The organism is Streptomyces sp. NBC_01717, from assembly GCF_036248255.1.
GTDB lineage: Bacteria > Actinomycetota > Actinomycetes > Streptomycetales > Streptomycetaceae > Streptomyces.
Map to the genome: position 1 here is coordinate 5,724,929 of NZ_CP109178.1, position 57,671 is coordinate 5,782,599.

The window sequence follows — 57,671 nt, forward strand, 5'->3', positions numbered from 1 at the left end:
CCGCTCCCAGATCAGTGAGTCGAACGGCGACAGCAGCGTCGTACGGTGTCGTCCCCGGGGCTCCGAGGCCAGCGCCGCCGGGTCGGCCCAGGCGGGCTTCGCCCAGCCTTCCACCGTCACCGGTACCAGACCGGAGTCCGCCACCACCGCGTCGAACTGCTCGCCCTTGAGCCGGTGGTAGTCCGCGATGTCGGCGCGGGTGCCGACCCCCAGGGACCGGCCCGCGAGCGCGACCAGCCGCCGCAGGCACTCCCTGTCGTCCAGATCGTCGTGGAGCACGGCGTCGGGCAGGGCGCGCTCCGCGAGGTCGTACACCCGCTTCCAGCTGCGCCGCTCGGTGCACACCACCTCGCCGTACATCAGGGCTCGCTCGACGGCGACCTTCGACGCGGACCAGTCCCACCACTCCCCGCCGTTCTTCGCGCCGCCCAGCTCCGTCGCCGTCAGCGGGCCCTCGGCGCGCAGCTGCTTGATCACCGCGTCGTAGGCCCCGTCCGGCAGGTCGTGGTGCCAGTGCGGGCGCGAGCGATAGGCGCGGCGGCGGAACGCGAAGTGCGGCCACTCCTCGACCGGCAGGATGCACGCCGCATGCGACCAGTACTCGAAGCTGCGGCCGGCCGACCAGTACGCGTCCTCGACCGTGCGCCGGCCGACGGCGCCGAGGCGTGCGTACGGGATCAGTTCGTGCGAGCGGGCCAGCACCGAGATCGTGTCGAGCTGTACGGCACCGAGGTGCCGCAGCACGCCCGGCACCCCGGCCCGGCGGTCCGGCGCGCCGAGGAAACCCTGGGCGCGCAGGGCGATTCTGCGGGCCTGGTCGGCGGAGAGTTCGGCGGCGGGAGGCGGCACTGGCGTCATGTCTCGCACCCTAGAGGGCGGCACTGACATCCGTTCACGGTGCGGTGGACGGACCCGCGGGGAGACCGGGGGCCGGACCGGAGGAGAGGTCCGCCGAGGGGGCGGCGGTGGGGGCCGTGGCCGGGAGATACGGGTGGGCGCCCGGCAGGCCGAGGTCGGAAGGGAGCAGCGCGCCGACCCAGATGTCCCGCCGCACCCCCTTGTTCAGCAGCCCCGACCGCTGCTCGCCCTCCATGCGGAAGCCCGCTCGCCGCGCCACGGCCCGCGAGGGTTCGTTGCCCACCTCGGCCCGCCACTCCAGCCGGTCCCCGCCGAGCGAGGTGAAGGTCCAGTGGGCCGCGGCCCGTACCGCCTCCGTCGTGTAACCGAGACCACGGTGCTCCTTCGCGGTCCAGAACCCCACCTCGTACATGCCGTGGAGGTTGTGGCGGTTGATGCCGAGCGCACCTGTCACGGCCCCGCCGTCGCGCAGAACCACCGCGAAGTTGTACATCGAGTCGTCCTGCCAGCCGCCGGGGGACAGCTTTCGGGTGAAGAGTTCCGCGTCGGCGTGGGTGTACGGGGAAGGGACGACCGTCCAGCGCTGGATGTCCGGGTCCTGACAGGCGGCGTGGACCTCGTCCGCGTCACCCCCACGGAAGGGGCGCAACAGTAGACGCTCGGTGGTGAGAGTGATCGGCTCCATGTACGGATTCTGGTGAGTCGCCGACCGTGATGCGAACACTTTTCGGGGTTCCCGGCACCTTCGGGGCCCTCTGTCCGTTGACTCGAAGGGGCCCAGTGGGGGCAACGCGGCGGCAGCCCTCCCGGCGCGGCGGGGTCCTCGCTTACGATGGCCGTTGCGGTGGGGCCCACCTGCCGTGCCCGCGCCAGCGTCCATAACACGACCCAGTGCCAGGCCCGACCGGCAAGGAGACCAGCCTCAGTGTCCGTCTTCAACAAGCTCATGCGTGCAGGCGAAGGCAAGATCCTGCGCAAACTGCACCGCATCGCGGACCAGGTCAGCTCCATCGAAGAGGACTTCGTCAACCTCTCCGACGCCGAGCTGCGGGCGCTCACCGACGAGTACAAGGAACGGTACGCGGACGGCGAGAGCCTGGACGACCTGCTTCCCGAGGCATTCGCAACGGTCCGAGAGGCCGCTAAGCGTGTCCTCGGACAGCGCCATTACGACGTCCAGATGATGGGCGGCGCGGCCCTGCACCTCGGCTATGTGGCCGAGATGAAGACCGGTGAGGGCAAGACCCTCGTCGGCACCCTGCCCACGTATCTCAACGCGCTCTCCGGCAAGGGCGTGCACCTGATCACGGTCAATGACTATCTGGCCGAGCGAGACTCCGAAATGATGGGCCGGGTCCACAAGTTCCTGGGCCTGACCGTCGGCTGCATCCTGGCCAACATGACTCCGGCCCAGCGCCGTGAGCAGTACGCCTGCGACATCACGTACGGCACGAACAACGAGTTCGGCTTCGACTACCTCCGCGACAACATGGCGTGGTCCGCGGACGAGCTCGTCCAGCGTGGCCACAACTTCGCCGTGGTCGACGAGGTCGACTCGATCCTCGTCGACGAGGCCCGTACGCCGCTGATCATCTCCGGCCCGGCCGACCAGGCCACCAAGTGGTACGGCGACTTCGCCAAGCTGGTCACGCGTCTGACCAAGGGCGAGGCCGGTAACCCGCTCAAGGGCATCGAGGAGACCGGCGACTACGAGGTCGACGAGAAGAAGCGGACCGTCGCCATCCATGAGCCCGGTGTTGCGAAGGTCGAGGACTGGCTCGGCATCGAGAACCTCTACGAGTCGGTGAACACCCCGCTCGTCGGGTACCTCAACAACGCCATCAAGGCCAAGGAGCTCTTCAAGAAGGACAAGGACTACGTCGTCATCGACGGCGAAGTCATGATCGTCGACGAGCACACCGGCCGTATCCTCGCCGGCCGTCGCTACAACGAGGGCATGCACCAGGCGATCGAGGCGAAGGAAGGGGTGGACATCAAGGACGAGAACCAGACTCTCGCCACGATCACCCTGCAGAACTTCTTCCGCCTCTACGGCAAGCTCTCCGGCATGACCGGTACGGCGATGACCGAGGCCGCCGAGTTCCACCAGATCTACAAGCTGGGCGTCGTGCCGATCCCGACGAACCGGCCGATGGTCCGCCAGGACCAGTCCGACCTGATCTACCGCACCGAGGTCGCGAAGTTCGCCGCGGTCGTCGACGACATCGCCGAGAAGCACGAGAAGGGTCAGCCGATCCTGGTCGGCACCACCTCGGTCGAGAAGTCCGAGTACCTCTCGCAGCAGCTCTCGAAGCGGGGTGTGCAGCACGAGGTCCTCAACGCCAAGCAGCACGACCGTGAGGCGACGATCGTCGCCCAGGCCGGCCGCAAGGGCGCGGTCACGGTCGCGACGAACATGGCCGGCCGCGGTACGGACATCAAGCTCGGCGGCAACCCCGACGACCTCGCCGAGGCGGAGCTGCGCCAGCGCGGTCTCGACCCCGTCGAGCACGTCGAGGAGTGGGCGGCCGCGCTGCCCGCCGCGCTGGCGAGGGCCGAGCAGGCCGTGAAGGCGGAGTTCGAAGAGGTCAAGGACCTCGGCGGGCTGTACGTGCTCGGTACCGAGCGGCACGAGTCGCGGCGCATCGACAACCAGCTGCGCGGTCGTTCCGGCCGTCAGGGAGACCCGGGCGAGTCCCGCTTCTACCTTTCACTGGGTGACGACCTGATGCGGCTGTTCAAGGCGCAGATGGTCGAGCGCGTCATGTCGATGGCGAATGTGCCGGACGACGTGCCGATCGAGAACAAGATGGTGACGCGGGCCATCGCGTCCGCGCAGTCGCAGGTCGAGCAGCAGAACTTCGAGACGCGTAAGAACGTCCTGAAGTACGACGAGGTGCTCAACCGGCAGCGTGAGGTCATCTACGGCGAGCGCCGTCGCGTCCTCGAGGGTGAGGACCTGCAGGAGCAGATCCGCCACTTCATGGACGACACCATCGACGACTACATCCGGCAGGAGACCGCCGAGGGCTTCGCCGAGGAGTGGGACCTCGACCGGCTGTGGGGTGCGTTCAAGCAGCTCTACCCGGTGAAGGTCACCGTCGACGAGCTGGAGGACGCGGCCGGGGACCGGGCCGGGATCACCGCCGAGTTCATCGGCGAGTCCATCAAGGACGACATCCACGAGCAGTACGACGAGCGCGAGAAGCAGCTCGGCTCGGACATCATGCGTGAGCTCGAGCGGCGCGTGGTGCTGTCCGTCCTGGACCGCAAGTGGCGCGAGCACCTCTACGAGATGGATTACCTCCAGGAGGGCATCGGCCTCCGTGCCATGGCGCAGAAGGACCCGCTGGTCGAGTACCAGCGCGAGGGCTTCGACATGTTCAACGCCATGATGGAGGGCATCAAGGAGGAGTCCGTCGGCTACCTGTTCAACCTGGAGGTTCAGGTCGAGCAGCAGGTCGAGGAGGTTCCGGTGCAGGACGCGGCCGAGCGGCCGTCGCTGTCCAAGGAGGACGCCGCGGTTCCGGCCGGGGCGCGTCCGGAGATCCGCGCCAAGGGACTGGACGCTCCGCAGCGTCCCGACCGGCTGCACTTCTCCGCTCCCACGGTGGACGGGGAGGGCGGCATCGTCGAGGGCGACTTCGCCAACGGTGACGGTGGAGCGGTGTCGGAGTCGGACGGGCTGACCCGGGCGGAGCGGCGCAGGGCGCAGAAGAACGGCGGTGGCGGGCGGCGCCGCAAGAAGTAGTTCGCGGTTGCTGCGGCGCCTGCGGCGCTTCGGCGTGGGTTCGTGTTGCAGGGCGGCTGGGGCCGGGCACCGAGGGGTGTCCGGCCCCAGCCGTGTGTGTGGGGCCGGGTAGGAGCGCCGGGCGCGCCCGGTGGGCGTCCTGTCTCAATCGCCGGGCGGGCCCGGTGTGGCGGACGGGTTTGATTTGGTGGGCGGGGTCGGGGTGCCGAGTTCCACTGCGGCGCAGCGCCAGCGGAGGTCGGGGCCCTGTTCCAGGCGGAAGGCCATTGCCCGTACCTGTTCGCCCGCCGCGATGCTCGCGCAGGCCTCCACCACGCCCGGGGCGGGTTGCGCGCCGTGGCACTGGCGCACCACCGGGCGGGCGCCGCGGGCCCTCAGCGGGGTGGCCGGGGCCAGTTCGGCGAGCTGGTCGTATGCCTCGCCGATCGTGTGGCCGAGCATCCAGTGCACCGGGCGCTGGCCGCTGAGGACCGCCAGGAGGCGCTCCGCGAACCAGTGGTGCGGGCGCAGCATCCGCTGTGGTGTCCGGCGCTGCGGCGGTACGGTCTCGGGCCTGCGCCGGTCGTGGCGTCCGGCGGGTCGGGTCCTGTTCACGCTCATCGTTGATCGCCCCCGTGATCCGAGCCCGGCTCATACCGGGCGGTAACTTCTGCTGTGGATCTTCTACGGGGGCGGTGGACGCGACCGCAAGCGCCGAGGGGTCGCGGGGCGCGGTGGGTGAAGTTCACCTATCAGGGTGGCGGACCCGGTGCCGCAAGGCTCTGCGAAGGCGCGGGGAGGGTGACAGGCGGTTGCCGGGTGGACGGGTCGGGGGCCGTACTCGTAACCCCGAAGGGGGACGCGCACGTATCCTGAGGGCGTCTCCGACTACGAAAGCGGCCAGCCATGCGCGTGTACGTCCCCCTGACCCTCTCCGGTCTCGCAGCGGCGCACCGGGCGGGCGAAATCGGCCCCGGTCCGCTGACCGCGTACGCGGTGACTCCCGCGCTGCGTGAGTGGTACGTCTCCGACGACATCGAGGAGCTGGAGTACGCGGCGCTCAACCGGGCCGCGGCCGCCTCGCTGCGCCTGATCGCCGGGGACCCCGGCGCGGTGCGAAGGCGAGTGGTCGTCGCCGTCGACGTGCCGGACGGGCAAGCCGTCGCCGACCCCGACCACAGCCTGGACCCCTCGTCGCTCGGCGAGGTGCGCATCGCTTCCGCGGTGGCGCTGGCGAAGGCGGCCGCGGTGCATGTCGACGCGGACGACGCGGAGAAGGACGTGGCGGCGGCCGCGTCGGTGCTCGGCGCCGCGGACCTCGGCGACGACGACGCGCAGTTCGTCGTGGACGGCGCGGAGGACCATGAGCTGCTCTGGTTCGGGGTGCAGGAGATTCCCAACCTGATCGGCTGACGGGCGCAGGCCGGGCGCGCGGACCCGTTGTCGTACCCGACGGGTATTTTCATTCCATGGGGACGAACGGGAAGCACCGCACTCATCTGGTCTGGGACTGGAACGGCACACTGCTCGACGACAACACAGCGGTCATCGGTGCGACGAACGCGGCGTTCGCCGAGGTCGGCATGGAGCCGATCACGCTCGAGCAGTACCGCGAGATGTACTGCATCCCGATCCCGCGCTTCTACGAGCGGCTGATGGGCCGGCTGCCCACCGAGGCCGAGTGGGAGCGGATGGACGGGATCTTCCACCGGTACTACATGGAGCAGCGGGTCGCCTGCGGTCTCACCGCGGGTGCCGAGGAGCTGCTCGCCCAGTGGCAGCTGGCCGGCCGTAGTCAGTCGCTGCTCAGCATGTACGTCCATGAGCAGCTGGTTCCGGTGGTGCGGGGGTACGGAATCGAGCGGCACTTCACACGGGTCGACGGCCGCACCGGGCCGTCCGGCGGCAGTAAGGCGCAGCACATGGAGCGGCACCTCGCCGCGATGGGCGGGGTGTCTCCCGATCACACGGTGGTGATCGGTGACGCGGTGGACGACGCGGTGGCCGCGGCGCATGTCGGTGCGCGCGCGGTGCTCTACACCGGGGGGTCGCACAGCCGGAGCAGCCTGGAGGCGGCCGGGGTGCCGGTGGTGGACAGCCTGGACGAGGCTGTGGCGCTGGCCGAGCAGCTGGTCGCTTGAGGGGCGGGACCCGGGCCAGGAATGATCCGAATGGGCCCGGAACGATCCCTGAGGGAGGGGCCTAGACCGCCGGGGCCGTGGTGCGCAGGACCTTCAGGAATTCGCGCATCCAGGCCGAGTGGTCCGGCCAGGCGCGGGACGAGATCAGGGTGCCGTCGACCACCGCTTCGTGGTCCTCGAAGCTGGCGCCCGCCGCCTGCATGTCGAGTTCCAGTGCGGGGTACGCCGTGACGCGGCGGCCGCCCAGCTCGCCGATCGCCGCCGTCAGCAGGGGGCCGTGGCAGATCTGGGCCACCGGCTTGTCCGTGTCGAAGAAGGCCTTGAGGATCTTGCGGAGCTCGGCGTCGTTGCGCAGGTACTCGGGGGCGCGTCCGCCGGGGATGACCAGGGCGACGTAGTCACCGGCGTCCACCTCGGAGAACGCCAGGTCGGCCGGCCAGGTGTAGCCGGGCTTCTCGGTGTACGTGTCGAAGCCGGGCTCGAAGTCATGGATCACGAAGCGGAGCGTCTTGCGGGCGGGGGCCGCAATATGGACGTCGTACCCCTCCTCGCGCAGCCGCTGGTACGGGTAGAGGACCTCCAGGGACTCGGCAGCGTCGCCGGTGACGATCAGGATCTTCGGTGCCATGGTGCGGCTCCCCTCGCGCGGACGTCTCCCATAAGCGTGCATCTGTCCGTTGCGCGCTGTCCAGAGTGTCAAAGTTCGGGACCATCTTTTGTACACATACGGCTCATGACGGTTCCGGGTACGGGCGAGATAGCCTGGACCCCGTGATCAGCGCGATACGCCTCGGGGGCAGCGAAGCCCCCGGCCTGCGCCCGGAGTGCCGACGTGCCCGGGCGATGACTGATCCCCTCAGCCCGGACCCTCTGCCAAAAATGGCCAATAAGGTCCCGGGCATCTCTCATAGCGGCATAGCGTCGTCTCCGACCGGAAACCCCGTGTCGTGGCGGTACGTCGCCTTTTTCACCTACGTCACGCAACGGCGCGCGACAGGAGCCAGAGGACATGCAGACCAAGCTGGACGAAGCCAAGGCCGAGCTGCTCGCACGGGCCGCCAAGGTAGCTGACAACGGCCCGGGCGGTGGTGTCGGCGGCCCGGGCGGTACCCCCCGGGTGCAGGTTGCAGGCACCGGTGCCGAGGGCTCCGGTGCCGGGCAGGACGAGCGTCCCGGCCAGGATGTGCTGCTCTCCTACCTCCAGCGCTACTACCTGCACACCGCTCCGGAGGACATCGCGGGCCGCGACCCGGTCGATGTCTTCGGCGCCGCTTCCTCCCACTACCGGCTCGCGGAGAACCGCCCGCAGGGCACCGCGAACGTCCGGGTGCACACCCCGACCGTCGAGGAGAACGGCTGGACGTCCAGCCACTCCGTGGTCGAGGTCGTCACGGACGACATGCCGTTCCTGGTCGACTCCGTCACCAACGAGCTGTCCCGGCAGGGTCGTGGCATCCATGTCGTGATCCACCCGCAGATCGTCGTCCGCCGCGATGTCACCGGCAAGCTCATCGAGGTCCTCGCCGAGGGCAACGGCCTCTCGGCGGCCCCGCAGGCCCGCAAGGGAACCGACGGGACCAAGGAGACCAGGACCGCGCTGCCGCACGACGCGGTCGTCGAGTCCTGGATCCACGTCGAGATCGACCGCGAGACCGACCGCTCCGACCTCAAGCAGATCGCCGAGAACCTGCTCCGGGTGCTGTCCGACGTACGGGAGACCGTCGAGGACTGGGAGAAGATGCGTGACGCCGCGCTGCGCATCGCCGACGACCTGCCCGGCGAGCCGCTCGACGCCCTCGCCGACGAAGAGGTGAACGAGGCCCGGGAGCTGCTGCGCTGGCTTGCCGCAGACCACTTCACCTTCCTCGGCTACCGCGAGTACGAGCTGAGGGAGACCGACGCACTGGCTGCCGTCCCCGGCACCGGCCTCGGCATCCTGCGCTCCGACCCGCACCACAGCGAGGACGAGGCGCACCCGGTCAGCCCGTCCTTCGACCGGCTGCCCGCCGACGCCCGTGCCAAGGCCCGTGAGCGCAAGCTGCTCATCCTGACCAAGGCGAACAGCCGGTCGACCGTGCACCGCCCCAGCTACCTCGACTACGTCGGGGTGAAGAAGTTCGACGCCGACGGCAATGTCATCGGTGAGCGCCGCTTCCTCGGACTGTTCTCGTCCGCCGCCTACACCGAGTCCGTGCGCCGGGTGCCCGTCATCCGCCGCAAGGTCGCCGAGGTGCTGGAGGGCGCGGGCTTCTCGCCCCACAGCCACGACGGCCGTGACCTGCTGCAGATCCTGGAGACGTACCCGCGCGACGAGCTCTTCCAGACGCCCGTCGACCAGCTGCGCTCCGTCGTCACCTCCGTGCTCTACCTCCAGGAGCGGCGCCGGCTGCGGCTGTACCTGCGCCAGGACGAGTACGGGCGCTACTACTCCGCGATCGTCTACCTGCCGCGCGACCGCTACACCACCGGCGTGCGGCTCCGGCTGGTCGACATCCTGAAGGAGGAGCTCGGCGGCACCAGCGTCGACTTCACCGCCTGGAACACCGAGTCGATCCTGTCCCGGCTGCACTTCGTCGTCCGTGTCGCACCCGGCACCGAGCTGCCCGACCTCACCGACGCCGAGAAGGACCGCATCGAGGCCCGACTCGTCGAGGCCGCCCGCTCCTGGTCCGACGGCTTCCAGGAGGCGCTGAACGCCGAGTGCGGAGAGGAGCGGGCCGCCGAGCTGCTGCGGCGGTACGGTCACTCGTTCCCCGAGGGCTACAAGGCCGACCACTCGCCGCGCTCCGCCGTCGCCGACCTGGTCCACCTCGAAGCGCTCAAGCACGACGAGAAGGATTTCGCGCTCAGCCTGTACGAGCCGGTCGGTGCCGCCCCGGGCGAGCGTCGCTTCAAGATCTACCGGACCGGCGAGCAGGTCTCCCTCTCCGCCGTCCTGCCGGCGCTCCAGCGGCTCGGTGTCGAGGTCGTCGACGAGCGTCCGTACGAGCTGCGCTGCGCCGACCGTACGCACGCCTGGATCTACGACTTCGGTCTGCGGATGCCGGAGGTCAACGGCAGTGGCAACTACCTCGCCGACGACGCCCGCGACCGCTTCCAGGACGCGTTCGCCGCGGTGTGGACCGGTGAGGCCGAGAACGACGGCTTCAACTCCCTGGTGCTCGGCGCCGGTCTGAACTGGCGGCAGGCGATGGTGCTGCGCGCCTACGCGAAGTACCTGCGGCAGGCCGGTTCGACCTTCAGCCAGGACTACATGGAGGACACCCTCCGTAACAACGTCCACACCACCCGTCTGCTGGTCTCCCTCTTCGAGGCCCGGATGTCACCCGGCCGACAGAGCGCCGGCACCGAGCTGATCGACGGTCTCCTCGAAGAGCTCGACGGGGCGCTCGACCAGGTCGCCTCGCTCGACGAGGACCGGATCCTGCGGTCCTTCCTCACCGTCATCAAGGCCACCCTGCGCACCAACTTCTTCCAGAAGGCGGAGAGCGGCAAGCCGCACTCCTACGTCTCGATGAAGTTCGACCCGCAGGCCATCCCGGACCTGCCGGCGCCCCGCCCGGCGTTCGAGATCTGGGTGTACTCGCCGCGTGTCGAGGGCGTCCACCTCCGCTTCGGCAAGGTCGCCCGCGGTGGCCTGCGCTGGTCGGACCGGCGGGAGGACTTCCGTACGGAGATCCTCGGCCTGGTCAAGGCACAGATGGTGAAGAACACCGTCATCGTGCCGGTCGGCGCCAAGGGCGGCTTCGTGGCCAAGCAGCTGCCGGATCCGGCCGCCGACCGCGACGCCTGGATGGCCGAGGGCATCGCCGCGTACCGGACGTTCGTCTCGGCGCTGCTCGACATCACCGACAACCTGGTGGCCGGCGAGGTCGTGCCGCCCGTCGGTGTCGTCCGACACGACGAGGACGACACCTATCTCGTCGTCGCCGCGGACAAGGGCACCGCGAGTTTCTCCGACATCGCCAACGAGGTGGCCGTCTCGTACGGCTTCTGGCTCGGCGACGCGTTCGCCTCCGGTGGCTCCGCCGGATACGACCACAAGGGCATGGGCATCACCGCCCGCGGCGCGTGGGAGTCCGTCAAGCGGCACTTCCGCGAGCTCGGCCACGACACCCAGACCGAGGACTTCACGGTCGTCGGCGTCGGCGACATGTCCGGTGACGTGTTCGGCAACGGCATGCTGCTCTCCGAGCACATCCGGCTCGTCGCCGCCTTCGATCACCGGCACATCTTCCTCGACCCGACCCCGGACGCCGCCACCTCGTACGCCGAGCGGCGCCGCCTCTTCGACCTGCCGCGCAGTTCCTGGGCCGACTACAACAAGGGACTGCTCTCCGCGGGCGGTGGCATTTACCCCCGTACCGCGAAGTCGATCCCGGTCAACGCGCACGTCCGCGAGGCTCTCGGCATCGAGTCGGGTGTCACCAAGATGACGCCTGCCGACCTGATGAAGACCATCCTCAAGGCCCGCGTCGACCTGGTGTGGAACGGCGGCATCGGCACGTACATCAAGTCCTCCACCGAGTCGAACGCGGACGTCGGCGACAAGGCCAACGACGCGATCCGCGTCAACGGCGAGGACCTGCGGGCCAAGGTCGTCGGCGAGGGCGGCAACCTCGGCGCCACCCAGCTCGGCCGGATCGAATTCGCCCGGGGCGGCGGCCGGATCAACACCGACGCGATCGACAACAGCGCCGGTGTGGACACCTCCGACCACGAGGTGAACATCAAGATCCTGCTCAACGGCCTGGTCCGGGACGGCGACATGACCGTCAAGCAGCGCAACAAGCTGCTTGCCGAGATGACCGACGAGATCGGGCGTCTGGTGCTGCGCAACAACTACGCCCAGAACACCGCGCTCGCCAATTCCGTCGCCCAGTCCGCCTCCCTGCTCCACGCCCAGCAGCGCTTCATGCGCCGTCTCGGCCGCGACGGACACCTCGACCGGGCGCTGGAGTTCCTGCCCAGCGACCGGCAGATCCGCGAGCTGCTGAACGGCAGCAAGGGGCTCACCCAGCCCGAGCTCGCCGTGCTGATCGCCTACACGAAGATCACCGCTTCCGACGAGCTGATCAAGACCAGCCTGCCGGACGACCCGTACCTGCAGAAGCTGCTGTACGCCTACTTCCCCGCACAGCTGCGCGCGCAGTTCCCCGAGGCGGTCGACGGGCACGCGCTGCGCCGCGAGATCATCACCACGGTGCTGGTCAACGACACGGTGAACACCGGTGGTTCGACCTTCCTGCACCGGCTGCGGGAAGAGACCGGCGCGTCGATCGCGGAGATCGTGCGGGCCCAGACCGCGGCCCGCGAGATCTTCGGCCTCGGCCAGGTGTGGGACGCCGTCGAGGCGCTCGACAACAAGGTCGCCGCCGATGTGCAGACCCGGATCCGGCTGCACTCGCGCCGGCTCGTCGAGCGCGGCTCGCGCTGGCTGCTCGGCAACCGGCCGCAGCCGCTGGAGATCGCCGAGACGATCGGCTTCTTCAAGGACGGCGTCGACCAGGTCTGGGCCGAACTGCCCAAGATGCTGAAGGGCCCCGACCAGGAGTGGTACCAGTCGATCCTGGACGAGCTGACCGAGGCGGGCGTCCCGGACGAGCTGGCGCAGCGCGTCGCGGGATTCTCGTCCGCCTTCCCGGCGCTCGACATCGTGGCGATCGCCGAGCGCATGGGCAAGGACCCCCTTGCCGTCGCCGAGGTCTACTACGACCTCGCCGACCGGCTGGGCGTCACCCAGCTGATGGACCGGATCATCGAACTGCCGCGGAACGACCGCTGGCAGTCGATGGCCCGCGCCTCCATCCGCGAGGACCTGTACGCCGCGCATGCCGCGCTCACCGGGGATGTGCTGAGTGTGGGCAACGGGACGTCGACGCCGGAGGAACGGTTCGCGGCCTGGGAGGACAAGAACGCGGCGATCCTGACGCGTTCGCGCTCCACGCTGGAGGAGATCCGGGGGTCGGACTCGTTCGATCTGGCCAACCTGTCGGTGGCCATGCGGACCATGCGGACGTTGCTGCGTACGCACGCGTAGTGGTCTGAGGGGGGAGCGGCCGCCGGGCGTCCGGCGGCCGCTCCCCCCTCGAACGCCGGACGGGGCAGGATGCGATGCCCGACCGTCCGGCGATGGCGGTTTCCTCGATCGCCGGACGGCCTTGATTCCTGCACCGGTCACCGGCTGCCGCCCGCCCACTGGGCACGGATGGGGTGTGCTGCCGGCGCGCGGCGAACCGGATGACCGGGCTGCTGCGGCTGTGGGCGAGTACGCCCGCGAGGTGCCCGCGCCGCCCGCGGCCCCTACTTCTCGGCGGCGGACATCACTTCTTGGTGGTGAACTTCTCGTACGCGGCGACGACTTCCTTCGCCGGACCGTCCATCCGCAGCGTTCCCGCCTCCAGCCACAGCGCCCGGTCACAGGTCTCGGTGATCGACTTGTTGCTGTGGCTGACCAGGAACACCGTGCCCGCCTCCTTGCGCAGCTCGATGATCCGCTCCTTGCTGCGCCGCTGGAACTTGGCGTCGCCCGTGGACAGTGCCTCGTCGATCAGCAGAACGTCATGGCTCTTCGCGGCGGCGATGGAGAACCGGAGCCTGGCCCCCATGCCCGACGAGTACGTACGCATCGGCAGCGTGATGAAGTCGCCCTTCTCGTTGATGCCGGAGAAGTCGACGATCCTCTGGTAGCGCTCGCGGATCTCGTCACGCGTCATGCCCATCGCCAGCCCACCGAGGATGACGTTCCGCTCGCCGGACAGATCGCTCATCAGCGCCGCGTTCACGCCGAGCAGCGACGGCTGCCCCTGGGTGTGCACCTGGCCCTTCGACGGCGGGAGCAGACCGGCGATCGCCTTCAGCAGCGTCGACTTCCCCGAGCCGTTGGAACCGATCAGGCCGATCGCCTCGCCCTTGTACGCGGCGAAGCTGACGCCCTTCACGGCATGCACCTCGCGCACGCCGGGGGTCTGCCGCCGGGAAGCGATCCGGCTGAGGGCCGAGGTGGCGCTGCCCTTTCCGGTGCGCGCGCCGTTGACCTTGTAGGTGATGTGGACGTCGTCCACGACGACGGTCGGCATCCGCTCGTTGTCGCCAGTCATGTTCTCAGCCACGTCCGTACAGCTCCTCGGCCTTCCAGAAGTACACGAAGCCGCCCACTCCGCACACGAGCGCCCAGCCCGTGGCAACGGCCCACACATGCGGGGGCAGCTGCGCCCCGCTGAAGCTGTCGATGAATGCGAACCGCATCAGGTCGATGAAGACGGCGGCCGGATTGCACTCCAGCGCCACCTTCACGAAGTGCGGAACCGCGTCGCCCTTCAGCTTTTCGTCGAGGCTGAACATGACGCCCGACGCGTACATCCAGGTGCGCAGGACGAACGGCGTCAGCTGCGCGATGTCCGGGGTCCGGGCGGCCAGCCGCGCCACGACCATCGAGAGCCCGGTGTTGAAGACGGCCTGCAGGAGCAGCGCCGGGATCGCCAGCAGCCACGACGGCCGGGGGAACTGCCCGAACCCGATCAGGATCAGGACCAGTGCACCCAGAGAGAACAGCAGTTGCTGGAGCTGCTGCAGCGCCAGTGCGACGGGCAGTGAGGCGCGCGGGAAGTGCAGTGCCCGGACGAGGCCGAGGTTTCCGCTGATCGCGCGGGTGCCCGCGGTGATCGAGCTGGCGGTGAAGGTCCAGATGAACACGCCCGTGATGAGGAACGGAACGAAGTCCTCGACGTTCTTCTTCGTGTTCAACAGGATGCCGAAGATGAAGTAGTAGACCGTCGCGTTGAGCAGCGGGGTCATGATCTGCCAGACCTGGCCGAGCTTCGCCTGGCTGTACTGGGCGGTGAGCTTGGCGGTGGCGAACGCCGTGATGAAGTGCCGGCGGCCCCACAGCTGCCGGACGTACGCGCCGAGCGTCGGCCGGGCCCCGCTCACGGTCAGCCCGTGCCGGGCCGCGAGTGCGGCGAGCTCACCCGGCCCGTAGACCGGGAGGAGGGGGGCGGGGGCTGCGTCGGTCACCGCCGGGGTGGTCGGCGGGGCTGTTGTCTGGCTCACCACGATCGCTTTCGACGGGAGGACAGGAAACCATCGCGAACGCCGGAACGGAACCGTATCGTCGCAACGCCGAGAGTAGGACGTGACCACGTCGCAACGCAACCGTTTCGTCGTTACGGACTATCATTCGGTTCATGACCACCGACCCGGGAACCCGCCGCCGCGTCCCCGCCGGAGCCGCAGTGCTGCGCGAGGACGTGACCGATGCCATCCGCAGCGCCGTCTTCGAGGAGCTGGCGGCGGTCGGCTTCGCCCGGATGTCGATCGAGGGCATCGCCCGGCGCGCGGGCGTCGGGAAGACCGCCGTCTACCGCCGCTGGAAGTCCAAGCTGGCCCTCGTCCTCGACCTGGTCTCCGCCGTCGCGGTCCAGGGCATGCCGGCGCCGGCCACCGGTTCGCTGTACGGGGATGTCCGCGCCGTGCTCCAGCTGGCCGCCTATGCGCTGCGCCACCCCGTCGCCTCGCAGGTCATCCCGGATCTGCTGGTCGAGGCGGCGCGCAACCCGGAGATCTCCGACACGATCAAGTCGGCCCTGCTGGACCCGCAGCAGGGCATCGCCGCCGTGGTCGTCCGGGACGCCGTCGCCCGCGGTGAGCTGCCCGGGGACAGCGACCCGGACCGCGCCCTGGACCTGATCGTCGGCCCGCTCTACTGGCGGCTCGCCGTGGTCCGCGGCGATCTGCCCAAGGGCTATCTGGACGATCTGGCCGAATCGGCCGTCGCCGCCCTCAAGAAGAACTGACCGCCCGGCCGTCGGCTGCGCCCCGGACCGGTCCGCCTACCGGGCCTCGCACGGCGCGTACGCCGGCCCGGACGACACCCCCGGAGTGTCGCCGCCACCGAGGGCGAGCCGCTGAGGGTCTTCGGATCGAGGAGCGGAGGTCACAGCGGGCGGCCGGGCTCCCGGGCATGTTCCGGGAGCGGTTCCGTCCGTACCATGGCGGCCACGTCGCCCACCGCGTGGTGCGATGGTGTTCCTGAACGGCTTGTGATGTCACTCGTTCGAGGCCGTAACCGGTGACCCCCTGCCGTTCACGCGGTTGAGCCATACGGACAACCAGGCCCCCGATGAACGGACGTGCTCAACATGCCGCCACGGCTCAGTGTCGTCGTCCCCGTCTACAACGTGGAGCTCTATCTGACGGACTGCCTGAAGTCCCTCGCGGAGCAGACCATGGACGACCTGGAGGTGGTGATGGTCGACGACGGGTCCACCGACGACAGCGCCGCCCTGGCCGCTGCCTTCGCCGAACAGGACAGCCGGTTCCGTCTGGTGAGCCAGAAGAACGGCGGCCTCGGGCACGCCCGCAACACCGGGGTCCGCAACTGCGACCCGGACAGCGGCTACGTCGCCTTCGTCGACAGCGACGACATCGTGCCGCCCCGGGCGTACGAACTCCTCGTCGGCGCACTCGACGAGACGGGATCGGACATCGCGTCCGGCAATGTGCTCCGGCTGCGGGCCTCCGGCAAGCTCCAGCAGTCGCCCAACTTCCGCAAGCCCATGGCGACCACCCGGCTGCGCACCCACATCTCCCGCGACTGGGACCTCGCCGCCGACCGGATCGCCTGCAACAAGGTCTTCCGCCGGTCCTTCTGGGACGAACACGCCTTCGCCTTCCCGGTCGGCACCCTCTACGAGGACATCCCCGTCGTCCTCCCCGCCCACTTCCTGGCCCGCTCCGTCGACGTCGTCAAGGACGCCGTCTACCACTGGCGCGACCGGGCCGGCTCGATCACCACCCGCCGCGCCGTCGTCCGCGGCATCCGGGACCGGGCCTCGCACGTACTGGGCGTCTCCACCTTCCTCGAACAGCACCGCAGCGCCGCCGACAAACGCCACTACGAGGCGCATGTCCTCGCCAACGACCTCTGGTACTTCATGGAGGCGCTGCCCGACGGGGACGACGAGTACCGCCGCGCCTTCCTCACGTACGCCAACGAGTTCACCGACCAGGTCGACCCGGCCGTCCTCGACGGGCTGCCGCTGCGGCTGCGTCTGATGTGGCATCTCGTACGCGAACGGCGCACCGGCGAACTGCTGGAGCTGCTCGCCCACGACAAGGCCGAACCGGGCGCCTTCGCCGTACAGGGCGTGCGGCGCCACATCGCCTCGTACCCGGCCCTCACCGGGCCGGTACCGCGCTCGGTGCTACGGGTCGGCGACCGGGACCTGCCGCTCACCGCCCGGCTGTGCGAGGCGCACTGGCAGGGCGGCAAGCTGCACCTCAAGGGGTACGCGTACATCCGCAACCTGCCCGCCGGCTCGTGGCACAGCGAGTTCCGGGCCGGCTGGCTGCGGGCCGGGCGCCGGCATGTGGTGCCGCTGCGGCTGCGTACGGTCGACGAGCCGGAGGCCACCGTCCGTTCCCGGCAGAGCCTGCACGACTACGACCGGTCCGGCTTCGAGACGGTCATCGACCCGGCCCGGCTCCGGATCTCCGCCGACGGTGACACCGAACGGCTCACCTGGCGCTTCGAAGTCGGCATCGCCGGACACGGGATGCTGCGCCGCTCCGACGTCTCCACCGACGTGGCCGCGGCGGCGCCGCCCGTGCACCGACCGGACGGCGACCACCGCATCGTGCCCGTCTTCGACAGCGGCAAGCTGGTGGTGCACGCGGAGCGGATCGACGCCCGGTTCGAGACGCACCGGGCGGGCGACGCGGGCGACGGGACCGCCACCGTGGTGATCAGTGGCATGATCCGCGACCGTCTCGGCAAGGAGCCGCTCCGCATCGGTCTCACCCACCGTCCCTCCGGCACCTCCCTCGACTTCCCGGCGACCGTCCACGAGGGCGCCGTGCCGTCGGCGTCGGGCTGGCGGCGCTTCACCGCCGCGATCCCGCTGGCAGCGGTCACCGACGCGCGGCCGGCGACGGAGGCGGCCACCGTCGCGTACAGCCTGCATCTGGTCGGACCGGACGGCCGCAGGACACCGATCGACGTGCCGGGGCCCGTTCCGCCGGGCCGCTATCCGAGCGGTTCGCCCGCACCGGAAGCGGGCGGCGACGAGCCGCGTGAGCTCGCGCTCACCGCCAGCTCCCGGGGCAACCTGCTGGTCAGCGACCGGCCCGTGCAGCCCGCCTGCGAGCTGGCGAGCTGGACGGAGGACGGGCTGCTGCTCCTGGAGGGCACCTTCCCCGACGACCCCGACCGGCCCGTCGAGCTGGTGGCCCGGCACAGCGGTCACCACGAGGAGGCCGTCTTCCCGGTGGTGTTCTCCGGGCCCGCGCAGGCCCGGCGGTTCCGGGCCGAGCTGCGGCCCGACGCCGTCGAGGCGCCCGGTGGCCCACTGCCCCTGGGGGAGGGCCACTGGTACTTCTTCCTCCGCCCGAAGGGCGCCGCCGACGACACGGGCGACATGCCGCTGCGCATCCCGGCCGCCGCCCACCGCACCCTTCCCGCCGCCCGTACGCTCGCGGGCCGTACCTACGTCATCGAGCGGCGCTACCACGACCAGCTGCTCGTCAACGCCGCGTCCATGCTCACCACGGCGGAACGCAGCGCCCGCGGCAAGCGGCTGCTGCGCGAGGCGTACGCCGGACAGCGCACCGCCCCCCTGCGCGACACCGTCCTGCACAGCAGCTTCGACGGGCGCCAGTACTCCGACTCGCCGCGCGCGATCTACGAGGAACTGGCCGCCCGTACCACCGCGTTCGAGCATCTTTGGGTCGTACGCGATCAGCAGGCCCGGATCCCCGCGGGCGCCACCGCCGTCGTCCACGGCTCCGCCGGCTGGCACGAGGCGCTGGCCCGCAGCCGCCACATCGTCACCAACACCCAGCTGCCCGAATGGTTCGAGCGGCGCGACGGCCAGACCGTCGTCCAGACCTGGCACGGCACCCCGCTCAAGCGCATCGGCCTCGACCTCGCGGGCACGGCGCAGGCCAATGCCGCCTACATCGCCACCATCGAACAGCGCGCCGGCCAGTGGAGCGTTCTGGTCTCCCCGAACAGCTTCTCCACCCCCGTCCTGCGGCGCTCCTTCGGCTATCAGGGGGAGATGCTGGAGTGCGGCTATCCCCGTAACGACCTCTTCCACGCCTCGGACCGCACCAAGGTGGCCGCGGCGGTACGGGAGCGGCTGGGGATCCCCGCGGGCAAGCGGGTCGTGCTGTACGCGCCGACGTGGCGTGAGGACCGGCCGCAGGGCGGCGGCAGATACGCCCTCGACCTCCAGCTCGACCTGGCCGCCGCCGAACACGAACTCGCCTCCGACACCGTGCTGTTGGTGCGGCGCCACTATCTGGTCGCCGACCGGCTCCCGGACACCGGTAGCGGCTTCGTGCGGGACGTCTCGCGCTACGGGGACGTCGGTGAGCTGATGCTGATCAGCGACGCGCTCGTCACCGACTACTCCTCGCTGATGTTCGACTTCGCCCAGACCGGCCGCCCGATGCTGTTCCACACGTACGACCTCGCTCACTACCGCGACACCCTGCGCGGCTTCTGTTTCGACTTCGAGAACCGCGCCCCCGGCCCGCTGATCCCCGACTCCGCCGATCTCGTCGAGGCACTGCGCGACCCGGTCCGGGCCACCGCGGGACACGCGCAGGCGTACGAGGCGTTTCGGCGGGACTTCTGCGACCTCGACGACGGGCACGCGGCGCAGCGGGTGGTCGACCGGATGCTGCAGCCCGACCGTTCCTAGCCAGTGCACATAAGTGAGTCCTGGACCCACGGCTGCGTGCTGGGCGCATCCCGAACGGTTTTGGATGCACTGGGTTCCCGCTTTCGCTTCCCGTTCGGCGCGGGCTCTCCGGGGGGCCGGTCCACCCCGGAGTCCGGTTCCGGCCCCCGTGCCCGGGCGGGACCGGAGCCGGACGTGGTGAACGACAGGAAGCGCCCGCGCATTGGGGGACAAGTGAACCGTTCGAGTGATTCGCGCCGTCCGGTGTACGTGCAGATGGGCGGGGAGCGATTCACTCGTTCGCTTAAGTATGTTGATCGGTGCACTGGATAGTGGCTGCGGGTTGCTACGTTCGTTTTCATGGGTATCCGAACGTGGTGCGACGCCTGGAGCGTGCGGCGCGCAAGAGCTGTCGTGTTCGTCGCTGCGGCCATAGGGCTGCTCGTCAGAATGCTGATCGCGGCTAACACGTCGGGCCCAGCCGATGTGCGTTATTTCCAAGGTTTCGCCAAGGCCGTCACTGTTTACGGCCCCGTTCGCATTTATGAGCAGCCGCTGCCGGGCCTGCCCGTCTATAATCATCCGCCGCTGGCCGGCTGGATGCTCCTCGGGCTGAATGAAATCGCCGAACTCGGAATTCCGTTCGGGACGCTGATCCGGTCACCTGCTTCGATCGCCGACTTCTTCTGCACACTCATCGTGTTCGAAATTGTCCGGCGGCGCCGCAGTCTGCGTACCGCGGTCGCCTGCGGGATCGGCGTGGCCCTCAGCCCTGTGCTGATCGCCACCTCGGGCTACCACGGCAACACCGACGCGGTCGCCATCGCTTTCGCCCTCGCCGCCGCGTATCTACTGACCGACCGGAGGTCACCGCTGTCCGCCGGGGTGGCCGCCGCGCTGTCGATCAGCGTCAAGTTCATCCCGGTCGTGGTGATCCCGGCGCTCTTCGTCGTCGCGCTGCGGGCCGGCCGGCCGATGTTCGTCCGCTTCACCGCGGGGTTCACCGCGGTGGTCGCGCTCGTCTGGGGACCCGTGCTGGTGACCGTGCCGGAGAACCTCAAAGACAACGTCCTGGAGTACACGGGGGGCGCCTACCGCCTCTGGGGCCTCGTTCGGTTCGCCGATGTGCTCGGCCTGCCGGAGTCCTTCATCGCCTTCCTCCGCGGTGAGGGCCACTTCCTCTTCGTGCTGATCTGTGTGGCCGTCGGTGTCTGGCTGGCCTGGGTGCGGCCCGGGCAGCTGCCCGGTGTCGTCGCTGTGACGATGGGCCTCCTGCTGCTGCTCTCCACCGCGTCCGGCCTGCAGTACCTGACCTGGGCGGCCGCCGCGATGTTCGTCATCGGGTTCTGGGAGGGGGCCGCGTACAGCTGCCTGCTCGGCTGGACGGCCATTCTCGGCTACCAGGGACGTTCCCCCGTGCGATGGAGCGAGACGGCGCTGCAACTGGGCACCGCCGGCTGGTTCCTGCTCGCGGTCTGTCTGGTCAGAGGCATCCGCAGGATCCTCGCCGACCCGCCGGACGGGCCCCCGTCGTCCCCCGCCGAACCGACATCGGTCGCTGCGCCCCGCACTTCGCATCCGTTCGGTTCCGCCGTCAACTGACCACACCCGAGCACACTGGAGAACCTCCCGTGAAGGAAAGCACGAGCCCCAGGATCGGCATCCTGGTGGTCGCGTACAACGCCGAGACGACGCTGGAGAAGACCCTCGACCGGATTCCGGAGGATTTCCGGTCCCGGGTCTCCGAGATCCTCATTCTCGACGACGCGAGCCATGATGCGACCTTCACCGCAGGATGCCGCTGGTCGCTGGCGGAGGGAATGCCGCGGACCGTCGTGATGCGGCACACCAAGAATCTCGGATACGGCGGAAACCAGAAGGCCGGATACGCGCTGGCCGCCGAACACGGGCTGGACATCATCGTGCTCCTGCACGGCGACGGACAGTACGCCCCCGAACTGCTGCCCGATATGGTCGCACCGATCGAGCGCGGCGAATGCGAAGCCGTGTTCGGTTCGCGGATGATGAAGTCCGGCAGCGCCCTCAAGGGCGGCATGCCGATGTACAAGTGGCTCGGCAATCGCATTCTCACCCGCGTGGAGAACAGGCTCCTCGGCTCGAAGCTCACCGAATTCCATTCCGGCTACCGTGCCTACAGCGTCGCGGCGCTCAAGAAACTTCCCATCGCCCGGAACACCGACGCGTTCGACTTCGACACCCAGATCATCGTCCAGCTGCTCAACGAAGGGATGCGGATCAAGGAGATCCCCGTCCCGACGTACTACGGCGACGAGATCTGCTACGTCAACGGCATGAAGTACGCGAAGGACGTCGTCAAGGACGTCCTCGAATACCGCCTCGCCATCAAGGGGTTCGGCACCTGTGCTTGGATCCCCAAGCCCGTGGAGTACGCCTTCAAGGAGGGCGACGGTTCCTCGCACGCCGTCATCCTGGAGAAGATGCGGGCGCTGCCGCCCGGCCGCGTCCTCGATCTCGGCTGCTCCGGCGGTCTGTTCGCGCAGCGTCTGGAGGCGCTCGGCCACGAGGTGACCGGCGTCGACTACATCGAGGTCCCGGGCGTTCGCGAGAAGTGCACGCACTTCCACCTCGCCGACCTGGAGGAGGGGCTGCCCGACGAGATCGGCGCCGATTTCGACTATGTGGTCGCCGGCGATGTCATCGAGCACCTCTCCCGTCCCGAACGCGTCCTCTCCGAGGCCGCGACCGTGCTCCGGCCGGGCGGCCATGTGCTGCTGTCCGTACCGAACTTCAGCCACTGGTACTCACGGCTGCGGGTCGCGCTCGGAGTCTTCGACTACGACCGGCGCGGCATCCTGGACGAGACGCATCTGCGCTTCTTCACCCGGGCCAGCCTGCGCCGCACCGTCCGGAACGCCGGCTACGACGTCCTCGACATCGCGTCCACCGGGGCGCCGTTCTGGTCGCTGCTCGGCGGTCGCGGACCGCTCGCCACGACCCTCGGCGGCCTGTCGAAGCTGCTGACCAGGGTCCGGCCGACGCTGTTCGGCTATCAGCACGTCGCACTGCTCACCCCGCATGCGGCCGAGACGATCATCGCTGGAGAGCACGTCGATGTACAGGACATCCTCAACCGACAGTACGTCCCTGCCGGCCGGGTCGGAGTCTGAGACGGCCACCGCCGCCTCCGTGGCCCACTCCGCACGCGCCCCCGAGCCGGTGCCCGCCGCCCCCGTCAGGAGCAAGACCTTGACCCTGCCCAGTCTGACGCTGCTGCTGTTCGCCGTGTTCGCGTCGGCGGGCGGCCAGATCATGCTCAAGCACGGGATGAAGGGCGCCGCGGCGACCGTCGGGCGTGACGGCGGATCCCTGGCGATGCGCGCGGCGACCAGCCCGTGGGTGATCTTCGGGCTGCTCGTCTTCGCGGTGTCCGCGCTCGCCTGGATGGCGACGCTGGCCAAGGTGCCGCTGAGCATCGCGTACCCGTTCAACGCGCTCGGCTATCTGCTGATCGTGCTGGCCGGATCGACGGTGCTGCACGAGCGGACCTCGATGTGGACCTGGGGCGGCTCGCTGCTCGTGGTCATCGGTCTCGTCACGGTCATGGCGGGCCAGCAACGCTGAGGCGTGTCCCGGGAGCGGGTGCGCGATCAATCGCCGGGCGGCAGGAACGAGCCCGTCCGGCGATTGAGTACTAACGACCGCCGGGTGCCCCTTCTTCCCCCAGCAGCACCGCCCGAACCACCCGCTCCGCAGCCCGCCCGTCGTCGTGCGGAGAGAACCTCGCCCGGAACGCGGCCCGCAGCGCCTCGTTCTCCGGGCTGTTCCAGCTGCCGTCGAGGAAGATCCGGGCCAGCTCGTCCGTGCTCGTGGAGACGGCCCCCGGGGTGTCTCCCGGCTCCCCGGACAACAGGTCGAAGCAGACCCCGCGCACCGTGCGGTACGTCTCCCAGTCCGGGGCGTGCACCACGATGGGCCGGTCCAGCGCGGCATAGTCGAACATCACCGACGAGTAGTCGGTCACCAGCGCGTCGGCCGCCAGGCACAGCTCCTCGATCCGCGGATGGTCGCAGACATCGAGGATCGACGGACGGTCCGGCAGCCCCGCACCGTCGTAGAAGTAGTGGGCCCTGACCATGATCACGGTGTCGGGGCCGAGCGCTTCGGCGAGCCGTTCCAGATCGATCCTGCTGGTGAACGACGCCTCGTAGTCGCGGTGGGTCGGCGCGTACAGCACGCTGCGCTGACCGGGGCGGATGCCCAGCCCTGCCCGGATCTCAGCGATCTGCCCGGCCGTCGCCGTGGTGAAGACGTCATTGCGCGGGTAGCCCGTTTCGAGCGAGCGCGCGGCGCTCGGGTAGGCGCGGGCCCATACCTCCGTGGAGTGCGGGTTGGCGGAGATGCTCCAGTCCCACCGGTCGACGCGCTGCAGCAGCCGGTCGAAGTTCAGCCCCTGCGCCGCCGCCGGATAGTCCTGCTGGTCCAGGCCCATGATCTTGAGCGGGGTGCCGTGGTGGGTCATCACATGGACCTGACCGGGGCGTTTGATCAGGTGGTCGGGGAAGTTGACGTTGTTGATGAAGTACGTGGCACGGGCGAGCGTCGCCCAGTAGCGACGGGTCCCCGGCACCACGTGGTCGATGCCGGGCGGCACCGTGTCCACCTGGTTCTTCGAAACCACCCACACCCCGCGGACCTGCGGTGCCAGTTCTTGGGCCTTGCGGAAGATCGCCTCCGGATTGCAGCTGACCCCGCGGTTCCAGTACGCGGCGTAGACGGCGAGCCCGCGGTCCAGCGGACGCCTGCGCTGCCACCAGTAGTAGCGCGCGGACAGCGTGCGCTTCGCATGCGCCCGGAGTGCGGCGGGCACGGAGCGCATCGTCCGTCGTAGCGCGAGCGCGGTGTCGAGGGTGCCGAGTGCGGCGAACCGGCCACCGGCGATCAGCCGTGGCCGCAGCCCCTTGGCGCCGCCCGGGAACCGGTACCCCTCGGGCCGGTGCCTACGGTGGAACGCGGCCACGGACCGCACGTACCGCCTGCGCCGTCGCTCCACCGACGGGTATCCGGCCAGGAGTTCCTGGGCGGCCCGCTCGAAGAGCAGCGCCCGCAGCGGATGGAGGGCCGGCCGGTCCCGGAGGTACGTCATCAGCCCGGCGTACGCCTCGACGAGCTGGAGCGGTGTCGTGCCGTCGGCCGGCTCCGACTCGTCGGCGAGTTCCGGCAGATAGCGCTGCTGGCGGTGCTCGACGCAGGCGACCGGCAGGACGGCGACGGATTCGGCGGCGGCCAGCGTCTGGAGCGCGTAGATGCGCTCGCCGTGCTGTCCGGGGCCGAAGGCCAGCTTCTCGGACTCGTGCAGGGTGCGGCGTACGGCCCGGTTCCAGGAGACCTGCGCGATGTCGAGGAGTTCGGGGTGGTCGGCGAGGGTGAGGGGACCCGCGGGCAGTTCGTGCAGCAGCTCCAGCGACCGGGTCGGCCGCGGCCTGCCGCGGAACGACCGCTTGTGATGGCCGAAGAGCAGCAGTTCCGGGTCGCCCGCCGCGTTCAGCGCGTCGGCGACGGCCTGCAGCGCACCCGGCAGCAGGACGAAGTTGGCCTCCAGGAAGAGCAGATGGTTCCCGACGGCCCGCTCGGCCCCGGCATTGCGCCGCCCGGCGGGGCCCGCTCCCTCGCCCGCCGGGAGGTGGATGGCCTGCACCCGGTCGTCCCGGGCGGCGAACTCGTCCAGCAGCAGGCCCGAACCGTCCGGCGCACCGTCGTCGACGCCGATCACTTCGATATCCGTGAACGACTGCGAGAGCACCGACTCCAGGCACTCGCGCAGATGTCCTCGGGCGCGACGGACGGGGATGATGACACTCAGCCGGGGCATACACGCTCTTTCTCGGTCACTGGCACCCGTGGGCGCAGACAGCGGGGGAGACGGGGGACAACAGGAAGTCGGAAGGCCGGTAAGTCAGGTGGCCGGGCGGTCGGGTCCGGTTGACGGACCGCGTCCCGGTGAGGTCCCGCTCAGGAGGGCCGCTACGGGGACGGACTCCGGGACCGGCGCGGGCCCTGGCCGCCCCTCCGCGAGGGACACCGCGGACATCGCGGGCACCTGCACGGTCGTGTCGCCCAGGAACACCCGGCGCACCACCCGTTCCGCCGCGTGCCCGTCGTCGTACGGGCAGAACCGCGGCCCGGAACGCCGCCCGCAGCTGCGCGGAGCGTGCAGAGACGCCTGAACCCGGTACGCGGGCACGATGACACTGAACCTGGGCACAACACATCCATGGGTCGTTCGCTGGTGCGGGCGGGTGGTCCGCAAACGGCCGATGGGGCGCGAAGGTTACGCCGAAACGTGGCATTCGCGCGAAGTGCCAGGTGGGACGTGCCCGTTGGGAGTAACGGGACACGCCCCATGTTGACGTACATCCGGTCGACGTACAGCTGATGGATTTCTGTGCGGTGCTGCTGCTACTTGACCGCCCCCGCCATCACGCCGGAGACGAACTGGCGCTGGAAGGCGAAGAACACGGCAAGTGGAATCACCATCGACACGAAGGCGCCGGGCGCCAGTACATCGATGTTGTTGCCGAATTGCCGTACCTGCTGTTGCAACGCCACGGTGATCGGCGGCGAGTCGGAGTCCGCGAAGATCAGCGCGACCAGCATGTCGTTCCACACCCAGAGGAACTGGAAGATCCCGAGCGAGGCGATCGCCGGACCGCCCAGCGGCATCACGACCCGGGTGAAGAGTCGGATCTCGCCCGCCCCGTCGAGCCGGGCCGCCTCCAGGAGTTCGCGCGGGATCTCCGCGAAGAAGTTCCTCAGGAGGAAGATCGCGAAGGGCAGGCCGAACGCCGTGTGGAAGAGGATCACACCGAAGGTGGTCTCGAAGATCCCGATCTCGCCGAAGAGCTTGGAGACCGGGATGAGGGCGACCTGCACCGGGACCACCAGCAACCCGACGACCAGCAGGAACCACCAGTCGCGGCCGGGGAAGTCCATCCAGGCGAAGGCGTACCCGGCGAACGAGCCGATCACCACGACCAGGACCGTCGCCGGGACGGTGATCATCACCGTGCTCAGGAGGGAGTGGGTGATGGTCGGATTGTCCAGCAGCCGGGAGTAGTTGTCGAAGGTGAGCTGGGACGGGGCGGTGAAGACCTTCCACCAGCCGGTCGCCGCGATCTCCTCGCCGCTGCGCAGCGAGGAGAGCAGCAGGCCGATGGTCGGCATCAGCCAGAACAGGCCCACCAGGACGAGGAAGACCCGCATCACGCCGCCGCCGGCGCGGGCCGCGATCCGTGAACCGAGGGACTGCTTCGCCTGCTCCGCGCCGCTGCGGGAGGCCGAAGCCGTGCGGGCGGCCGCGGCCGTCGTCGACGGGGTTGTCATCGGCGCCCCTCCTTCCGTATCCGGCGGATGTCGCCGTGCTTCTCCGGGGGACAACTCTCGGACCCCCGGCCGGAGGTGACCGTGGTCGACGGGGTCGTCATCGGCGCCCCTCCCTCCGCATCCGGCGGATATTGAAGATCATCACCGGGATCACCAGCAGCAGCAGGAGTACGGCGATGGCGCTGCCGATCCCGAGGTCCGCATCCGTGCCGAACGAGGACCGGTACAGCTGGAGGGCCAGGACGTTCGCGTCGTCCTGGGAGGAGCCGGGGGCGATGATGAAGACCAGGTCGAAGATCTTCAGGACGTTGATCATCAGGGTGACCAGCACGACCGCGAGCACGGGTGCGAGCATCGGCACGGTGATCCGGCGGAACACCTGCCACTCGTTGGCACCGTCCACCCGGGCCGCTTCGAGGAGTTCACGCGGCAGGCCCGCGAGTCCGGCCGCGATCAGCACCATCGCGAAGCCCGCCCACATCCAGACGTAACTGCCGATGATCCCGGGAGTCACCAGGGTGGGGCCGAGCCAGTCGACCCCGTTGTACGGCTCCTTGAAGTTCGATGCGGGGAGCCGGAGCAGGGCGCCGTCGGCCGAGGCGGGCAGGGTGAACGTCCCGTCCGCGGCGGCCTTCGCCGAAGCGACCACCTTGCCGTTCTTGACCGCCTCGACCTTGAGCCCCTTGAGACCGAGTTCCTTGGTGTCGATGACATTGGGTTTGCCGCCGCCGCCCTTGGTGAAGTCCAGCCATGCGGTACCGGCGACCTTCCCGGACTGCGCGGTGGCCGCCTTCGCCGGCTTCGCGTCGGTCGGCATCTTCGCGGGTGCCACCCCGACCAGCGGCAACTGGACCGGTTCGCCGGCCCGTACCGGCACCTTCGTGACGAACGATCCGCCGCCGCCCGCCTTGAGCGGGTGGACGGGCAGCGGGTGCGCCTTCGGGTAGCCGGCCGACTCGGCGAACGTGTCGTGCACACCCACCCATACGGCGTTGGCGACCCCCCGCTCCGGGGCCTGGTCGTACACCAGCCGGAAGATGATGCCCGCGGCCAGCATCGAGATCGCCATCGGCATGAAGACGATCAGCTTGAACGCCGTACCCCAGCGGATCCGCTCGGTCAGCACCGCGAAGATCAGCCCGAGCGCGGTGGAGATCGTCGGTGCGAAGACGACCCAGATCGCGTTGTTCTTGACCGCTGTACGGATGGTGTCGTCCGTGAACAGCGCCTTGTAGTTGTCGAGACCGGCGAACCCCGTACCGGACTGGTCGAAGAACGACCGGTAGACGGAGTAGCCGATCGGATAGAGCACGAGCGCGCCGAGCAGCACCAGTGCGGGCAGCAGGAACGCCGTCGCGACGATCTTGCGGGTGCCGGTCACGCTCCTGCGGGGGCGCGGCTGCGCGGGGCGCTCGGAGCGCTCAGGGGGACGCTTGTCGGCGGGGGGCACCGCGTCGGTGCCCCCCGCTGTCGCTGTCGTCATCCCGTCAGCTCTTGTACGCCTTGGCCGCGTCGGACTCCAGTTTCGCCTGGGTCCCCGCGATGTCCTTCGGGTTCTTCAGGAAGTCCTGGAGGGTCTTCCACTCGCCCTTCCCGGGCGTCCCGCCGAACGACTGCGGGGCCTGGTCGGACATGTCGAACCGGACGGCGTCACCGGCGGCGATCAGTGCCTTCGCCATGGTGCGCTGCACCTCGTTCGGGTACGCGGCGGTGTCCAGGGCCTTGTTCGGCGAGATGAACCCGCCCTGCTCGGCCCAGATCTTCGCCGCGTCGGTCGAGGCCAGCCAAGTCAGCAGGGCCTGGGCGCCCTTGCTGTCCTTCAGGGCCACCGCCGCGTCGCCGCCCGTCACCACGGGGGACTCGGCGCCGACCGCCGGGAACGGGAACACCTTGGCGTCCGTACCGATCTTCGCCTTGGTCTGCGCGATGTTGATGCCCACGAAGTCGCCCTCGAAGACCATGGCGCCCTTGGGTTGGTCACCGCCGGTGAACGTCTGGGTGACCGAGGCCGGGAACTCCGTCTGCAGCGCGCCGTCCGCGCCGCCCGCGATCAGGGACGGCTTGCCGAAGAGCTCGGCGAGCGTGGTCAGCGCGTCCTTCACGGACGGGTCGGTCCACTTGATCTTGTGCTGGGCCAGCTGGTCGTACTTCTCCGGGCCGGCCTGGGAGAGGTAGATGTTCTCGAACCAGTCGGTGAGGGTCCAGCCGTCCGCCCCGCCGACCGAGACCGGGGTGACACCCGAGGCGGAGACCGTCTCGGCCGTCGCCATGAAGTCCTTCCAGGTCTTCGGCTCACTCGCCCCGGCGTTCTCGAACGCCTTGGTGTTGTACCAGATCAGGGACTTGTTGGCGGCCTTGAAGTAGACGCCGTACTGGGTGCCGTCCACCGCGCCGAGGTCCTGCCAGACCTTGGAGTAGTTCTTGTCCAGCTGGGCCTTGGCGTCGGCGCCCACCGGCTTGGCCCACTTCTTCTCCGCGGCCTGCTTGATCGCGCCGACCTGCGGGATCATCGCGACGTCCGGCGGCTGACCGCCCGCGATCTTCGTGCCGAGGAAGTTGACGATCGGGTCCTGCGCGGGAACGAAGGTGACCGTGGCGCCCGTGCGCTTCTCGAACTCCTTGAGAACCTTGACGAAGTTGGCCTGCTCGGGGCCGGTCCAGACCGCCGCGACCGAGATCTTCTCGCCGTCGAGCTTGGGCAGTGAGACGCCCGAAGGCGTCTTCCCGGAGCTGCTGGAACCTCCGCCCGTCTTTCCCTTTCCGCTGCCACCGTCGTCACCGCAACCGGTGAGGGCCAGTGCGCCGATGGCCGTGAACACCATGGCGGCCCTGCGAATCCGAAGCGTTGTGCGCATCCGTGCCCCGTCTCTCCTGTGCGCCTGCCTGTACGTGTGGGTGTCTGCTCCTGTGCGCACAGTCCTACGCCGGGTGCACGGGCGCCGCAATACCGCTTTCGGTGTCAACATGTCGATCGTGATGGGCTCGTGACGTGAGATCAGTCGTCTTCGGTCGCCGGACGGGCTCGATGTCCCAGCCCGTCCGGTGATCGAGGACGAAATGACGAAATAGCGAAACAACGCAAGGGCGACCGGGGCGAGGGCGCCTCAGGAGTGGTGGGCCACGAGCGGAGCTATTCGCTCGGCGTTCACCGAACGGGCCGCCCGCTCCAGCGCGCTGGCCAGCAGGGCCAGGTCCGTCGGCCCGTTGCCCAGCTCGCGGACCGGGCGCCGGGTGGGCGGATCACCCATCCGCGCCCACTCCAGCGGGACGACGGTGGGCCGCAGGGTCGCGGTACGCGGAATGCGACCCGTCACCCGGCCCCCTTGGAACGGCGTCACCCGCCCGTCCGGATGCCCCAGCCTTCCCCGGCCGGGCAGTGGGTCCTCCGGCGAGGGCGGTACGACGGGCGCGTCGAGCACCACCCGTAGCCGCGCCCCACGCGCCAGCTCCGTGTCCTCGGTGCGGTCGGCGCGGGCGGACGTCGCGACCAGATGCACGCCGAGCCGACCGCCGTCCCTCGCGACGGCCTCCAGCGCCCGGACGACCGAACCGGCAGCGGGCCGGCCCGGGCTGCCGAGGGCGGGTGCGACCAGCGCGTCGAAGTCGTCGACCAGGACGACGAGCCGGGGCAGTGGAGACGGGCCGGGATCCACGGACCGCGCGGCGGCGGGCCGCAACCGGAGTGTGCCGCTCGTCGTCGGGTCCAGATCGCCGCGCTGCTCGGCGGCGCTCGGTGCCCGCTGGCCGACCATCCGCTGCGCCACCTCGTGCCGGACGTGCCAGTCGTCGAAGTCGAGCCGCCCGAGCAGCTCGGCCCGTCGCTTCAGTTCGCCGCCCAGGGCCTGCGCGAACTCACGCATCCTCAGCGGATCGGAGGCCGTCAAGTTCATGAACGTGTGCGGGAGTTCGGTGCAGGGCTGCAGACTATCGCCGCGCTCGCCACCGGCGCCGTCGACGAGCAGGAGTCCGAGCCGGTCGGGCCGCGCCGCGGCGGCGAGCGAGGCGGCGACGGCGCGCAGCAACTCGGTACGTCCGCTGCCGGCAGGGCCCTCGATGAGGAGATGGGGCCCTTCGTCCGCAAGATCGACGCTGAGTGCCCCCCGGGGCCCGGCGCCGAGAACGACGACGGGCCGGGCGGTGACTGCGACGGCGGTCGCGTCGGGGGCCGGGGCAGTGCGAGCTGCAGCAGCCCTGACCGAGCTCGCGCCCTCGGTCACCCGGGCAGCGACCTGCGGCGCATCGCCGCCACGGGGCCCGCTCACCCGGCTTGCGGCACGTTCGGCGGACTCGGCACCAGGGCCGGTCCGAGAACTGGAGGAGTCGCCGACCGCACGGTCGTGACGCTGCGCGCCGATCCGGGGGGTGGCGGGGTAAGGGGTACGCCCGGAGTCCGACGCGTCGGCGCCGGGGTACGGGGTGCGGCCCGAGCCGGACGTGTCGCCGGCCGGGTACGGGGTGCGCCCGGAACCGGAGGAATCCGCCCGCGGGTACGGGGTGCGTCCTGAGCCCGGGGTGTCCGAGCCGGGGTACGGGGTTCGGCCGGAACTGTGGATGTCCGCGCCTGGGTACGGGGTTCGGCCCGAGCCCGGGGTGTCCGTGCCGGGGTACGGGGTTCGGCCCGAGTCGTGGTTGTCCGTGCCCGGGTACGGGGTGCGTCCGGAGTCCGACGCCTCGCTGCGGGGGTACGGGGTGCGGCCCGAACCCGAGGCATCCGCCCCTGGGTACGGAGTGCGCCCCGAGCCCGCGGTGTCCAGGCCCGGGTACAGGGTGCGTCCCGACCCGGTACCAGGAAGGCTGCCGTCGCCGCGAACCGACGCGTGCCGTGGTGTGCCCGCATGGGTGTCGTTGCTCGTGCCGGGGTACGGGGTGCGTCCCGACTCCGACGACTCGCCGCCGGGGTACGGCGTACGCCCCGACCCGGATCCGTACACGTCATCCGCACCCCGGGCACCGGTGGCTCCCGCACCGGCCGGGCGCGAGGACGGCGACGGGGCGCCTGGCCCGCCGTCGGCTGTGCGCTGCGCGCCCACACGGGGACCCGTGCTGTCCGGGTACTTCGTGCGGCCGGAACCACGGGTGTCGGCCGCCGGCATCTGCATACTGCCGAGCCCGTGCACCGTCGCCCCAGGCTGGTCGTCCGACGTCGACGCCCAGCGGGCCATCAGCGAGGCCGGGGTGGCCCTGGCCAGGCCCAGCTCGTCCAGCAGACGGGCGGACGACGGGAGGGCCGCAGCTGTCCGGCGGCCACGTGCCGTCGCCGAACCGTCCGTACGCAACGGGGCCAGCGCCCGCCCGAACCGCTCCGCCCAGGCTGCCGACACCGCGTCCACCGCAGCCACCGTGCCATGGCCCGCGGCCTGCCCGCCCGCCGTGCGCAGCAGCCGCAGTGCCGTCGCCACATCGCCGCTCAGCATCGCCACCGCCCCGCACTCGCGGAACGCGATCGACGCATGGCAGGCCGCCTCGTACGTCGCCGGGACGGGCGAGGTGGGCGACGCGGCCGGCGTCTCGGCCAGGCAGATCAGATGGATCCCGGCGGCCGCACCCGCGGCGGCCAGCCGGGCCGTGGTCTCGCGCAGCACCGCGGAACCGGGGTCGCCGTCGACGATCACCACGGTGTGCGCCCCCACGTACCGCCGGGCGGCCTCGGCGACCGTGCCCCGGTCGACGCTGGCCCAGCCGGTGCCGAGTGGTCCGTCGTCCAGCCGGCGCACCAGCTCCGTCGTGCGGGCGGTGGCCTGTTCCCGGTCGTAGGCGAGCAGCAGCCGGCAGTCCTGGCCGTGCATCGGCCGCAGATGGGGGAGCCAGCCGAGCCACGCCCACTGACGCCTGCGCTCGTCCGCGTTGCGGGCGCGGTCGGTACTGATGAGCACGATCTCCAGGTCGGCCGGGGAGTGCAGCGCGGCGAGCTGGGCGACCACCGACCGGGTGAGCCCGGCCAGCCGCTCCCGGGGTCCGGCGAGCCCGAGCGAACCGGCCTCCCGCAGTCCCACGGTCACCGGTACTGCGGGCAGCTCGGCCCGGTCGGTGGTGCCGAGCCGGACCACCAGAGCCTCCGGGTGCTCGGCGTCGCGCTCCCACAGCCGGGGGCCCGGTCCGAGGGCGGTCAGCAGCACGGTCGCCGGATCGGGCCATGTCTCCCCGACCGACGAGCTCGACGACGGGCGCGAAGCCGCGACGGAGGACGAGGCGGACGGGACCGGTCGGCCCGCGGGCAGCGTCTCATCGGGCGCGGCCTCGTGCACCGGCTCGGCCTTGTTGCCCGCCAGCCTGCGGGCCCAGGCTCCTATCCCGCCGCGCCGGGGTGCCTCGTCGTCCGTGGCCCGGCCGGCCGGGCCCTGCCCGCCTCGGTCACCGGCCTCGGCCGGTGCGCCGCTCCCGTACGCATGGGCGACGCCCTCGCCCGGCCCGAAGCCGGGCGAGACACCCGCGCCGTACGAATGACCGGAGCCGTACCCGCCCGACCCCGGCCTCGAAATCTCCGACGCCGAATCCTCCGGGAGGTTCCCGTCCTCGCCGGCGCCGTCCGATGCCCGCGCCACCCGCAGATGACCCTCGCCGTCCGGCGCCGTGGCCAGCGTCGGCGTACGCGCTCCCGAGGCCAGTCGCAGCGTCGATTCGCCGAGCCGCAGCAGCGCACCCGGCTTCAGCCGGACCGGCCGGTCGTGGACCTCCGTACCGTCCAGCGAGGTGCCGTTCGTGGAGCCCAGGTCGGCGACCGAGACCCGGCCGTCCTCGGAGACCGTCACCGCGCAGTGCAGCCGGGACACATCGGGGTCGTCGAGCGGGACGTCCGCGTCGGCGGAGCGGCCGATCCGGATCTGCCCGCCGTGCAGCAGATGGACGCCGCCCGCGTCGGGGCCCGCCACCACATGGAGCTGCGCAGGTACGGCATCGTCCGCCGCCTCGTCCTCGCCCGGGACCTGGAGCGACAGCACCGCCCCGTCGACCAGGGGCGGCTCACCCAGCGCGCACCGCTGCGCGTCGAGCCGTTCGCGTCCGGCGAAGAGCACCACCGCACCGCTGCCGAGCGAGCCGTCCGGCCCGGTGACGGCCGCGGCGAGGTTGGAGGCCACAGTGGCGAGCGCCGTCCCCGCAGGGGCGGTGACGAGCACGTCACAGGTGCGAGCCGGGGTCTGGCCGCTGGGCGGCGCGAGGACGGTCAGCCGGATCTGCATCGCCGTCAGCGGTCCCTTCTGCGCGGGGTGCCCGGCAGGGGAAACGCCCTGTGATTCCCCCCACCCGGCACGGACGCGTCGTCCGGTACAGGTCGTCACGTACCGCGAGGCTCCCGACCCCACAGTTCCGTGCTGGAGGCATCCTCGCACCTGCCACTGACAACACGCCCGGGGGCCACCTGGAATTGATCTTGGAGCGTCGGCTGTGGTCCCAAAAGTGCCTGCTTGGGGCGTTCCCGGGAGCTGCGCACGGGAACCGGGCGGCCGCCCGGGAGCGCCGATGGGCACGTTTGTGCGGCAACTGAGCGGCAACCATCCGTCCGGTGTGCGCGTCTTCTTGCGGACACGACGAATCGCACGTTCCGGACACGACGGCTCACTCGCCGTTCACGACCGGAGAACGACCGACCGGTGTCCCGTTCGAAGGCCGCGGAGCGGCACTAGAGTGGGCCGGAACTCCCGGGCGGCCCCGGGGGACCGCAAGCACCACGATCAGCAGGGAGCGCATGACGTGCGGCCGGTAGGCAGCAAGTACCTGCTCGAGGAGCCGCTGGGACGCGGCGCCACGGGCACCGTCTGGCGTGCCCGCCAGCGGGAGACCGCAGGTTCCGAGGCGGCCGTCGCGGGTCAGCCCGGCGAGACGGTGGCGATCAAGGTCCTCAAGGAGGAGCTCGCCAACGACGCGGACGTCGTGATGCGGTTCCTGCGCGAGCGCTCCGTGCTGCTGCGGCTCACCCACGAGAACATCGTGCGCACCCGTGACCTGGTCGTGGAGGGCGATCTCCTCGCCCTTGTGATGGACCTGGTCGACGGCCCCGACCTGCACCGATACCTCCGCGAGAACGGCCCGCTCACCCCGGTCGCCGCCTCACTGCTCACTGCCCAGATCGCGGACGCGCTCGCCGCCAGCCATGCCGACGGCGTCGTCCACCGCGACCTGAAGCCGGCCAACGTCCTGCTCTCCGAGCGCGACGGCCAGATGCACCCGATGCTCACCGACTTCGGCATCGCGCGGCTCGCCGACTCCCCGGGGCTGACCCGGACCCATGAGTTCGTCGGCACGCCCGCCTACGTGGCGCCGGAGTCCGCCGAGGGCCGGCCGCAGACGTCCGCGGTCGACATCTACGGTGCGGGCATCCTGCTGTACGAGCTGGTCACCGGGCGACCGCCGTTCTCCGGCGGCACCGCCCTCGAAGTGCTGCAACGGCACCTCAGCGAGGAGCCCCGCCGCCCCACCACCGTCCCGGCGCCGCTGTGGACGGTCATAGAGCGCTGCCTGAGCAAGGACCCGGACCGGCGGCCCAGCGCCGAGAACCTGGCCCGTGGACTGCGTACCGTCGCGGCCGGCATCGGCGTGCACGCCAACTCGGCCCAGATCGCCGCCGCCGACGGGGTGGGCGCCCTGCTCGCCCCCGACCCGGCGCCCCCGGCGGTCCCGGGGACCCAGGGTGCGGCCGACCCGACACAGGTGCTGCCGAGCAATGCGGGTGCGTACGACCCGAACGCGGCGACCAGCGTCATGCAGCACGCTCCCGGCCAGGGATACGGGCAGGGCCAGGGCGGGTACGCCGACCCGACCGCGGTCATGCCGCCCGTGCCGGCGCGCCCGGATGGCCCGCCGCAGCCCGACGGCCCGCACCCGTGGCAGTCCCAGCTGCAGGCGGCCCGCGACCGCAACGAGCAGACGCAGGTCCAGTACCTCGACCCGAGCCAGGACCCGCTGCGCCGCCGCCCCCAGCGCCAGCAGCCGCGGCCCCAACAGCCCCAACAGCCCCAGCAGCAGCGGCCGCAGCACCAGCAGTACGGGCAGCAGCCCCAGCAGCAGTACCCCCAGCGCCGCCAGCAGCAGCAATACCCGCAGCAGCAGCCGCAGCGCCAGCAGTACGCGCCCCCGCAGCAGCCGCCGCCCCAGCAGCCGGCCCCGCGCCAGCCCCGCGAGCCGAGGCAGCGCAGCGCCAACCCGACGAAGATCCCCGGCCTCGGCTGCCTCAAAGGTTGTCTGTTCACCTTGGTGCTGCTGTTCGTCGCGGGCTGGCTCATCTGGGAACTGACGCCGCTGCAGGACTGGGTGGCCCAGGGCAAGAGCTACTGGCAGGCGATCGGTGACGGGATCTCGGCCGCCACCGACTGGCTCTCCAAACTGGGTGACAGCGGCGCCAACTGAGAGCGCACGCACCACCGACTTCGTGGCTTTGTCGACTTCTGCGGGGCAATTTCGCCCGTAGAAGTGGAGGTTGGCGCCATGTAGGGCACGCAGCACCCCGATCGACGCGTAACTTTGTCGACCGGGGGTTAGTGAGCGAGGTCCATCGCCAGCCGCTGAGGGAGCAGTCTTGGCACGGAATATCGGCAGCCGGTACACCGCCCACCAGATCCTGGGGCGCGGCAGCGCCGGCACGGTGTGGCTCGGCGAGGGTCCTGAGGGCCCCGTGGCCATAAAGCTCCTCCGCGAGGACCTCGCGTCCGACCAGGAGCTGGTCGGACGCTTCGTCCAGGAGCGCGCCGCCCTGCTCAAGCTCGACCATCCGCACATCGTCGGCGTCCGCGACCTCGTCGTGGACGGCAACGACCTGGCGCTGGTCATGAACCTGGTACGCGGCACGGATCTGCGCACCCGCCTCGACCGCGAGCGCCGCCTCGCCCCCGAGGCAGCGGTCGCGATCATCGCGGACGTGGCCGACGGCCTCGCCGCCGCGCACGCCGCCGGAGTGGTGCACCGCGACGTCAAGCCGGAGAACATCCTGCTCGACATGGAGGGCCCGCTCGGCCCCGGCGGCTCGCACCCGGCCCTGCTCACGGACTTCGGCGTCGCGAAGCTCATCGACACCCCGCGCCGCACCAAGGCCACGAAGATCATCGGTACGCCGGACTATCTGGCCCCCGAGATCGTCGAGGGTCTCCCGCCGCGCGCCGCCGTGGACATCTACGCCCTCGCGACGGTGCTGTACGAGCTCCTCGCGGGTTTCACGCCGTTCGGCGGCGGCCACCCCGGCGCGGTGCTGCGCCGCCATGTCACGGAGACGGTGGTCCCGCTCCCCGGCATCCCCGAGGAACTCTGGCAGCTCCTGGTCCAGTGCCTGGCCAAGGCCCCGGCCTCCCGGCTGCGCGCCTCCGAGCTCGCGGCCCGCCTGCGTGAACAGTTGCCGCACCTGGCCGGCATCCCGCCCCTCGACGTCGACGAGCCGGACGCCGAACCGGAACCGCAGCCGTACGACGAGCAGCAGTACACACCCAACTCCGACGAACCCCGCCGCCGCGGCGCGGTCCCGCTGGTCCCCGGCGCGTCTCCCGACTCCAACCGCGACACCCACACGAGCATGCGCGTCCCGGCCCCGGACGAACTCTCCGGCGGCCCCAGGGGAACGGCCCGGGCCCCGCGTGCCCCGGGCCAGCCCCGCCCCGGCTCGGCCCGCAACAAATCCGCCGCCATCCGCAAACGCCGCATCACGCTCGGCGCGGTGGCCATAGTGCTGTGCGCGGCACTCGGCGTCGGCGGCTGGATGGCCCTGAGCGGCAACGACGCGGGCGCGACACCACAGGACCCGGGGAGCTCGGCACCGGCGGTGCCGTAGACCTCTGGAAGATCGAACGGGTCCGGCCACTGTGGTCCCGGACACCCTGAGGCCGGTCGCCGGGCGGCCCGGCGGCCCCGTGCGCAAGGATTCCGGGCGGTGATCAAGCAGCCCGGGGCAGGTCCGCGCCGACAGCCGTTACGCTGGACCCGTGGCAGTCGTCGATATTTCCGAAGAGCTGAAGTCCCTCTCCTCGACCATGGGGTCGATCGAGGCCGTCCTGGACCTGGATGCGCTGAGGGCGGACATCGCCGCGCTCGAGGAGCAGGCGGCGGCGCCGTCCCTCTGGGACGACCCGGACGCGGCGCAGAAGATCACCAGCAAGCTTTCGCACCTCCAGGCCGAGGTCCGCAAGACCGAGGCCCTGCGCGGCCGCATCGACGATCTCGGGGTTCTCTTCGAGCTCGCCCAGGACGAGGCCGACGCCGACACCCTCGCCGAGGCTGAGGCGGAGCTGGAGTCCGTCAGGAAGGCGCTCGACGAGATGGAGGTCCGTACCCTCCTCTCCGGCGAGTACGACTCCCGTGAGGCGCTGGTCAACATCCGGGCCGAGGCCGGTGGCGTCGACGCCGCCGACTTCGCCGAGAAGCTCCAGCGCATGTACATCCGCTGGGCCGAGCGGCACGGCTACAAGACCGAGGTCTACGAGACGTCGTACGCGGAAGAGGCCGGCATCAAGTCGACCACCTTCGCCGTGCAGATTCCGTACGCCTACGGCACGCTCTCCGTCGAGCAGGGCACCCACCGGCTCGTCCGGATCTCGCCCTTCGACAACCAGGGCCGTCGCCAGACGTCCTTCGCGGGCGTCGAGGTGCTGCCGGTGGTCGAGACGACCGACCACATCGAGATCGACGAGTCCGAGCTGCGCGTCGACGTGTACCGCTCCTCCGGCCCTGGTGGCCAGGGCGTCAACACGACCGACTCCGCGGTGCGCCTGACCCACCTGCCGACCGGCATCGTCGTCTCCTGCCAGAACGAGCGCTCGCAGATCCAGAACAAGGCATCCGCGATGAACGTCCTCCAGGCGAAGCTCCTTGAGCGCCGCCGCCAGGAGGAGCAGGCCAAGATGGACGCGCTCAAGGGTGACGGCGGCAACTCCTGGGGCAACCAGATGCGTTCGTACGTCCTCCACCCGTACCAGATGGTCAAGGACCTGCGTACGGAGTTCGAGATCGGCAACCCGGAAGCGGTCTTCAACGGCGAGATCGACGGCTTCCTGGAGGCGGGCATCCGCTGGCGCAAGCAGCGGGAGAAGTAGCAATCAGTTCACGCGCGTACGGCGGTGCCGGGACCCCCTCAGGGTTCCGGCACCGCCGTTTTCGGTACCCGGCGGACATCGTGGCGCGTGCGGAATTCCGTCGCCCGAAGGGGAGTTGGGGCCGCGAGTTGCGGAGGCACCGTGGTGAGTGCGTCACAGTCGTGATTCTGATTGACGGTCAACTGCTCGCAAAACGGTGCACATTGCACGGAACAGGCTTGACGTAGTCCTTAACTCTGGACAGGGTGCTAGTGCAGCATGCGTATGTCTGGGACGGGTGTGGGCGGGGGAGGGCGGCTTGGCTACGGCACTACGTGGCTCGGCAGGCCGAGAGCGCAACCCCCGGCAGAGCCGTGAGCCCGCATATGGCTGCTCCATTGACGAGAACAGCTACTGGGGGTAGCAGCAGATGACCAAGAAGACGCGAGTCCGCGTCGCGCGGATAGCCGCCGGTGCGGTAATTGCCGCGGGTGCCTCGCTGACCGCTGCCGGCGCGGCGCAGGCCGTCGGCATCGGTGTCAACATCGGTGGGCTCTCGGCCACGGCCGAGGCCAACGAGGACGGTCTCGACGTCGGCCTGGGTATCCAGGGAGACAACGAGGGCGGCGACGGCGGCGATGCGGCCGGCGGTGTCGACGAGGGAGCCACGGGCGAGACCGACGGTGGCGCGGCTGACAACGGCGGTGCGGCTGACAACGGTGGCGCGGCCGATAACGGTGGCGCGGCCGATAACGGTGGCGCGGCCGATAACGGTGGCGCGGCCGATAACGGTGGTGCGGCTGACAACGGCGGTGCGGCTGACAACGGTGGTGCGGCCGATAACGGCGGTGCGGCTGACAACGGCGGTGCGGCTGACAACGGCGGTGCGGCCGATAACGGTGGCGCGGCCGATAACGGTGGCGCGGCTGACAACGGTGGCGCGGCTGACAACGGTGGTGCGGCCGATAACGGTGGTGCGGCTGACAACGGTGGCGCGGCCGATAACGGTGGCGCGGCTGACAACGGCGGTGCGGCTGACAACGGCGGTGCGGCCGATAACGGTGGTGCGGCTGACAACGGTGGCGCCAACGGCAACGGCGGCGGCAACGGCGGCAACGGCGGCGCCTCCGGCGACACCACCGGTGGCGACGACGGTGCCAACACCTGCACCGTCGACCTCGACGGTGCCGAGTGCGCGGACAACACCGACACCGACAGCGTCGGCAACCAGCCGGTCGAGCAGGGCAAGGGCAAGGACGAGCTCGCCGAGACCGGTGCAGCCGAGACCACGTTCCTGCTGCTCGGTGCCGCGACGATGATCGCCGGCGGCATCGGCTTCCGGATCCTGCCGCGTCTGGTGAACGGCCGCACGGTCGCCTAAGGCCCCTGTGGCCGGTGGACGCGCCTGCGTACACAGAAGGGCCCGGGACAGCCGATCGGCGTCCCGGGCCCTTCTACGTACGCTCACGTCACGTACTCACTCCGCCATGCGGGCGGCGGCTACAGACAGCTACCCGGTCATACGGTCTGATGCGCCAGCAGTGCCAGCGTCGCCAGGAGCACCACCAGCAGCGCGACCAGCATCGCCGGGCTCAGGCCCGCGAAGAGTCCCTGCTGCTCCTCCTGCTGCTGCAGCCGTGCGCGGCTGGCCCGGCATACCGGGCACCGGCCCTCGTTCACGGGCGCCGCGCAGTTTGCGCACACCAATCGGTCATAGGTCATGCGCTTTCCTCCTCCCGCGCGGCGGAGCCGCATACGCGTTCTCTCCGCACAACGCTCATGGAAACGCATCCGTTCCCCCTCCACTGTGCCAGCTCGCGCGGATTTCGGCGCGGCCCGCCGGAAACACCCGGTCCGTTCCGGCTCCGGTTGCGCCCCGGCACGGTTCCGTTCCGCCATAAATCGCCCATCAGCGGACGCGCGCCTGCACGCCTCAGCCCGGTTCGCGTATGGTCACGCACACCTACTCCCGGCCGACCGTGGTGCATCCGTGATCCGATTCGACAACGTCTCCAAGACCTACCCGAAGCAGAGCCGTCCCGCTCTACGGGATGTGTCTCTCGATATCGAGAAGGGCGAGTTCGTCTTCCTGGTGGGCTCCTCCGGCTCCGGCAAGTCCACCTTCATGCGACTCATCCTCCGCGAGGAGCGTGCCAGCCAGGGCATGGTCCACGTCCTCGGCAAGGACCTCGCGCGCCTGTCCAACTGGAAGGTGCCGCACATGCGCCGCCAGCTGGGCACGGTCTTCCAGGACTTCCGACTGCTCCCCAACAAGACCGTTGCGGAGAACGTGGCGTTCGCCCAGGAAGTGATCGGCAAGCCGCGCGGTGAGATCCGTAAGGCCGTACCGCAGGTCCTCGACCTGGTCGGCCTCGGCGGCAAGGAGGACCGGATGCCAGGTGAGCTCTCCGGTGGTGAGCAGCAGCGCGTGGCGATCGCGCGAGCATTCGTGAACCGTCCCATGCTGCTGATCGCGGACGAGCCGACCGGAAACCTCGACCCGCAGACCTCCGTGGGCATCATGAAGCTGCTGGACCGGATCAACCGGACCGGGACCACCGTCATCATGGCGACCCACGACCAGAACATCGTCGACCAGATGCGCAAGCGCGTCATCGAGCTCGAGAAGGGCCGTCTCGTACGCGACCAGGCCCGCGGCGTCTACGGCTACCAGCACTGAGCGGATCCGGCCGCGCCGGACCCGCTGAGCATCGAGTATTGAAAGGACGCCATGCGCGCCCAGTTCGTCCTGTCGGAGATCGGCGTCGGTCTCCGTCGCAATCTCACGATGACCTTCGCCGTCGTCGTCTCCGTCGCCCTCTCGCTCGCCCTGTTCGGCGGCGCGCTGCTGATGCGCGAGCAGGTCAGCACGATGAAGGACTACTGGTACGACAAGGTCAACGTCTCGATCTTCCTCTGCAGCAAGAACGACGCGGAGTCGGCGGCCAACTGCTCCAAGGGCGCCGTCACCACCGAGCAGAAGAAGCAGATCGAGACCGACCTCGGCAAGATGAAGGCCGTCGAGACGGTCACCTACGAGTCGGCTGATCAGGCGTACAAGCACTACCAGGAGCAGTTCGGCGACTCCCCGATGGCCGGCAACATCACGCCGGACCAGATGCAGGAGTCGTTCCGCGTCAAGCTGCACGACCCGAAGAAGTACAAGGTCGTCGCCACCGCCTTCGCGGGCCGCGCCGGGGTGCAGTCCGTCCAGGACCAGAGATCCATCCTGGACAACCTCTTCGGGCTGATGAACGGCATGAATGTGGCCGCGCTCTTCGTGATGGCGCTGATGCTGGTCATTGCGCTGATGCTGATCGTGAACACCGTCCGCGTCTCGGCGTTCAGCCGGCGCCGCGAGACGGGCATCATGCGGCTCGTCGGGGCGTCCGGGTTCTACATCCAGATGCCGTTCATCATGGAGGCCGCGTTCGCCGGGCTCATCGGTGGCGTGCTCGCCTGCATCATGCTGCTGGCCGGGCGGTACTTCCTGATCGACGGCGGTCTGGCCCTCCAGTCGAAGCTGAATCTGATCGACTTCATCGGCTGGGACGCGGTCTTCACCAAGCTGCCGCTGGTCCTTGCGATCGGGCTGCTGATGCCCGCCGTGGCCGCACTCTTCGCGCTGCGCAAGTACCTCAAGGTGTGACATGCGCCCCGTGGGGCGCGCGGTGAACCCGCCGTGCGCCCTCGGAGTGTTGTCCTAGACTCAACGCCATGTCGGGCCCAACGCACGCTGTCGGGCCCCGCGGCCTCTGCCGCGGGGCGGCCCTGACATTGGTCTTCGCGAGTGTCCTGGCCACCGGGGCGGCCACCGGATCGCTGCCGCACGGGGACGGGACGAGCACCGCGATAAAGGCCCGTGCCGTCGCCGCCACCGCCGACCGCGACGAGGTCGCGCACGCCGCCGCCGAGGCACTGGCCGACGGCAAGTCCGCTACGGAGGCGGCCGAGGAGGTCGTCAGCCGCAGCGGGGACCGCTGGGGCGCGGTGTACGACGAGCGGGAGTACGAGGAGTTCGAGCAGGCCCTCGACGGCTCGTACACGGGGGTCGGGCTGGCCGCGAAGCGCTCGGCCGACGGGCTGGTCGCCGTGGCCCGCGTTCAGCCGGGTGGCCCCGCCGACCGGGCCGGTATCGAACGGGACGACCTGCTCCGTACGATCGACGGCCACCGGGTCGACAAACGCCCCGTCGCCGAGGTCGTCGCCCTGCTGCGAGGGGACCGTACGAGCGCCGCCGCGGGCACCACCGTCGTGCTGGGCGTCCAGCGCGGAGCCACCGGCCCGACGAGGAAGCTGACGCTGACCCGGGCCCGGCTCCTCACTGAGGCCGTCACCGTCCAGAAGATCGGACCGGACCGTTCCGATTCCTCCGCAGCTGTACTGATCAAGGTCGACTCGTTCACCAAGGGCGCCGGCGCCAAGGTCCGCGACGCGGTCCGGAGCGCACCCGCGGGCGCCGGGGTGCTGCTCGACCTCCGGGGCAATTCCGGCGGGCTGGTCACCGAGGCCGTGGTCGCCGCCTCCGCGTTCCTCGACGGCGGGCTGGTCGCCACGTACGACGTGCACGGCGAGCAGCGCGCCCTCTACGCCGAGCCGGGCGGCGACACCGTACGGCCTCTCGTCGTCCTCATCGACGGCGGCACCATGAGCGCGGCCGAGCTGCTCACCGGTGCCCTCCAGGACCGGGGCCGCGCCGTCACCGTCGGCTCGCGGACCTTCGGCAAGGGCTCCGTCCAGATGCCCAGCAAGCTCGCGGGCGGCTCGGTCGCCGAGCTGACCGTCGGCCACTACCGCACCCCGGCGGGGCGTAGCGTCGACGGGCACGGCATCACGCCGGACCTCACGGTCTCCTCACGGGCCCTGCAGCGGGGCGAGACAGTATTGAGTGGCCTCGGGGGTGGGTCGTAGTGCGAAAATGGCCGCACTATGGCTAAGGAAAAGGACACAGGGCGCAAGCTCATCGCGCAGAACAAGAAGGCGCGGCACGACTACCACATCATCGACACCTATGAGTGCGGTCTCGTACTGATGGGCACCGAGGTCAAGTCGCTGCGGCTGGGCCGGGCCTCGCTGGTGGACGGCTTCGTCCAGATCGACCGGCACGAGGCGTGGCTGCACAACATCCATGTCCCGGAGTACGTGCAGGGGACCTGGACCAACCACTCCGCCAAGCGCAAGCGCAAGCTGCTGATGCACCGGGCCGAGATCGACAAGCTGGAGTCGAAGTCGCAGGAGAGCGGGCACACGATCGTGCCGCTCGCGCTGTACTTCAAGGACGGCCGGGTCAAGGTCGAGATCGCGCTCGCCAAGGGCAAGAAGGAGTTCGACAAGCGGCAGACGCTGCGGGAGAAGCAGGACCTGCGGGAGACGAACCGTGCGATCTCGGCGGCCCGGCGGCGTCAGCGGAGCGCCTGAGCGCGCTCCGGCAGGAATAGGCTGGCACCGTCGTGCGTTGGTCACGTAGGATGGCACTGCACCTCACAGCGGGTGCGCCTTTGAAAAAACAACATGGGGATGATCGGTTTCGACAGCGGATGTCGAAGCAGGGGAAGCGAGCCGAGGAAGCGGCAATGATCTCGTAAACCATATGTCGCAACCAATAATCGCCAATTCCAAGAGCGATTCCCAGTCCTTCGCCCTCGCTGCCTAATAAGCAGTGAGTGAGGGACCCTTAATGGGTGTCAGCCCGGGGGTGTTCCCGACCCGGACCCTGGCATAATCTAGGGGACTAAACCACTGAGCCCGGTCACGGGGTTCGGTGGGAAATCAAACAGTGACTGAGCCCGTCGGAGACTTGTTCGCGAGATCTCCGGGGCCGAGAAAATCGCAGCGAACTGCGCTCGGAGAAGCCCTGATTCTGCACCGTTGGACGCGGGTTCGATTCCCGCCATCTCCACAATTCCCATGTGAACGAGGACCCCGTTGCCCACCGGCAGCGGGGTCCTCGTTCGTGTCCGGGGTCGTCCCCGGGTTCATGTCCGGCGGATTCCGGCCGCCGCGACGGCCAGGGCGAGTCCCGCCGCGCACACCGGGACGACGTATCCCGAGACCACCCCCGTGTGCTCGACCATCCAGCCGCCGGCCGCCGAACCGGCCGCTATCCCGCCCAGCAGTGCGGTGACGGAGAGCGTCATGCCCTCGTTCAACTGACCCTCGGGGGTCAGCCGTTGCACCAGCGTCATCCCGGTGACCATCGTCGGCGCCGTGGCCGCGCCCGCCAGCAGCAGACCGCCGGCCAGCATGAGCAGAGAGTCGGTCGCGGAGGCGGCGAGCAGCGGCAGGGACATCAGCGTCGTCATCCCCGCCAGGCACCACAGCAGCCGGCGTCGGATGTCCGTGGCCGGGCGCAGTGATCCGTACAGCAGTCCCGCCACGCACGAGCCGCCGGCCTGGAGCGCCAGGATCGCGCCCCCGGCGTACGCGATCGTGACGACCTCCATGGCGCCGAAGACCGCGCCGGTGGCGAGGAAGGTGGCGAGCAGCGCGGGCATGCCGCGGGTGCGCAGCGGGGAACCCGCCCGGGTGCGGGGCGCCACCGGGGGCTCCGTGGCGCGCTGGGCGGCGAAGACCAGCACGCCGGTCATCAGCAGGATCGCACCGATCAGCGTCCCCGCCTCCGGGAAGAGCGCCGCGCACAGGAGTGCGGCGAGGGCGGGGCCGAGCATGAAGCACAGTTCGTCGGCGGCCTGTTCGAAGGAGTTCGCGGTGTGCAGCGCGGCCGGGTCGCCGCGGTGCAGATGGGCCCAGCGGGCGCGGGACATGCCGCCGGTGTTGGGAGTGGTGGCCGTGGCGGCGTAGGCGGCGAAGAGTGTCCAGACCGGGGCGTCGTAGTGCACGCAGAGCAGCAGCGCGAGCGATCCGAGCGTGGCGATCGCGGTGGCGGGCACGGCGATCCTGGCCTGGCCGTACCGGTCGACGAGCCGGGCCGTCCAGGGCGCGACGACGGCGGTCGCGGCGAGCCCGGTCGCGGTGACCGCCCCGGCCAGGGCGTACGAGCCGCGCGATCCGGCGATCATGATCACGGCGCTGACGCTGAACATCCCCATCGGCAGCCGCGCGATCAGATTGCCGATGGTGAAGGCGCGGGCGCCGGGGGTGGCGAGCAGGCGGCGGTACGGGTTGGTGGAGGTCCGACGGGCGGGGGCGCCGGTGCGCGGGGCGATCACCAGCAGGTCGCCGGAGACGGCGTGCAGCGGTGTGGTGGGCGTGTCGGACGGCATGGGTCAACCCTCGTGGCGCCCGGCCGGTGCGGTCCAACACCTGCTCCGCACCCATTCACGCATGTCTGTTGTAAGTTCGGGCCTGTGACCTCCTCCGATACCGATCCCCGGCTGTTGCGCGCCTTCGTCACCGTCGCCGAGGAGCTGCACTTCACCCGTGCCGCCGCCCGGCTCTACGTCGCTCAGCAGGCACTCAGCCGCGACATCCGGCGGCTGGAGCGCGAGCTCGGTGCGGAACTGTTCGTACGGACCACCCGGCAGGTCTCCCTCACGCCCGACGGCGAACGGCTGCTGCCGCACGCCCGCCGGGTGATCGCCGCCCACGACGACCTCCGCACTGCCTGGGCGATCCAGACGCGCCCGCTGCTGGTCGACATCAGCGCCCCGGTCGGGACGGGCCACCGGCTGCTCGGGCTGGCCCGCGACGAGGCGCCGGGGGTGGAGTTCGTGGCGCGCTATCTGAGCGGGCTGACGGGGGCGGCGGCGGAGATCCTGGCCGGGCGGCTCGATGTCTCCTTCGGCCGGGTGGCAGGGCTCGATCCGGCGGTACGGGCGGGGCTGGCGCATCAGCCGGTCCGCTTCGAGCGGCTGACCGTCCTGCTGCGCGACGACCATCGTCTGGCGTCGCTCGACCAGGTCCCGCTGGCGGCGCTGGCGGGGGAGCGGCTGTACGCGGCGGCGGGCAACCCGGCCACGGCGGAGTGGACCGACCTGGCGGAGCGGCTGTTCGCGGGACGGGGGATCGAACTGGTGGCGCCCTTCCCGGAGATCGTCGGGGAGGAGGAGTTCGTACGGGTGGTGCGGAAGCAGGGCTGGTCGGTGCTGGCGAGCACCGAGTTCATCGAGGTGCCGGGGATGGTCGTACGGCCGCTGGTCGACCCCGTGCCGCTGTCACCGGTGTCGCTGGTGTGGCGCAAGGGGCTGAAACACCCGGGGGTGGATGCGCTGCGGCGCGTCGCGGCGGGAGTGACGGCGGCGGAACGGGGGCTGGAGGTGCCTGCCGGGAGCTGGCTTCCCGAGGGAGAGCTGGCCTTCATGTCGTAGGCATGCTGACCGCAGGGCGCTGATGTGGCACGTTGGCCGATTGTTGACCAACGTTGGCTCAACTCCATGACAGATAAACGTGGATTGTGCATGTAGGGGCCGATCTTCTTTTCGGCACAGGCTGTGTGAAATCGATGTATCCCCCATTCCTGGACATCACTCGTTCAGGGGTAATTTCGTCAGCTTCGTGCGCTACATTCATCCTCCGGGTGCAAGGTGCTTGGGGGCGCACGGACCGGGTGGGGGCCCAGTCCGTCGGTACGTAACTGGCTCAAACGTGCGCACCCGTTTTTCTGAGTGGGGGATGTGCCAACACCTGTGGAAAATTGGCGTGAAGGTGCCCGTACCGGGCATACGCACGAGCCGAACGATGTCACCGTCCAGCTCGACGGTCTCGGACGTCAGCTCTCCGAACTGACTGCCGAACCAGGAGTCCCCGAAGGCTCCGACGGTCCGGTCTTCGTCGACGAGAGCGGTCGGCGCAGCAAGACGTTCAGGCGTCTGGGCTGGATCCTTGCCGCGGTCTGCGCCTGCTACGCGGTGACGCTGGTCGTCGCCCTGCTCGGCGGCAATTCCAGCGCGCCGTGGCTGCCGCTCTCCGGTCAGAAACAACACAAGAAGGCGGACGAGGTCCCGGCGCCGTCTGCTCCGTCGGGCAGCGCCGACACGGTCGTGCCGGTGGGTGCGACACCGGGCGCCGCGGAGACCGAGCAGGTGGCCGGCGGCAGTGCGACGCCATCGGCCGGCGCCGGTTCCGGCAGCGCGTCCGCGCCCGGCAAGGCCCCGTCGAAGCCGACCACCGTCGTACCGCCGAAGGCCAGCAGCACCACCGGCGGGGGCAAGAAGCCGGAATCGGGGACCCCGACCCCCGGGCCGCCCGCCGCCACCACGACGCCGCCCGTCGATCCCGGTCCCTCCGGGACGCCGAGCCCGCCCGTCGAGTCCCCGGATCCTCCTGTGCAGCAAGAAGGCGCCCAGTAAATGACCATCCCCGCCTCGCGGGGCAGGCACAACAGACAGAAGCGGAACCAGCGGCGCAGGCTACCCATGCGCTATCTGCTGCCATCCGTGTTTCTCGTTGCCCTGCTCGCCATGCTGATGTTGCGCGGTTACGTGCACAGCGAAATCCTCGCCGACCACCGGGTCCAGGCCCCGGCGCCCACCGATCAGGTGCCCGACGCGATCCTCGACGGCGGCCCGGTCATCGACGCCCGGAGTGCCACCGCTCCCGCCAAGACGCTGCGCATCCCCGATCACCGGATCGTGCTGACCTTCGACGACGGACCGGACCCGGTATGGACCCCGCAGGTCCTCGACGCGCTGAAGAAGTACGACGCGCACGGCGTCTTCTTTGTCACCGGGACGATGGCCTCGCGCTACCCCGGCCTCGTCCAGCGCATGGTCGACGAGGGGCACGAGGTCGGGCTGCACACCTTCAACCACCCGGACCTCTCCTACCAGTCGCACTCCCGTATCGACTGGGAGCTGTCCCAGAACCAGTTGGTACTGGCGGGCGCGGCAGGCATCCGTACGTCCCTGTTCCGGCCGCCGTACTCGTCGTTCGCCGACGCCATGGACAACAGGTCCTGGCCGGTCACCCAGTACATCGGCACGCGCGGCTACCTCACCGTCGTCAACAACACCGACAGCGAGGACTGGAAGCGCCCCGGGGTCCCCGCGATCATCGAACAGGCCACCCCCAAGGGTGGCAAGGGCGCCGTCATCCTGATGCACGACTCCGGCGGCGACCGGTCCCAGACCGTGGCCGCCCTGGGCGAGTTCCTGCCGCAGATGCAGCAGCGGGGCTACACGTTCACCAACCTCACCACCGCCCTCGGCGCGCCCAGTGCGCACACCCCCGTGACCGGGTTCGCACTGTGGAAGGGCAAGGCGTTCGTCTTCACCGTCGACCTCTCCGAGAAACTCACCGACGTGCTGGTGGCCGGGCTCGCCGTCATCGGGATCCTCGTCCTCGTCCGCTTCGGGCTGATGCTGCTGCTGTCCTTCCTGCACTCCCGGAAGGTCCGCAGGAGGGACTTCAGCTGGGGGCCCGCGTTCCGTGACCCCGTCTCGGTGCTCGTGCCCGCCTACAACGAACGCGAATGCATCGCCAACACCGTGCGATCCCTGGTGGCGAGTGAGCATCCCATCGAGATCATCGTCATCGACGACGGCTCGACGGACGGTACGGCGGACATCGTCGAGGCGTTGCGGCTGCCGAACGTCCGCGTCATCCGCCAGCGCAACGCCGGCAAGCCGGCCGCCCTCAACAACGGCATCGCGCACGCCCGTCACGACATCGTCGTGATGATGGACGGCGACACGGTCTTCGAACCGGCCACCGTCCGTGAACTGGTCCAGCCGTTCGCCGACCCCAAGGTCGGCGCCGTCGCCGGGAACGCCAAGGTCGGCAACCGCGACTCGCTGATCGGCGCCTGGCAGCACATCGAGTACGTGATGGGCTTCAACCTCGACCGCCGGATGTACGACATGCTGCGCTGCATGCCGACCATCCCCGGTGCGGTCGGGGCCTTCCGCCGCGACGCGCTGGACCGGATCGGCGGTATGAGTGAGGACACCCTCGCCGAGGACACCGACGTCACGATGGCGCTGCACCGCGACGGCTGGCAGGTCGTCTACGCGGAGAACGCCCGTGCCTGGACCGAGGCTCCGGAGACCGTGCAGCAGCTGTGGTCGCAGCGGTACCGGTGGTCGTACGGCACCATGCAGGCGATCTGGAAGCACCGGCGCGCCGTCGTCGAGCGCGGCCCGTCCGGCCGCTTCGGGCGCGTCGGACTGCCGTTCGTCGCCCTGTTCATGGTCGTCGCCCCGCTGCTCGCGCCCCTCATCGATGTCTTCCTGCTGTACGGACTGGTCTTCGGCCCCACCGAGAAGACCGTCGGTGCCTGGCTCGGCGTTCTCGCGGTGCAGGCCGTCTGCGCCGCGTACGCCTTCCGGCTCGACAGGGAACGCATGACGCATCTGATCTCGCTGCCCCTCCAGCAGATCCTCTACCGGCAGCTCATGTACGTGGTGCTGCTCCAGTCCTGGATCACCGCACTCACCGGCGGCCGGCTGCGCTGGCAGAAGCTCCGCCGTACGGGAGTGGTGGAGGCGCCCGGCGTGATGGTGAGCCAGCGCGGGCGCAGCAACGATCGGAGACCCGTCGCATGACGAGCAGTTACACCCCGGCGTTCCCCCCGCCCCGTCCGGCCCCGGTGCCCGCCCGTTCCGCGCCACCGGCACCGGAGGCGTCCGCCCCGGCCGCCCCGAGGAGGCCGGGGCGCGACCGCTACCTCGACCTGCTGCGCGCCGTGGCCCTCGTCCGTGTCGTCGTCTTCCATGTCTTCGGCTGGGCCTGGCTGACGGTCGTGTTCCCCTCCATGGGCGTCATGTTCGCCCTCGCGGGTTCGCTGATGGCGCGCTCGCTGGACCGTCCCGCCCCGGCCGTCGTGCGGGCCCGGCTCCGCCGTCTGCTGCCCCCGATGTGGGCGTTCGCCGCGGTGGTCGTCCCGGTCATGTTCGTCCTCGGCTGGAAGCCCCTGAAGGAGGAGGGCATCTGGTGGTTCATCAAGCTGGGCTGCTACCTCCTCCCGGTCGGCGCCCCGCCCTACCCCTGGGAGAACGGCTCGCCGGGTGGCTTCCTGGAGGAGTCCTGGGCGGACCAGGCCGTCGGACCGCTCTGGTACATCCGTGCCTACCTCTGGTTCGTGCTCGCCTCGCCGCTGCTGCTGAGGGCCTTCCGCAGACTGCCCTGGGCGACACTGCTCGCGCCGCTCGGTCTCACCGCCGTGATCGGCACCGGACTGGTCACCGTGCCCGGGGAGACCGGCGAGGGGCTCGTCGACTTCACGGTGTTCGGCTCCTGCTGGGTCCTCGGCTTCGCCCACCACGACGGACTTCTGAAGAAGATCCCGCGCTATCTGGCGGTCTCGCTCGCCGCGTTCCTGATGGCGTTCGGACTGTGGTGGGCCGCGGGGCATCTGACGCAGGAGGGCTGGAACCTCGACGAGATCCCGCTGGCCCAGTCGGCCTGGTCGCTCGGCTTCTGCGCGATCCTGCTCCAGTACGCACCGTCCTGGCAGCAGCTCCCCGGCAGGCTGGCCCGGTGGGACAGCCTGATCACCCTCGCCAACAACCGCGCGGTGACGATCTACCTCTGGCACAACGTGCTGATCATGGCGACCTCGCCGCTCATAGACGAGCTCTGGAACATCCCCTGGGTCGGTGACCACATCGGTCCGTACATCGACTCCTCGTACGCGGTGCTGATGGTGCTCCTGGTCTGGCCGCTGCTGGCGCTGGTGATCCTCGCGGTCGGCTGGGTCGAGGACGTCGCCGCGAAGCGCAGCCCCCGGCTGTGGCCCACCGGCGCGTCCGCGAGACGGAAGAACGCACCGGCCCCGCAGTGACCGGCCTTCTCCTCACCGGGCCGCCCCAGGCCCGGTGAGAGCAAGGTTGCCCACCGGTCACCTCGCGGCACCGCATCGAAACGCGCGCTCCCTAGCGTCGAGGCAGACGACCCGACACTCGTGGAACGCGAACCGTGGAGGCGTGATGGCCGGCAGGTGGATCAAGCGGTGGGAGCCGGAGGACGAGATCTTCTGGCAGGAGAAGGGCGAGCGGATCGCCCGCCGGAATCTGTGGTTCTCCGTGCTCTCCGAGCACATCGGGTTCTCGATCTGGACCTTGTGGTCGGTGATGGTGCTGTTCATGGGGCCGGAGTACGGGGTCGACCCGGCCGGCAAGTTCTTCCTGATCTCGACGGCGACGCTGGTCGGAGCCCTGGCCCGGGTCCCGTACACGTTCGCGGTCGCCCGGTTCGGCGGGCGGAACTGGACGGTGATCAGCGCCCTGACCCTTCTCGTGCCGACCGTCGCCGCGTACCTGGTGATGGAGCCAGGGACCTCGTACACCACCTTCCTCGTGGTGGCCGCGCTCGCCGGGATCGGCGGCGGGAACTTCGCCTCGTCGATGACGAACATCAACGCCTTCTTCCCGCTCCGCAAGAAGGGCTGGGCGCTCGGGCTCAACGCGGGCGGCGGCAACATCGGCGTACCCGTCGTGCAGCTCGTCGGGCTGCTGGTGATCGGCACGGCGGGCGCCACCCACCCGCGGATCGTGCTCGCCGTGTACGTACCGCTGATCGTCGTGGCCGCCCTGTGCGCCGCGTCCTTCATGGACAACCTGGCACCCGTGCAGAACGACACCGGGGCCGCGAGGGACGCCGCCCGCGACCCGCACACCTGGATCATGTCGGTGCTCTACATCGGCACCTTCGGCTCCTTCATCGGCTACAGCTTCGCCTTCGGGCTGGTCCTGCAGACCCAGTTCGGCCGGACGCCGCTGCAGGCCGCCTCGCTCACCTTCATCGGCCCGCTGCTCGGCTCGCTCATCCGGCCCGCGGGAGGGTGGCTCGCCGACCGGTACGGCGGCGCCCGGATCACCCTGTGGAACTTCGCCGCGATGGCCGCAGCGACCGGCGTCGTCGTGTACGCCTCGGGCATCGAGTCGCTCGCCGTGTTCCTCGTCGGATTCATCGCCCTCTTCGTCCTGACCGGTCTGGGCAACGGATCGACGTACAAGATGATCCCCGGCATCTTCCATGCCAAGGCGATCGCCCAGGGGCTGCGCGGCGAGGAGGCGGCGGCCCACGGGCGACGGCTCTCCGGGGCGGCCATGGGACTCATCGGCGCCGTCGGCGCGCTCGGCGGGCTCGCCATCAACCTCGCGTTCCGGCAGTCATTCCAGACCGCCGGCACGGGGACGGCGGCCTTCTGGACCTTCTTCGCCTTCTACGGCGTGTGTTTCACGGTCACTTGGGCGGTATACCTTCGCCGCGCCGCCGTCGTCCCCGCGAAGCCGCAGCTCAGTTACGCCGAGGTGTGATCATGACCGTCCGGCGTCGGGACGACGTAACGGGCGGGAAATACGGGTGAACCGAGCCTGTCACGCTTACTTGGCAGTCTCGGTCCTCCGCATCAACGAGCAGCGGGACGAGAGCCGGTAGACCACATGCGCGACGACGAACAGCACGGGCCCCTCGCGGGTTTCACGGTCGGGGTGACCGCCGCACGCCGCGCGGACGAACTCGGCACCCTGTTGCAGCGACGGGGTGCCACCGTCGTACACGCGCCCGCCCTGCGGATCGTGCCGCTCGCCGACGACAGCGAACTCCTCGCCGCCACCGAGGAACTCATCGACCAGGTTCCCGACGTGGTCGTCGCGACCACCGCGATCGGCTTCCGCGGCTGGATCGAGGCCGCCGACGGCTGGGGCATCGGCGACCGGCTGCTGGACCGGCTGCGCACGGTCGAACTGCTGGCCCGCGGACCGAAGGTGAAGGGCGCCGTCCGGGCCGCCGGGCTCACCGAGGCCTGGTCGCCCGGCTCCGAGTCCATGGCCGAGGTCCTGGACCGGCTCCTCGACGAAGGCGTCGAGGGCCGCCGCATCGCGCTCCAGCTGCACGGCGAACCACTGCCGGGCTTCGTCGAGTCGCTGCGGGCGGGCGGCGCCGAAGTCGTCGTCGTACCCGTCTACCGCTGGATGGAACCCGAGGACCTCGCCCCGCTCGACCGGCTGCTCGACGTCACGGCCGCCCGTGGCCTGGACGCGCTCACCTTCACCAGCGCCCCGGCCGCCGCCTCCTTCCTGAACCGGGCCGACAAGCGGGGGCTGCTCCCGGAGATCCTGGGCGCCCTGCAGGGCGAAGTCGTCTCGGCCTGCGTCGGCCCGGTCACCGCACTGCCGCTGCAGGCTCGCGGCATCGACACCATCCAGCCGGAACGCTTCCGGCTCGGCCCGCTCGTCCAGCTGCTCTGCCGAGAACTGCCCGGCGGCGCCCGTACGTTGCCGGTCGCCGGGCACCGGGTCGAGATCCGCGGCCACGCGGTGCTCGTCGACGACGAACTGCGCCCCGTGCCGCCCGCAGGCATGGCCCTGCTGCACAGCCTGGCCCGCCGGCCGGGCTGGGTTGTGGCCCGGGCCGACCTGCTGCGCGCGCTGCCCGGCAGCGGTACGGACGAACACGCGGTGGAGACCGCGATGGCCCGGCTGCGTACGGCACTCGGTGTGCCCCGGCTGATCCAGACGGTCGTCAAGCGCGGCTACCGGCTGGCGCTGGACCCGGCGGCTGCGGACGCCAAGTACGCGGACTCCTGACGCATTACCGTGCAGGGATGACCACCGACATGCACCTGCTCGGCACGGAGATACGACTCCGTCCCGCCACCATGGCCGACGCCGCCTCTCTGGCCGATTCGCTGACCCGAAGCCGCGCGTACATGCAGCCCTGGGAACCCGTGCGTCCCGACGCCTTCTACACCGAGAAGGGGCAGCAGGAGCGCCTGGCCGGGCTGCTGGCGGACCATGAAGCGGGGCGTGGGGTGCCGTGGGTGCTCGCCGACGCCGACGACCGGGCGACGGGTGGGTTCACGCTCACCAACATCGTGCTGGGGCCGTTCCGCAGCGCCAGTCTCGGCTACTGGGTCGATGTCGATCACGCGGGCCGGGGCCTTGCCACCGCGGCCGTGGCGCAGGTCTGCGCGGCGGCCAGGGACGTGCTGCGGCTGCACCGTGTGGAGGCCTCGACCCTGCTCGACAACGCGGCGTCACAGCGGGTGCTCGCCAAGTCCGGCTTCGAGGTGATCGGTATGGCTCCGCGCTATCTGCACATCAACGGTCGGTGGCGCGATCACCGGCTGTTCCAGCGGATCCTGCACGACGGTCCGGTCGAGGGACCGGTCGACCGGCCGTCCGCCGGCTGACGGCCGGCCCGGACAGCCCTCGGTCCGCCTCCCGGACGTGGCGGTGCCCGTCGAGCGGCCACGGCGGGCGGGCCGGGAGGATCTCGGCGAAGGCGTACCCGCTCTTCACGGCGACCCGGCACGAGGCACGGTTGTCCTCCTGGTGGAGCAGGTCGAGCCGCCGCAGACCGTCGTCGGCGAAGGTGGTGAACGCCCAGCCGGTGAGCGCTTCGACCGCCTGTGGGGCGAGCCCGCGACCCCGGGCCCGTGCCGCTGTCCAGTAGCCGACCTCGGCCGAACCGGAGCCGGGCGCCGGGTACTTCAGCGCCACATTGCCGACCGGTCGGCCGTCGAGCTCCGTGTCGACGACGGCGAAGCTGAACCGGGTGCCGGACTCCCGGCCCTCCGTCTGGATGCGCAGCCAGCGTTCCGCGTCCGCCTCGTCCGTGATGAGATCCCGCAGCCGGTCGAGCATCGTGGGATCGCGGTAGGCCTCGACCAGCGCCGGTATGTCGTCCCGGCACCATGGCCGCAGCAGCAGGGGGCCGGCCGAGAACGCGGCCTCCCGGAGATCGTCGCTCATGTCCTCACCGTACGGGGGGAGCCCGGCCACGACCCGGGTGGTGGGAGGGGTTCCGGGCCGGGCCGGCGACGGGCACTCTGGGTGGTGGCTCCGACCGGCAACCCCGAGGCGGTGACATGCGCATGGCGGCGGGCAAGGGCTCGTACGACTGGCGGTTCGACTCCGGGCGGCTCTGCCTGGACCTGGTGGCGACGGGGATCGGTACCTCCGGCGCCTGCGAACTGCTCGACGGGGCGGACCGGCTCGCCGACTGGCTGGTGGCCACCGGACTCGTACCGGAGGACACCCGCCTCGACGCCGTCGACGACACCTGGCTGGCCGGCTTCCGGCAGCTGCGCACAGGCGTCGACCTGTTGCTGAGCGCCGAGCTCGGCGGCCACGACGCCGACGGCGCGCTCGAACGCGTCAACGAACTTGCCGCCGGGGCCCCGCCGGGAGTGCGGGCCGTGCGCGCCCGGAACGGTCTGCTGGTACGGGCACTGAGCGCCGACCTCGAATGCCGGGCGCTGCTGTCCGCCGTCGCCCGCGACGTCGTGGAGCTCCTGACCGACCCGGTCGCGCGGGCCGGGCTCCGCCGCTGCGAGGGCGACAACTGCCGACGGATCTACCTCGATACGTCCCGGGGGCGGCGGCGTCGCTGGTGCTCCAGCGAGGTGTGCGGGAACCGGGAACGGGTAGCCAGGCACCGGCGTCGGGCGGCGGAGGTCACGGTGGCGGAGCTCACCTCGTAAAAAATCTCGGAGCAGCGTTGAATGGATCGGGGCCCGCCTCCGTATTCGATGGCCAAGGAGCTCTACAGGGTCTCGACCGGGAGGTTCGGGTGCGCAAGGATGCGGCCGTGGCCGATGACCGTCCGCACAGGGCTCGACATCGCAGTGAACCGCCCCCGTCTCCCTCCTCCGTCCCCGACGAGGAGCTGATGCGGGCGCTCTACCGCGAACACGCCGGACCGCTGCTCGCGTACGTGCTCCGCCTCGTCGCCGGCGACCGTCAGCGTGCCGAGGACGTGGTGCAGGAAACGCTCATCCGTGCCTGGAAGAACGCCGGTCAGCTCAACCGGGCGACCGGCTCTGTCCGCCCCTGGCTGGTGACGGTCGCCCGGCGCATCGTCATCGACGGCCACCGCAGCCGGCAGGCCCGGCCGCACGAGGTCGATCCGTCGCCGCTGGAGGTCATTCCCGCGGAGGACGAGATTGACAAGGCGCTGTGGCTGATGACGCTCTCGGATGCGCTCGAGGACTTGACCCCCGCCCATCGGGAAGCATTGGTCGAGACCTACTTCAAGGGACGTACGGTCAATGAGGCTGCCGAGGTGCTCGGCATACCCAGCGGCACGGTGCGGTCCCGGGTGTTCTACGCACTGCGCTCGATGAAGCTCGCACTCGAAGAGAGGGGGATCACGGCATGAGCAACCACGAGTGGGAGCCTTTCGGGCCCCGGCCGACCGGTCCCTCCAGTCCCACCGGCCCCACAGGTCCGCGCGGCCGCCCGGGAATCCCCAGCAGTTTCGGCGGCCCCGGAGGCTTCGGCGCAGCCCACGGCCCCGGTTCCGGTGGAGCCACCGAGGGGCCGGAGCACGACGCCGCCGGGGCGTACGTCCTGGGCATCCTGGACGAGACCGAGGCCTCCGCGTTCGAGGAGCATCTGGCCGGCTGCGCGCTCTGCGCCGCCCATCTCGACGAGTTCGCCGGCATGGAACCCATGCTCGCGATGCTCGCCGAGGCCCCCGCCGCCGTACCGGGCGCCCGCCCCGTCCCGCACGTCCCCGAGCCGCCCGCCCCCCGGGTGCTCGACCGGCTGGTCGACGAGGTCGCGACCAGACGGGCCAGGCGGCGGCGCCGCGGCATGTATCTGGTGGCGGCCGCCGCGGCGCTGATCATCGGCGGTCCGGTGGTCGCCGTCGTGACCACCGGCGGGGACAGCGGCACGAACCAGGCGGCCGACCCGCACCCCACCAGCCCCGCCGAGGACGCGTTCTTCCACCACATGACGGAGAAGGTGCATGCCACCGATCCCGTCACCAAGGTCGACGCCACGGTCGGCACGGAGAAGAAGGCGTGGGGCACGCACGCCGTGCTGGAGCTCAACAACGTCACGGGGCCGGAGAAGTGCAGCCTGATCGCCGTCTCGAAGACCGGTGAGGAGGAGGTCGTCACCTCCTGGTCCGTACCGAAGTGGGGCTACGGCATCAAGGACTCCCCGCACCCGAACGCGAAATATCCGCTCTACGTCCACGGTGGCGCGGCGATGGACCGTGCCGACATCGACCATTTCGAGGTGCGCACATTCGACGGAAAGCGACTGGTGGACAT

At 70.2% G+C, this 57,671-nt stretch carries 41 protein-coding genes, 1 other RNA gene and 1 pseudogene (2 of these 43 running past the window's edge); 28 read left to right on the top strand and 15 right to left on the bottom strand.

The window, feature by feature from the left end; genetic code table 11:
* A protein-coding gene (locus tag OHB49_RS25945) for a winged helix-turn-helix domain-containing protein (protein ID WP_329163405.1) crosses the window boundary here: on the bottom strand, positions 1-858 show its 5' portion. The gene continues 318 nt to the left of window position 1, outside the view; only the first 858 of its 1,176 coding nucleotides appear in the window; it begins with the start codon at positions 856-858; its stop codon lies beyond the left edge, outside the window.
* Between the two features lie 34 nt (positions 859-892).
* A complete protein-coding gene (locus OHB49_RS25950) occupies positions 893-1,543 on the bottom strand; it encodes a GNAT family N-acetyltransferase (RefSeq protein ID WP_329163406.1) in 651 nt (216 codons plus the stop codon).
* Positions 1,544-1,783: 240 nt separating this feature from the next.
* Here OHB49_RS25950 and secA point away from each other — a divergent pair, with 240 nt between their 5' ends.
* Positions 1,784-4,609, top strand: coding sequence for a preprotein translocase subunit SecA (gene secA, locus OHB49_RS25955; protein WP_030980231.1), 2,826 nt, complete (start codon positions 1,784-1,786; stop codon positions 4,607-4,609).
* 144 nt (positions 4,610-4,753) lie between these two features.
* Here the strand turns inward: secA and OHB49_RS25960 are convergent, their stop codons facing one another.
* Positions 4,754-5,209, bottom strand: a complete 456-nt coding sequence (locus OHB49_RS25960) for an Rv3235 family protein (protein WP_052190199.1) — start codon at positions 5,207-5,209, stop codon at positions 4,754-4,756.
* A 285-nt stretch (positions 5,210-5,494) separates the two neighbouring features.
* Between OHB49_RS25960 and OHB49_RS25965 the strand changes: the two genes are divergently transcribed.
* Together OHB49_RS25965 and OHB49_RS25970 are read left to right on the top strand one after the other, a co-directional pair.
* Positions 5,495-6,001 (top strand): DUF6912 family protein, encoded by a 507-nt coding sequence (locus tag OHB49_RS25965; RefSeq protein ID WP_030980233.1) that lies wholly within the window; start codon positions 5,495-5,497, stop codon positions 5,999-6,001.
* Positions 6,002-6,057: 56 nt separating this feature from the next.
* Entirely contained in the window at positions 6,058-6,729 is a 672-nt protein-coding gene (locus OHB49_RS25970) for an HAD family hydrolase (protein WP_030980234.1), read from the top strand.
* 61 nt (positions 6,730-6,790) lie between these two features.
* Here OHB49_RS25970 and OHB49_RS25975 read toward each other — a convergent pair whose 3' ends face one another.
* On the bottom strand, positions 6,791-7,357 hold the full coding sequence (locus OHB49_RS25975; protein ID WP_030980235.1) for a DJ-1/PfpI family protein: 567 nt from the start codon (positions 7,355-7,357) through the stop codon (positions 6,791-6,793).
* Positions 7,358-7,738: 381 nt separating this feature from the next.
* Between OHB49_RS25975 and OHB49_RS25980 the strand changes: the two genes are divergently transcribed.
* A complete protein-coding gene (locus OHB49_RS25980; protein ID WP_329163410.1) occupies positions 7,739-12,769 on the top strand; it encodes an NAD-glutamate dehydrogenase in 5,031 nt (1,676 codons plus the stop codon).
* A 283-nt stretch (positions 12,770-13,052) separates the two neighbouring features.
* On the opposite strand, the gene OHB49_RS25985 is transcribed toward OHB49_RS25980, so the two are convergent.
* Together OHB49_RS25985 and OHB49_RS25990 are read right to left on the bottom strand one after the other, a co-directional pair.
* On the bottom strand, positions 13,053-13,829 hold the full coding sequence (locus OHB49_RS25985) for an ABC transporter ATP-binding protein (RefSeq protein WP_030980237.1): 777 nt from the start codon (positions 13,827-13,829) through the stop codon (positions 13,053-13,055).
* A 4-nt stretch (positions 13,830-13,833) separates the two neighbouring features.
* Complete coding sequence (locus OHB49_RS25990) at positions 13,834-14,784, bottom strand: ABC transporter permease (protein ID WP_030980238.1); 951 nt, start codon at positions 14,782-14,784, stop codon at positions 13,834-13,836.
* 131 nt (positions 14,785-14,915) lie between these two features.
* Between OHB49_RS25990 and OHB49_RS25995 the strand changes: the two genes are divergently transcribed.
* The 5 genes from OHB49_RS25995 (at position 14,916) to OHB49_RS26015 (ending at position 23,018) form a co-directional block, all read left to right on the top strand.
* Entirely contained in the window at positions 14,916-15,524 is a 609-nt protein-coding gene (locus OHB49_RS25995) for a TetR/AcrR family transcriptional regulator (protein WP_030980239.1), read from the top strand.
* A 336-nt stretch (positions 15,525-15,860) separates the two neighbouring features.
* Positions 15,861-19,436, top strand: coding sequence for a bifunctional glycosyltransferase/CDP-glycerol:glycerophosphate glycerophosphotransferase (locus tag OHB49_RS26000; protein ID WP_443079562.1), 3,576 nt, complete (start codon positions 15,861-15,863; stop codon positions 19,434-19,436).
* A 339-nt stretch (positions 19,437-19,775) separates the two neighbouring features.
* Positions 19,776-21,017 (top strand): glycosyltransferase family 39 protein, encoded by a 1,242-nt coding sequence (locus tag OHB49_RS26005; protein ID WP_329163415.1) that lies wholly within the window; start codon positions 19,776-19,778, stop codon positions 21,015-21,017.
* 29 nt (positions 21,018-21,046) lie between these two features.
* Positions 21,047-22,564 carry a bifunctional glycosyltransferase/class I SAM-dependent methyltransferase gene (locus OHB49_RS26010; RefSeq protein WP_030971197.1) on the top strand — a complete coding sequence of 506 codons (1,518 nt, stop codon included), beginning with the start codon at positions 21,047-21,049 and terminating at the stop codon, positions 22,562-22,564.
* 79 nt (positions 22,565-22,643) lie between these two features.
* Positions 22,644-23,018 carry a hypothetical protein gene (locus OHB49_RS26015; protein WP_030971196.1) on the top strand — a complete coding sequence of 125 codons (375 nt, stop codon included), beginning with the start codon at positions 22,644-22,646 and terminating at the stop codon, positions 23,016-23,018.
* Between the two features lie 70 nt (positions 23,019-23,088).
* Here the strand turns inward: OHB49_RS26015 and OHB49_RS26020 are convergent, their stop codons facing one another.
* From OHB49_RS26020 to OHB49_RS26045, 6 genes and pseudogenes are all read right to left on the bottom strand, one after another.
* Positions 23,089-25,266: a bifunctional glycosyltransferase/CDP-glycerol:glycerophosphate glycerophosphotransferase gene (locus OHB49_RS26020; RefSeq protein ID WP_329163417.1), complete on the bottom strand. Its 2,178-nt coding sequence runs from the start codon at positions 25,264-25,266 to the stop codon at positions 23,089-23,091.
* A gap of 84 nt (positions 25,267-25,350) precedes the next feature.
* Positions 25,351-25,606 (bottom strand): annotated as a pseudogene (locus OHB49_RS26025) (CDP-glycerol glycerophosphotransferase family protein); the annotation flags it as partial.
* Positions 25,607-25,853: 247 nt separating this feature from the next.
* Positions 25,854-26,777 carry a carbohydrate ABC transporter permease gene (locus OHB49_RS26030; RefSeq protein WP_030971190.1) on the bottom strand — a complete coding sequence of 308 codons (924 nt, stop codon included), beginning with the start codon at positions 26,775-26,777 and terminating at the stop codon, positions 25,854-25,856.
* 97 nt (positions 26,778-26,874) lie between these two features.
* On the bottom strand, positions 26,875-28,260 hold the full coding sequence (locus tag OHB49_RS26035) for a carbohydrate ABC transporter permease (RefSeq protein ID WP_329163418.1): 1,386 nt from the start codon (positions 28,258-28,260) through the stop codon (positions 26,875-26,877).
* A 4-nt stretch (positions 28,261-28,264) separates the two neighbouring features.
* Positions 28,265-29,632, bottom strand: coding sequence for an ABC transporter substrate-binding protein (locus OHB49_RS26040; RefSeq protein ID WP_199919179.1), 1,368 nt, complete (start codon positions 29,630-29,632; stop codon positions 28,265-28,267).
* Between the two features lie 249 nt (positions 29,633-29,881).
* Positions 29,882-33,955 carry an FHA domain-containing protein gene (locus OHB49_RS26045; protein ID WP_329163420.1) on the bottom strand — a complete coding sequence of 1,358 codons (4,074 nt, stop codon included), beginning with the start codon at positions 33,953-33,955 and terminating at the stop codon, positions 29,882-29,884.
* A 511-nt stretch (positions 33,956-34,466) separates the two neighbouring features.
* On the opposite strand from OHB49_RS26045, the gene OHB49_RS26050 reads away from it, so the two are divergent.
* The 4 genes from OHB49_RS26050 to OHB49_RS26065 all read left to right on the top strand — a co-directional run bounded on the left by OHB49_RS26050 (position 34,467) and on the right by OHB49_RS26065 (position 40,145).
* Complete coding sequence (locus OHB49_RS26050; RefSeq protein ID WP_329163422.1) at positions 34,467-36,119, top strand: serine/threonine-protein kinase; 1,653 nt, start codon at positions 34,467-34,469, stop codon at positions 36,117-36,119.
* A gap of 169 nt (positions 36,120-36,288) precedes the next feature.
* Entirely contained in the window at positions 36,289-37,527 is a 1,239-nt protein-coding gene (locus tag OHB49_RS26055; protein WP_030971181.1) for a serine/threonine-protein kinase, read from the top strand.
* A gap of 151 nt (positions 37,528-37,678) precedes the next feature.
* The gene (gene prfB, locus OHB49_RS26060; RefSeq protein WP_329163425.1) at positions 37,679-38,785 is read left to right on the top strand and encodes a peptide chain release factor 2; all 1,107 of its coding nucleotides are present in this window, start codon (positions 37,679-37,681) and stop codon (positions 38,783-38,785) included.
* A 409-nt stretch (positions 38,786-39,194) separates the two neighbouring features.
* Positions 39,195-40,145: a hypothetical protein gene (locus OHB49_RS26065; protein ID WP_329163427.1), complete on the top strand. Its 951-nt coding sequence runs from the start codon at positions 39,195-39,197 to the stop codon at positions 40,143-40,145.
* Between the two features lie 137 nt (positions 40,146-40,282).
* Here the strand turns inward: OHB49_RS26065 and OHB49_RS26070 are convergent, their stop codons facing one another.
* Positions 40,283-40,486, bottom strand: a complete 204-nt coding sequence (locus OHB49_RS26070; protein ID WP_030922919.1) for a hypothetical protein — start codon at positions 40,484-40,486, stop codon at positions 40,283-40,285.
* A gap of 268 nt (positions 40,487-40,754) precedes the next feature.
* Here OHB49_RS26070 and ftsE point away from each other — a divergent pair, with 268 nt between their 5' ends.
* The 5 genes from ftsE to ssrA all read left to right on the top strand — a co-directional run bounded on the left by ftsE (position 40,755) and on the right by ssrA (position 44,666).
* On the top strand, positions 40,755-41,444 hold the full coding sequence (gene ftsE / locus OHB49_RS26075) for a cell division ATP-binding protein FtsE (protein WP_030922922.1): 690 nt from the start codon (positions 40,755-40,757) through the stop codon (positions 41,442-41,444).
* 51 nt (positions 41,445-41,495) lie between these two features.
* A complete protein-coding gene (gene ftsX / locus OHB49_RS26080) occupies positions 41,496-42,413 on the top strand; it encodes a permease-like cell division protein FtsX (protein ID WP_329163429.1) in 918 nt (305 codons plus the stop codon).
* A gap of 68 nt (positions 42,414-42,481) precedes the next feature.
* The gene (locus tag OHB49_RS26085) at positions 42,482-43,675 is read left to right on the top strand and encodes a S41 family peptidase (RefSeq protein ID WP_329163431.1); all 1,194 of its coding nucleotides are present in this window, start codon (positions 42,482-42,484) and stop codon (positions 43,673-43,675) included.
* Positions 43,676-43,693: 18 nt separating this feature from the next.
* Positions 43,694-44,182: an SsrA-binding protein SmpB gene (gene smpB / locus OHB49_RS26090; RefSeq protein WP_030971173.1), complete on the top strand. Its 489-nt coding sequence runs from the start codon at positions 43,694-43,696 to the stop codon at positions 44,180-44,182.
* A gap of 95 nt (positions 44,183-44,277) precedes the next feature.
* Positions 44,278-44,666, top strand: a transfer-messenger RNA (tmRNA) gene (gene ssrA / locus OHB49_RS26095).
* Between the two features lie 73 nt (positions 44,667-44,739).
* On the opposite strand, the gene OHB49_RS26100 is transcribed toward ssrA, so the two are convergent.
* The gene (locus OHB49_RS26100) at positions 44,740-45,987 is read right to left on the bottom strand and encodes an MFS transporter (RefSeq protein ID WP_329163434.1); all 1,248 of its coding nucleotides are present in this window, start codon (positions 45,985-45,987) and stop codon (positions 44,740-44,742) included.
* An 84-nt stretch (positions 45,988-46,071) separates the two neighbouring features.
* On the opposite strand from OHB49_RS26100, the gene OHB49_RS26105 reads away from it, so the two are divergent.
* The 7 genes from OHB49_RS26105 to OHB49_RS26135 all read left to right on the top strand — a co-directional run bounded on the left by OHB49_RS26105 (position 46,072) and on the right by OHB49_RS26135 (position 54,797).
* The gene (locus OHB49_RS26105) at positions 46,072-47,031 is read left to right on the top strand and encodes a LysR family transcriptional regulator (RefSeq protein ID WP_329163436.1); all 960 of its coding nucleotides are present in this window, start codon (positions 46,072-46,074) and stop codon (positions 47,029-47,031) included.
* Between the two features lie 318 nt (positions 47,032-47,349).
* Positions 47,350-48,012 carry a hypothetical protein gene (locus OHB49_RS26110; RefSeq protein ID WP_030971168.1) on the top strand — a complete coding sequence of 221 codons (663 nt, stop codon included), beginning with the start codon at positions 47,350-47,352 and terminating at the stop codon, positions 48,010-48,012.
* Positions 48,013-50,205 carry a bifunctional polysaccharide deacetylase/glycosyltransferase family 2 protein gene (locus OHB49_RS26115; protein WP_078852677.1) on the top strand — a complete coding sequence of 731 codons (2,193 nt, stop codon included), beginning with the start codon at positions 48,013-48,015 and terminating at the stop codon, positions 50,203-50,205. It abuts the gene before it with no gap.
* Positions 50,202-51,443 (top strand): acyltransferase family protein, encoded by a 1,242-nt coding sequence (locus OHB49_RS26120; protein WP_329163439.1) that lies wholly within the window; start codon positions 50,202-50,204, stop codon positions 51,441-51,443. Before OHB49_RS26115 ends, OHB49_RS26120 begins: the two co-directional genes overlap by 4 nt.
* Before the next feature lie 145 nt (positions 51,444-51,588).
* Entirely contained in the window at positions 51,589-52,920 is a 1,332-nt protein-coding gene (locus OHB49_RS26125; protein ID WP_329163441.1) for a nitrate/nitrite transporter, read from the top strand.
* A 126-nt stretch (positions 52,921-53,046) separates the two neighbouring features.
* Positions 53,047-54,192: a uroporphyrinogen-III synthase gene (locus OHB49_RS26130; protein ID WP_329163443.1), complete on the top strand. Its 1,146-nt coding sequence runs from the start codon at positions 53,047-53,049 to the stop codon at positions 54,190-54,192.
* A 17-nt stretch (positions 54,193-54,209) separates the two neighbouring features.
* Positions 54,210-54,797 (top strand): GNAT family N-acetyltransferase, encoded by a 588-nt coding sequence (locus OHB49_RS26135; RefSeq protein ID WP_329163444.1) that lies wholly within the window; start codon positions 54,210-54,212, stop codon positions 54,795-54,797.
* Here the strand turns inward: OHB49_RS26135 and OHB49_RS26140 are convergent.
* Complete coding sequence (locus OHB49_RS26140; RefSeq protein WP_329163445.1) at positions 54,706-55,359, bottom strand: GNAT family N-acetyltransferase; 654 nt, start codon at positions 55,357-55,359, stop codon at positions 54,706-54,708. The genes OHB49_RS26135 and OHB49_RS26140 overlap by 92 nt on opposite strands.
* 122 nt (positions 55,360-55,481) lie before the next feature.
* On the opposite strand from OHB49_RS26140, the gene OHB49_RS26145 reads away from it, so the two are divergent.
* From OHB49_RS26145 to OHB49_RS26155, 3 genes are all read left to right on the top strand, one after another.
* On the top strand, positions 55,482-56,090 hold the full coding sequence (locus OHB49_RS26145) for a CGNR zinc finger domain-containing protein (protein WP_030971154.1): 609 nt from the start codon (positions 55,482-55,484) through the stop codon (positions 56,088-56,090).
* Between the two features lie 89 nt (positions 56,091-56,179).
* Entirely contained in the window at positions 56,180-56,767 is a 588-nt protein-coding gene (locus OHB49_RS26150) for a sigma-70 family RNA polymerase sigma factor (RefSeq protein ID WP_329163447.1), read from the top strand.
* Positions 56,764-57,671, top strand: partial view of an anti-sigma factor family protein gene (locus OHB49_RS26155; RefSeq protein WP_329163449.1) — the 5' portion only. Its footprint extends 10 nt past the window's final position; the window shows 908 of its 918 coding nt (coding positions 1-908); its start codon is at positions 56,764-56,766; the stop codon falls past the right edge of the window. Before OHB49_RS26150 ends, OHB49_RS26155 begins: the two co-directional genes overlap by 4 nt.

What these genes read in the sequence shown, in the direction of transcription:
- OHB49_RS25950 (WP_329163406.1), bottom strand. Translation starts at nt 1,543, where the DNA reads ATGGAGCCGATCACTCTCACCACCGAGCGTCTACTGTTGCGCCCCTTC.
- OHB49_RS25960 (WP_052190199.1), bottom strand. Translation starts at nt 5,209, where the DNA reads ATGAGCGTGAACAGGACCCGACCCGCCGGACGCCACGACCGGCGCAGG.
- OHB49_RS25965 (WP_030980233.1), top strand. Translation starts at nt 5,495, where the DNA reads ATGCGCGTGTACGTCCCCCTGACCCTCTCCGGTCTCGCAGCGGCGCAC.
- OHB49_RS25970 (WP_030980234.1), top strand. Translation starts at nt 6,058, where the DNA reads ATGGGGACGAACGGGAAGCACCGCACTCATCTGGTCTGGGACTGGAAC.
- OHB49_RS25975 (WP_030980235.1), bottom strand. Translation starts at nt 7,357, where the DNA reads ATGGCACCGAAGATCCTGATCGTCACCGGCGACGCTGCCGAGTCCCTG.
- OHB49_RS25980 (WP_329163410.1), top strand. Translation starts at nt 7,739, where the DNA reads ATGCAGACCAAGCTGGACGAAGCCAAGGCCGAGCTGCTCGCACGGGCC.
- OHB49_RS25985 (WP_030980237.1), bottom strand. Translation starts at nt 13,829, where the DNA reads ATGACTGGCGACAACGAGCGGATGCCGACCGTCGTCGTGGACGACGTC.
- OHB49_RS25995 (WP_030980239.1), top strand. Translation starts at nt 14,916, where the DNA reads ATGACCACCGACCCGGGAACCCGCCGCCGCGTCCCCGCCGGAGCCGCA.
- OHB49_RS26005 (WP_329163415.1), top strand. Translation starts at nt 19,776, where the DNA reads ATGGGTATCCGAACGTGGTGCGACGCCTGGAGCGTGCGGCGCGCAAGA.
- OHB49_RS26020 (WP_329163417.1), bottom strand. Translation starts at nt 25,266, where the DNA reads ATGCCCCGGCTGAGTGTCATCATCCCCGTCCGTCGCGCCCGAGGACAT.
- OHB49_RS26030 (WP_030971190.1), bottom strand. Translation starts at nt 26,777, where the DNA reads ATGACAACCCCGTCGACGACGGCCGCGGCCGCCCGCACGGCTTCGGCC.
- OHB49_RS26035 (WP_329163418.1), bottom strand. Translation starts at nt 28,260, where the DNA reads ATGACGACAGCGACAGCGGGGGGCACCGACGCGGTGCCCCCCGCCGAC.
- OHB49_RS26040 (WP_199919179.1), bottom strand. Translation starts at nt 29,632, where the DNA reads ATGCGCACAACGCTTCGGATTCGCAGGGCCGCCATGGTGTTCACGGCC.
- OHB49_RS26045 (WP_329163420.1), bottom strand. Translation starts at nt 33,955, where the DNA reads ATGCAGATCCGGCTGACCGTCCTCGCGCCGCCCAGCGGCCAGACCCCG.
- OHB49_RS26065 (WP_329163427.1), top strand. Translation starts at nt 39,195, where the DNA reads ATGACCAAGAAGACGCGAGTCCGCGTCGCGCGGATAGCCGCCGGTGCG.
- OHB49_RS26070 (WP_030922919.1), bottom strand. Translation starts at nt 40,486, where the DNA reads ATGACCTATGACCGATTGGTGTGCGCAAACTGCGCGGCGCCCGTGAAC.
- ftsX (WP_329163429.1), top strand. Translation starts at nt 41,496, where the DNA reads ATGCGCGCCCAGTTCGTCCTGTCGGAGATCGGCGTCGGTCTCCGTCGC.
- OHB49_RS26085 (WP_329163431.1), top strand. Translation starts at nt 42,482, where the DNA reads ATGTCGGGCCCAACGCACGCTGTCGGGCCCCGCGGCCTCTGCCGCGGG.
- smpB (WP_030971173.1), top strand. Translation starts at nt 43,694, where the DNA reads ATGGCTAAGGAAAAGGACACAGGGCGCAAGCTCATCGCGCAGAACAAG.
- OHB49_RS26100 (WP_329163434.1), bottom strand. Translation starts at nt 45,987, where the DNA reads ATGCCGTCCGACACGCCCACCACACCGCTGCACGCCGTCTCCGGCGAC.
- OHB49_RS26115 (WP_078852677.1), top strand. Translation starts at nt 48,013, where the DNA reads ATGACCATCCCCGCCTCGCGGGGCAGGCACAACAGACAGAAGCGGAAC.
- OHB49_RS26120 (WP_329163439.1), top strand. Translation starts at nt 50,202, where the DNA reads ATGACGAGCAGTTACACCCCGGCGTTCCCCCCGCCCCGTCCGGCCCCG.
- OHB49_RS26125 (WP_329163441.1), top strand. Translation starts at nt 51,589, where the DNA reads ATGGCCGGCAGGTGGATCAAGCGGTGGGAGCCGGAGGACGAGATCTTC.
- OHB49_RS26130 (WP_329163443.1), top strand. Translation starts at nt 53,047, where the DNA reads ATGCGCGACGACGAACAGCACGGGCCCCTCGCGGGTTTCACGGTCGGG.
- OHB49_RS26135 (WP_329163444.1), top strand. Translation starts at nt 54,210, where the DNA reads ATGACCACCGACATGCACCTGCTCGGCACGGAGATACGACTCCGTCCC.
- OHB49_RS26140 (WP_329163445.1), bottom strand. Translation starts at nt 55,359, where the DNA reads ATGAGCGACGATCTCCGGGAGGCCGCGTTCTCGGCCGGCCCCCTGCTG.
- OHB49_RS26145 (WP_030971154.1), top strand. Translation starts at nt 55,482, where the DNA reads ATGGCGGCGGGCAAGGGCTCGTACGACTGGCGGTTCGACTCCGGGCGG.